We start from the raw sequence: 57,671 nt of genomic DNA on the forward strand, positions 1-57,671 counted from the left end.
TGGATATGCACGTGTGTCGACGGGATTACAAAATTTAGATTTACAGATGGACGCTCTTACGCAATATGGCTGTTCCAAAATTTTTCACGATAAAATGAGTGGAGCAAAAAGACAGCGTCTTGGTTTAGAGGAAGCACTTCAGTATGCACGTGAAGGCGATACGATTGTTGTTTGGCGATTGGATCGATTAGGACGCAATATGCAAGATTTAATTCAAATTGTGAATAGCTTAAATGAACGTGGTGTAGGCTTCCACAGTCTACAAGAAAATTTAACAATGGACAAAAGTAATGCCACAGGCCAATTGATGTTTCATCTGTTTGCGGCATTTGCGGAATTTGAACGTAATTTAATTGAGGAACGTTCGGCTGCCGGACGAGCTGCAGCTAGAGCACGTGGTCGTCTTGGTGGACGTCCTGAAAAATTTGGACCGAAAGATATTGAAATGATGAAGTCACTAATTGAAAATGGTACACCAATTAAAGACGTCGCAGCGAAATGGGGTGTATCTCGAACAACGATTTATCGATATATAGAAAAACAGTAAAAGTGAAAAAACCCAGCTAATCTTCTCTTATGAAGGTTAGCTGGGTTTTAAAGTTACATATGCAAAATAGCACTTAAAATAAGTGCAAATTATCGCCTAAAGTGACAGCTCCTCCTTTAGACCGGTTGGAGTCTAATATCTCCTTAACGGAATTGGTGAAAATTAAAACTATTATTCCTTCCACTGTTTAGCGTCAAGATTTGTTCTTGCTGGAATTGGGGGGGAAATAAACAAAGGGACATTTATTCAAGCCAATAAAGGGTTTGTCAATATAAATTGAAATGGTTATTTACTTCACTTGTTTTCTACGTAATATTCATTAACTTGTTAAAAAGCTAGTGAGAGCACAAGATTAAAAGATAGGTAAAGATTCGGAGATTTATTAACAATGAAAATTTACTAAATACAGATTTTTTCATGATTAAAGTGTACGAATCTCAAATATTTGACCTAAATATAGACTTTATTCATCTACTGCTGCACGCAAAAAGAACGATTCCTTTAAGAGGAATCGTTCTTTTGTTTGTGTTTAATTTTCTGTAGTTTCGCTTACTCCTGAATAGCTTTTCTTATGCTTAACGACAAAGTAAAGTAATGTCAATATCATAAAGCTAATTGTAAAGCCAAGTAAAACATAGACGTTTTGCCACATCAAACCAAAGTTACCACTTGATATAACCTCTTTAAACCCTCTAACTGAGAAGGTCATCGGTAACCAATTATTGAATATTTGTAATGGTTCTGGTATTAATTCAAGTGGGAATGTTCCAGCACTTGTCGTTAATTGTAAGATCAAGATAACAATCGCGATGAAACGACCTGGATCTCCCAATGTTGTTACAAGCAACTGAATCAATGTAATGAATACCAAACTCGTTATAATCGAGAACATTACGAATAACGGTACACTTTTCACTTCCATATCAAGCAGTACTAATGTTAATCCTGAGGCTATAATTGCTTGGATAATACCTACTGCAGCAATAATGCCAAATTTACTTAAGAACCAAGTGAACCCGTTTTTCGGAATTCCAATCGGCTCTCTTAATGGAAAGACAATTGAGAGCAATAATGCACCTACAAACAAACCTAATGATAGGAAGTAAGGAGCAAAACCAGTTCCATAGTTCGGAACTTTATTGATGCTTTCTTTTTCAACCTTAACAGGTTCTGCAACCATGTTATACGTTTCTTCACTAGCATTAATATCTGCTGAATCTTTAGCCGCTTTATTGATTTTATCCTTAAACTCTGTCGACCCTTCCGCCAACTTACTTGTTCCACTTACAATTTTACTAGAACCATCCGCTAATTGACTAGATCCATCTGCTAATGCTGCCGATCCTGCTGTAAGCTGATTGACTCCATCTGCAAGTGTCGCTGAACCTGAAGCGAGGTTTTGGCTACCGGTTGCTGCTTCTGATAATTTCTCACCGAATGTTACTAGACCTACTCTTAATTGAGATTGACCTTCTTTTAATTGAGCAGCCCCTGTTTCTAATTGACCTGCTCCTTCATTTAATTGAGAGACACCTGTTTGAAGTGCTTTTTGGCCACTATTCAGGGTCGAAATATTTTCAGAAAGGCTAGAGGCACCTGCTTGAATCTGACCGGCAGAATTAGCAAGCTCTTTATTCCCTGATTCAAGCTTTGTAGCGCCAGCTGATAAATTATCAAATGCTTGCTTCAAGGCATCTTGCTGTTCTTTTGGTAAAGCCCCCAAATATGGGTCTAAGGTCGATTGAAGAGTCGATACACCTTCTTTCAATCCTGATGCTCCATCAGCTAAGCTATTTGAACCTGACTCTAACTGTTGCAAGGAACCTGTCAGTTGCTTACTTCCATCATGGATTTTTTCCGTACCTGAAACAAGTTCATTCATCTTTTCTTCAACTGTACCAATGCCAGTATGAGTTTTTTCAATACCAGCTTGAAGGCTTCCTGCCCCATCTTCTGCCTTTTTCGCTCCGTCAATCAATTGTTTTTGAGCGTTAGATAACTGACCTAAACCATCAGCAAGAGTTTTTGCTCCTTTTTGTAACTCAACGGTACCATCCTGAACTTTCTTGGTACCACCTGTAAATTCAACTTGTTTCTCAGCTAATGATGTTAATTTTTCTTCTAAAGTTTTTGCACCATTATCAACGTCCAGGATTCCATCTTTCAGTTTCCCAGCTGCTTCATCCGTTGACTGAAACCCTTCGCCCATTTCAGTAATGATGTCAAACATGGTCTCTGCATATGTCTCAGTTACTTTTTCTGCAAGAGCCATTTGGATTTTTTGAACTGCTGTTTCTCCTATTTGAGCTGATAAGAAGTTAAAGCTTTCATTTGGAACATACTTTAATTCAAGTTTTTTCGGCTTTTCATCCATTAACGTCGTCGCGTTTTTTGAAAAATTATCTGGAACTTCTACTAGTAAATAATATTTTTGATCCTCTAAGTTTTTGTAGCCTGTTTTACGATCAACAAACTGAAAATTAAAGTCCTTACTTTTCTTCAGTTTTTCTACAAATTCATCTCCTAGTTTTATTTCTTCTCCCTCTAACTCAGCACCGGAGTCATTATTAACAATGGCAACTGGTAAATCTTCAAGACGATCATATGGATCCCAAAAAGCCCATAAGAACATGCCACTATACAAAATAGGAATAAACAGAATTGCGATAATCGGAATAAGCAGTTTTTTATTTTTAAACAGGCCAAGTAACTCCTGTTTTATTAAACTAGATTTCAAAGAATTTCCCCCTAAGTATGATTGACCATTTAGTCCATTTGGTCATTTTTTTACAAATAATAAGGACTATCATGAGTGACAGCCAATCCGTTAAACAAATATAACTGAAATAGTTCTGCTATTTCTTCTTTTTCAAGTGGTTTATGATTTCTTTCCCGGTCGAATATAAGTGCTAAATAAATCTTCAACATGATAAAAGCTGTTATTTCAGGATTACATGGAGAAATATCTTTCTTTTCGATAGCTAATTTAATTTTTTCCTTAATATAAGAAATAATCGCTATTTCCATTTCATTTAACATTTGTAAAACGGCTGGCGTTCCCATTTCTTTTTCTTCCTGAAATAGCTTCAGTGATAATTGATGCTCCTTTCTGAATTCTAAGATTCGATATAGTGCACTATGCAGGTTTTCATAAAAGGTTAAGTTTGGTTTAATTGACTGCTCAGCCTCATTTTTCATTTCTTCAATCATTCGTAACACAATCTCTTTAAACAATTGCTCTTTATTGGCATAAAAGGTATAGATGGTCCCTTTTCCGACATTTGCAATTTTGGCTACTTGTTCCATTGTTGTAGCTTTATAACCAAAGAGTGAAAAAGACTTTGTCGCAGCTTCTAATATTAACTTTTTCCTGTCAATTGACATATATCACCCCGAACTGACCAATTGAACAAAACGGTCAATAAGTTATTTTATGATATTAACAAATTTTTTTAATAATAGCAAGGCATCTTTTTTTGAGTTTAGGAAAATCATATTCAAGGAGCTTTTTATCTTTCTTCTTTTTTACTTTATCCCCAGATTGATTCCTTAATATTGAAGTATAATAAATGACAAATCAGTTTCTAAGCGATAAGATATAGACAATTAGGTTCCTTTTCCTGATTCCTTAAAAAATTCGTGTAAAATATACCGTACCGACCATGAAATGAAACAAAAGGTAACCAATACAAATTTCATATTTCAAGAATGCATATTAAGGAGGAAACAATGAATATAAAGATAAATAATATACCGCGTTTCATGCAATCCGAAATCGAAAAACTTCAATCAAAACTGTCCCCATTATTGAAGAAAAATATGAAATACAGTTTTTTTTCAACCGTAATGATAGGGTTTTCCATCATAAATCTATTTTTTCTTTTATTTAAAAACGACTCATACCCAATCTCTAAAATTGCTCTTGCAATATATGCATTAGTGGGTGCTATAGGATTTGCCCTTTTAAAGGAAAACAAACACAACCAAAAAGAAATAATGAAAATGAGCCAGAAGCATATGCTGGAGAGAATGAAAGAAAGCAACTACTTAACCGATGCCAGGAAAAGTAATTACTATAAAAAGGTAAATGAGCAGCCGCTATCTGCAATGAATGTCTTTTTGGAGTTTCTTGCGGAAGAACAACAAAGGAAGAATAAATCTTTCCATAATGAATAAAGAAGGACAAAATAAATCCCCTTATGAGAGGTCATAAGGGGATTTTTCTTACGAAATTCATTTACTTAAAACGGGATCTGCAATGACAAGGATTTTTCCGGACTTGATATCTTCCACATATCGATCGACTTCAGCTTCCTCCAGTCCAATATTCAATAATGGCTTCCTCAATCCGCCTGCTCCTGAAGCTGCCCCGGCAGCGGCTCCGCCAAGAGTGGCGAAAATCGGGCCTGCTGCCAAAATCGGACCGATTCCAGGTATTGCCAATGCACTCATTCCAATAAGTAAGCCTGTCAAACCGACAGCTCCGCCGGCCGCTGCCCCTGCTACGAATCCATCAGGCTTTGTTGGGCTGACTTCCTCGGCTTCATTTGGTAATTTATCAATTTTTTTGGCAACTACTGATATTTGATCGGATGTATATCCTTGTTCCTTTAAATTTTCGACTGCTGAAGTTGCTTCATTTTCATTCTCATATATTGCTATAAACCTATTGTCCATGGTATCTGCTCCTTTAAAAGTAATGTATTCTACAATACCCTTAATTGAGTTTTAATAACCTACGATGGAAAAATGAATTTCACTCCCTGGTTTGCCCCTGACCATAAATGTAATACTTGCTTGATGTTAAGGCCGGTAAACCCATTGGTCCACGTGCATGGAGCTTTTGTGTGGAAATGCCGATTTCTGCACCATAACCGAATTCAAAACCATCGGTAAAACGGGTGGAAGCATTGTGATAAACTGCTGCCGCATCTACTTTATTCAAAAATACGGAAGCGTTTTGTTCATCTCCCGTTAGGATTGCTTCAGAATGCTTGGAACCGTATCGGTTAATGTGTTCAATTGCATCCGATACACCGTTTACAATTTTCACGCTGATTTTTAATGCTAGGTACTCTGTTGACCAATCATCCTCCGTTGCCTTTTTCGCTCTTGGAAAAGCGCTGCAAACCATTTCGTCTCCATATATTTCAATACCCTTTTCATCCAGGATTTCCAAAATCAGCTTTCCATTTTCTTCAAACCATTTTTCGTGAATAAGAAGGCCCTCAATTGCATTGCATACGGAAGGTCGCTGTGTTTTACCGTTTAAGACAATTTTCTCGACCATCGTGACATCTGCTGTCTGATCGATGAAGATATGGCAATTGCCTGATCCCGTTTCAAGGACGGGAACAGTGGACTCCTTAATGACCGTTTCAATTAAATTCTTTCCACCACGAGGAATCAAAACATCTAAATACTCATTAAGGTGAAAAAGTTCCTTAGCGGATTCCCGACTCGTATCCTCGATTAACTGAATAGCCTCTACAGGAATTTCCGTATTCTCTAAAGCCTTATGAATGGAAGAGATCAGTGCCATATTGGAGTATTTGGCTGAAGAGCTGCCTCTTAAAAGGACCGCATTCCCCGTTTTCAAGGATAATGTAGCTGCATCGATGGTCACATTTGGCCTTGCTTCATAAATCATTCCGATTACACCGATCGGCACTCGTAACTTTTTAATCAATAAACCATTTTCTTTTTCGATAGTCTCCAATTTTTCTCCAATTGGATCTTTTAAATCGATTAAAAGCCTAATTGCAGCTGCCATGTCATCAATACGATTAACATTTAACATTATTCGATCTAATATCGACTCACTGAAACCTTTTTTCCTGCCTTCTTCTAGATCCTTTTGATTTTCTTTTATCAAATGATCTTTATCGTTAACAATTTGCTTAGCAATTTTTCCAAGTGCCTCATTCTTCTTTTCCGTAGTCAATCCAATTAGCTGATAACTGGCTTTTTTGGCTGCCTTTCCTTTCGCAGTCACTTCACTCATTTTAATGCCCCCTTTTCTTCCTCTAAAATTGATTACCTATGCTCTCACCCATTTATCGCGATGGATCACTTCTATGGAAGTGATCACAAGCTCGGTTGTCCGCTTGCCCATAGCCTGTTTTAATTCTTCGTCGGAATAAAGGACCTCACCCCTGCCCAATAACCCATTTGCACCAAAGACCTCGACGACATCCCCCTTATTGAATACTCCTTTAATTTCATAAATTCCAGCTGGTAGTAGACTGCTCCCATTTGAAACTAAAGCCCTTTCGGCACCTTCATCAACGAAAATTTTTCCGGATACTTGTGAATGAAGGGATATCCACTGTTTGTTTTTCGTTACCGTCGTCAAGACATCATTCCCAATATATGTGCCATCACCATTGCCTTCAAGGATAGTTAGTAGTTTTTCGCTCCCCACACCAGAACCGATGAATACTTTCACTCCAAGAGACAATGCAGTTTGGGCTGCAATCAGTTTCGATTTCATCCCCCCTGTTCCAACATTAGATCCCGCACCTTCTGCCATTTGCAATAAATCCGACGTTACTTCGGAAAGCTTTTCAAATCGTTTGGCCCCTGGGTTTGTCTGTGGATTGGAATCATAGAGCCCATTAATGTCCGTTAAAATGATCAAGTTGTTGGCGTGGACTAACCCGCTTACTAAGGCGGATAGCATATCATTATCACCGAAAGTCAACTCCTCGACTGATACTGTATCATTTTCATTAATAATCGGGAGGATGCCGCGTTCAAGCAATTCCATCAATGTTGCATATGCATTTTTATATCTTTCTTTTTTCGAGAAATCTTTCCTTGTTAATAAAATCTGCGCCGGAACGATACCAAATTGACCTAATTGTTCCATATATGATTGAATCAATAGGCTTTGCCCTACAGCTGCAGCAGCTTGTTTTCCTTTGAGAGTGACAGGTCTCGTAGGATAACCGAGCTTGCGAAAACCTGTCGCTACAGCACCTGATGAAACAAGGACAACTTCATGTCCCGCCTTCCTTAATGCTGCCACTGCCTGGATATGATCGGAAAATTTTGTTTGGTCGATTTCACCTTGTGTGTTGGTTAAAGAACTACTTCCTATCTTTACAACGATGCGTTTCTTTTCCATCGATTTTTCCTCCAATAAATATCTTAGACATGAAAAAAAGCCCTTTTCATCCTCGAAATAAGGACGAAAAGGGCTGCTCTCCGTGGTACCACCTTCATTGAATGCAAGTACATGCATTCCACTTTGCCTGATAACGCCAGGATTTGCGCCTATGTTTTGCATAGGACTCAAGAAGCAGGTTCTGCGCTTTCCTGTCGCGGGTCTTCCAGCAATTGACCCCGCTCTCTGTCACAGTGATTTTCGCATACTAATCTTCTCTCAACGTTCATTGTTTTAATATAGTATGCAAAAAAATCTTCTTGATGTCAATAACCTTCCTAACATGAATAACATTAAAGCGCCATTGCCGGGCCGAAGAACTCATAGTGAATTTTATCCGTTTCTATCCCCAATTCTTTCAGGTAAGTGATGATCGCCTTCATGAAAGGAACAGGGCCACACACATAATAATCAGCTTCAGGCTTAACAAAACTGCTCACTAATTCCTTATCAATATACCCTTCTTTTTCAAAATTCGGGAGGTTCTTATCATCCTCACTCGGATTTTTAAAGACAAAGGATAATTGATAGTTGGTAAGCTTGTGTCCTATTTCTGTCAGTTCCATTCTGAACGGCTGTAAATGGCCATTATCGGTTGCATGAATGAATTGTACATCACGCTCAGGTGTTTGTTCAGCTACCGAATGGACCATGCTCATGAAAGGCGTTATGCCAACGCCTCCGCTCAAGAATACTGCCGGTGTTCGTTTATCCAAGTCGATGGTGAAATCACCTGCAGGAACCGTTACGTCAATACTGTCACCCATCTGAATGGATTCATGCAAGTAGTTAGAGACCCTTCCATCAGGTGAGGTTCCCGGCTTTTCTTTTTTAACGGAAATACGGAAATAATCTTTTCCCGGAACATCAGATAAACTATACTGACGGTTGAATAAGTACGATTCACCCGGTATCTCGATCCGAACGGTAATATATTGTCCCGGAAGAAATGCCGGAACCTTATCTCCATCTGATGGCTTTAGATAAAAGGATGTGATTACGTCACTTTCCCGTACTTTTTCCACCACTGTGAATCGTTTGAAATCAGACCATCCTCCGACCTGATTGGAAGCTTCGTCGTACATTTCCTTTTCGATGCTAATGAAAACATCCGCAATGACTCCATACGCCTCTCCCCAAGCTTGAAGGATTTCTTCTGTGGCCGAATCTTGTAATACTTCCTTGATTGCACCTAATAGATGTTCTCCTACAATGGGATAATGTTCAGCTTTAACTGCGAGACTTCTATGTTTTTGTGCTATTTGCTTCACTGCAGGTAAAATCGTTTCAAGCTGATCTATATATTTGGCTGCTGCCAAAACCGTGTTGGCTAGTGCATTTTGCTGGCGCCCTTTTTTTTGATTGGCATGATTAAAGACATTTAATAATTCAGGATGTGCTTCGAAAAGATTTTTATAGAATACAGTTGTTATAGTTGTACCATGCACTTCTAAAACAGGTACGGTTGATTTTATAATATCGATCGTTTTCTGGGATAGCATAAATAAACCCCTCTTCTTAAACAAGTATTTTTAATACATGTTTATTTTAGAACTTAATTGCATTAAAATCAATATTTTTAATACATCTTTTTAGAAATTATGTTTTCATGTTTATAAAATGTTCACATTTATGATATAGTCAAATGGGGATAGAATGTGAGGCGATAAACATGAGGTTGACGAGTTATTCCGATTACTCACTTAGAGTGTTGATTTACCTGGCTTCCCACGACCAAAGCAAATTATCAAATATAAAAGAGATTTCTGAAGTTTATCAACTATCTAAAAATCATTTGATGAAGATTGTTCATAATCTAGGTAAACTAGGCTATATTGAGACGATACGCGGAAGAAATGGCGGTTTCCGGCTTGCAAAATCACCTGCTGACATAAATGTAGGGGAACTGGTGCGGAAAACCGAAGAGGACTTTTATCTAGTGGAATGTTTTAAAGATCACGATAACTGTGTGATTTCTCCCGTTTGTTCATTGAAATTTGTCCTTAATAATGCCTTGGATGCTTTTCTACAGGTCCTTGATCAATATACGATTGCAGACTTCAGCGAAAATAAAGTGATGCTCAAAGCCTATTTCGATTCGGTAAAGCAGAATGATGAAGAGCCCGATTTTTTATAATCGGGCTCTTTTTTCATTAACCGATGATCCGTCCGATCCGCCATTCCTTTTCCACCCGCAAATCAATGATCCCTTCACTGGTTTTTATTAAAACTTTAAGGGTTACGAAAGGTCACTAAGTTCATTTCCCAGCTGTTTTAATTTTTCACCAACTGTACACTCTGAAATACAGAACTGATGGGCATACGAACGCCCCTTCTCTTTTCGAAAATGCTTTCGTAAAAAACAATCTTGGCAAAATGAAGCGAGAACATCTTCCACTTCTTCATATATTTTTTTCCTGTTCATTGTTGTTATGTCTCCTTTGACCCAGCAATTTCTATTTTGCTGAAAATGGCTTTTCCCTGAAGAGCAAGTGTTGCCAGGCGATCGGCTTCCTGGTTCTCTTTTCGGGAAATTGGCTTATAGACCGGAATGATCTTTAACTCATCCAGTTTCGCTTCAATGCGGTCCAGCCATTTATTTAAGTTTTCTTCCATACATGGCCATTCACCGGAAAGTTGATTTAAGACAACTAGAGAATCCCCTTTAAATACACAGCTTTGATGGTGGATTCCAAGTTCGTCCATCTGCCTGACCGCTTCATGAAAGGCCGCATATTCCGCTTCATTATTGGATTCGAATTGCTCCAATTTCACGTTGGTGCGTAACCTCCAGAACTTCTTACCTTGACGAAAATAAATGGCAACACCGATCCCTGCCACCTTTTCATCTTTTTGAAAACCGCCATCAAAAAAAACCGTCACATCCTGAGGCTCCTCCTCAACTTCAGTCAGGAGTTTTTTTAGCTCCTTCTTTGTCCATGCTGTATCGAATTCATCCTTGAATTCCACTTCTTTCAGCCTTCCTGCCTTTTCAAGATCTTCCGTAATGACCAGTGCAGTTCCGGCATCAAGCCAATCCGAAACGAAATCGGCAGATGGTTTTTTTGAAGCATGATATGTCCATTGCATAATTACCTTCAAAGATTTCCAGCTCCTTATCCATTCACCATTCATGCAGAACAGCTTACAATTTTCATACCTTTTTTTCGATATACCATTTATAATATAATGTAAGTAATTGAATCATCTTTTAATTATAGTTCCCATACCAGGCTGAAATTCTCATGTTTCAATTTTAATTTTATATGAAATGTTTTTTTATCATAGTATATTAACTGTTAAATTCGAGGAGGAGCACATCTTGATCGAAGTGTATATTGATGGTGCCAGTGCGGGCAATCCAGGGCCGAGCGGCGCAGGTGTTTTCATTAATAATAACGGTGTGGTCGAGCGGCATTCCTTTCCGCTTGGAAATATGGAAAACCATGAAGCGGAGTACCATGCTTTAATCAAAGCATTGGAAATTTGTGTAGCCAATAAGTATCAAATCGTTTCTTTTCGTACTGACTCCCAAGCCATCAACCAGGCCATTGAAAAAAGATTTGCAAAAAATAAGTATGCCCTATTGCTGGAAAGGGCTCTAAAGCTTTCCGACGAGCTTGAATTATTTTTCATGAAATGGATTCCAAATCTCGAAAACAAATCCGCGGATGAGTTGGCAAGACGGGCCATTCGCTTGAATAAAGCTTTAGGAAATTCATGAACAAGACAGCTGATTTTTCATTATTATTCGTTGTATTCATCTGGGGCGTCACTTTTGTAATGGTTCAAAATGCACTATCTTTTCTTGAACCATTCACGTTCAATGCCGTCCGTTTCTTCATGGCCTTCGTTTTCTTGCTTATCCCTTATATATCGACTTTACACAAAAAGGGAAAAACCTGGAATAAGGGCCTTTTTAAAGCTGGGTTTCATATCGGAGTTTGGCTTTTTTTAGGCTATGGGCTTCAAACGATCGGATTGAATTATACTACTCCTGCGAAGACAGGCTTCATAACGGGATTAAGTGTCGTCATGGTACCGGTTTTTTCTCTGCTTCTTTTAAAACATAGGCTTTCCCGTAATACAATTATAGGTGTCACTGCCGCAACCGTTGGGCTTTATTTAATGACGTTCGCTGACCGGTCCAATTTGAATATCGGTGATTTATTGGTATTTTTATGCGCAATAAGTTTTGCCATGCAGATCATTACGACTGCTAGATATGCCAAGACCCTTCCCGCATTACCGTTGACGCTGATTCAGATTTCCACCGTATCTTTATTATCCTATGTTTCAGCCTTCATTTTCAAAGAGAATCATTCTATCATCTTCAGCTCAGAGGTCATGTTACAGAAAGACGTATGGACTGCTTTATTGGTTACGGCAGCCCTTGCCACTGCGTTCGCCTTTTTCGCACAAACCTTCTTCCAAGCCTATACGACACCTACGAGAGTCGCATTGATTTTTTCAATGGAACCGGTTTTTGCTGCGTTATCCTCATACATATTGATAGGGGAAAAATTGACTTCCGCTTCCATCATTGGCTGTGCATTCATTTTCTTGGGGATGATACTTGCTGATCTGCCTGCTAATAAAAAGAAACCGATAGCAAAGGAGTTTTCTTGAAAAGCCATAAAAATAAATCGGACTTCAAAGTAACGAAGTCCGATTTATTTAAGCAGCCCCTGTTCTTTTGCAAACGATACTGCTTCACTGCGGGTTTTAATACCATTTTGTTTTAAGTTTTCCAAAAAGGAAATATAAAAGCTGCCATCAAAACTCTTTTGAACCTTCAAAGTCAATTCTATTGCTGCATTGACTAAAATATCACTTGCTTCCGTGTAGCGCTTACCAAAATAAATAAAACCAATATCGTCGCTACCAAAAGTGAATCCCTTACCCTCTAAAAAACTAACATACTCTTCAGTTGATCTCGCCACTTCTGCATCCACTCCATACTTCATGCCTTATTTTCATCTTACCGTATATCAAAGATTTTGACTATCCATTTTTCGACAAAAAATTCACCGTATAAATTAAAGGAGCTCCCATTGGGGAGCTCCGAAATTTTCATTATTAAATCATTTTTAGTAAAGCCCTGAATTCATGATCCCTAGCCAGATTTTTGACCTTCTCGCGATCATACTGATAAACCGCATCGTCCAAAGAGCATGAAATTGGTACATCACATTTTATTTCGGCCAGTTTTCTGGATAAATGAAGCATATCTACGGCAGATTCAATCTTAGCTCTCTGCCCGTTTGTCAATGAAGCAACATTTTCAAGAATCCCTTCGATACTTTGATACTGAATCAATAATTTCAACGCTGTCTTCTCCCCAATTCCTTTAACTCCGGGATAGTTATCAGCTGTATCGCCCATTAAAGCTTTTAAATCGATCATTTGTCTTGGAGTGATCCCTTTCCATTCATAAAAGCTATCAGGATTATGAACTTCATAGTTACCATATCCTTTTTTTAACAATAGTACAGAAATATTTTCTTCTATCAACTGGAGCATATCTTGATCGCCTGTCAATATATCCACCCGGCTATGTTGGGCAGATGCCTTCGCAATTGTCCCGATACAGTCATCCGCTTCATATCCAGAGAGCCCTATGTTAGGGATATCAAATGCTTCAACCGCTTTTTTAGCTAAGTCGAATTGAGGGATCATTTCGACCGGAGCTTCTGAACGATTAGCCTTGTATCCATCAAATAATTCATTTCTGAAAGTCTTGCTGCCCATATCCCAGCACACCGCTACATGGCTAGGTGAAAAATGATTCACCGCTGTCAGCATATGCTTCAAAAAACCTTGGACGGCATTAGTAGGAATGCCTTTTGAGTTAATCATGAATTGACCAGTAACGGCCGTTGCATAAAAAGCTCTGAATAATAGCGCCATCCCGTCGACAAGCATAAAGGAAGGATGTTGCTCATTTTCTTTCATTAACACATTATCACCTCTATCATGATGTACATCCATTTTAACATAACTGTCCCCTTTTTTAAGGATCGTTTAATTGGAAAAAATATTATTCAATCGGATTATCATCATAGGAGATCCAGTCACTGAAACTGCCAACATATATCTTCACATCTTTAAAGCCCGCTTCTTTCAGGGCGATATAATTGGGAGATGCCGTTACACCTGAACCACAGTAGACAATGATTTCCTTATCCCTGCCAATGCCAGTGAAATTTTCCTGAAGATCTTCCTTTTTTTTATAATAGCCATTATCCAAAACGTTCGTCCACACCTTATTAACTGCACCAGGTATATGGCCTGCTTTTTTATCAATCGGTTCCTCGATTCCCTCGTACCGTTTAGATTCCCTTGAATCCATTAAAACGATATGGTCAGGCCTATTCATTGTATAGTCCTTCACTTTTTGAAAAGATGCAAGCACGGTTTCATTTAAATCGATATGATATTCTCTAGTACTATTATTCGTTTGATCCGAGTCAATCGGATAGCCCGCATCCTTCCAGGCGCGATACCCCCCGTTAAGAACATAGACTTTCTGGTGCCCAAGATAGCTTAGCAGCCAGACAAACCTAGAAGCAAAAGAACCTTCCCCCCCATCATAAGCAATAAGCACCGTATCATTGGAGATTCCATTTGATTCTAGTTTATCTTTAAACTTTTCCAGGTCAGGAAGAGGATGTCTTCCTCCGTGTTTATGAACCTGCCCCGATAAATCCTTTTCGAGATCGAAATAAACAGCACCGGAAATATGGTCTTTCTCGTATTCATTATGCCCTGCATCAGGAGAACCCAGCTGAAAGCGGCAGTCACAGATTCTGATATCACTAGAATTCAACAATGGCAACAGCTCTTCTTTTTCCATTATATAACCCATCTGCATAGCCCCCTATTTCAAAATGGTCCAAATTAATTGATTAAGCTCCGTTTCCATGTTCTTCCCTGGAGGAAGCTTATTTATTTCATTCTTTAAGGAAAGTGATTTCCCTTCTAATAATGAAAGATTCTTTTCGCTTTCATTGTTGCTTATAAATTCTTCCTTTTGTTTTGCTTTAAATATTCGGGTCATCCTGGTTTTCATTTCTTGATCGATGGTAACCGATTCAAGTAATTCCCAAACGGATAAAGGTGGCAATGCCCCCTTTTGGATGATATGTTCCAGGATTAAATACGAACGGTAAACTTGTACCCATGTTTTTAATCCTTTTCTTTCAGAGTCCCTTGTTTTTGTCAATTGTTGAAGGTTGTCGCCCATCATCCGATAGTAATGGTGTCCTAGTGCCTTTTGGGAATAGCAATCCGCTATCAAACCATTCATCTTCCTATAATAATCCGGATGTGTAATCAGCTTGATTGGTGACTGAAATAATTCAAATAGTGCAGGATTACTCTTTATCGTAAGACGGGATGATTTAAATAGATCCCAGCCTTCCATGTCATATATGTTTTCTTTCAAATGAATCACTTCAACTGCAGGACTCAAGCTGAGGTAAGATCGCTTATCATTATGAACATATATAAACCGAACATCGATATCGGAATGGGCGGATGGTAAACCAAAAGAATGGCTGCCAGTAACAGCAGCCATCAAAATGGTCATATTCTCTTTTATTTCCAGAATTTCCAATTTTGAAATAAGGTTTTCTTTCATGAATGAACCTCGTTTCTATTTCGAATGCATTTTTGCCAATTCCGCTACTGCATTTTCATAATACGGTAAATCTACCGTTTCCTCCATTGCTGCACGTAAACCTGCAAAGATCTCCGATATTTCCGTCTTAAACTCTTTTTGAATCGCAAGTAACTCTTGATCGAGGACTTCATTATACATTTCGAAAATCCGCTCACCCTGTCCTTTTACATACATTAGGGCAGGATCATCCAAACGCTTCTGAAGCCCTTCGCTCATTTTCAATTTCTCATTTTTTTCAAAGAAAGATTTTGGATTTTTAAATAACGCCAATTCCTTTTTGAATTCCCCAGTTTCCAATTGGACAAAAGCTCCTGTGAATTCAAGGGACTCCCTCTCATTAGGTTCATAAGGCTGTAATGAAAGGGTTTTTCTTACTTTTTGAATTTGCTGAAGCAAACTGGTTTGTTTCTCGTTCAGCAATTTATTTACGAACATTTCCGTCCTTAAAGCCGTTGCCCGCATTTCCTGGGCAAGGTCAAAGCCCAACGCATCCAATAAGTTCTTCATCGCTTGCTTGAGGACAATTTTCAGATCCCCTCCATCATCCTTTAAGACGGCCGGGTTGAACGATTCCTTGAAGAAATCATTAAATCGGAAAAAGACCCGTTGCTTACTATAGAAAGTCAATTCATCGATTTCTTTTTTCAAACGTTGCTTTTCCGCATCCCCTTTAATGACAGAGAGCAGTTCCGAAATGGACTGTGCCTCATGTGAAAGGGAGTCCAAAGCTTTTCGTTTCGCCTTTTCATCCTGCATGGAAGCTGCAATTACATCACGGAGCAGTTCTTCCGTTCTTTTTACGGCCGCTTTAGCCGATTCGATTGCAAGTCCAGTTAAATCGTTTTCGATGAAAGCATCGAATTGGTCTTGGAATTCCGAAATACCGCTATTTCGAAGGAACGAATGCTTAAATGAACCAGGCGTCTGTTTTTCCATCAATGCTCCCTTACTCGTAAGCGGGAACAGTTTTGGAAAACGGATTCCGAATCCATTCAATTGATCTGTGACATAATCCATCACTTCGTCCAATTCGTCAGAGGTTTGTGCAAGATCGACTGCATTGACAATGAAGAACATCTTATCCATCGCGAAAGAATCTTTTACACGTCCAAGTTGTATCAAGAACTCCCTATCTGCCCGTGAAAATGGGTGATTATAATAGGTCACAAAAAGGATGGCATCCGAATTCTTAATATATTCGAAAGCTGCTCCTGTATGTCTGGCATTTATCGAATCCGCCCCAGGTGTGTCAACAAGCACCATCCCCTGCTTTGTCATTTCACAGTCGTAACGCAATTCAATCAAATCAACAAGGCACGACTTGGACTCTTCTGCAGCAAAACGTTTAAACCCTTCAAGATCTACCGTAACCACATTCCCTAAATCATCTTGGTGCTGGGGCATCCCTTGATGGAAAGCCCTTAAGAAGGATAAATGCGTTTTCCCTTTATCAACTTCCCCTGCCTTCGCAATGATTTGTCCTGCTATGTGAAGTGCTTCATCCAGTGTCTTTGCCGATTTATCAAAAGCTGCCAAAGCCAGGCTCACATCTTCTAACAGCATCGCTTCCGTCTTTAATTTGACGGTTGCCGTTCCATGTGGATGTTCAGCATCTGAAGACATGATTTTGTTGATTGCCGCAGTTGTCGGATTAGGTGAAACAGGAAGGACACTTTCTCCCATCAGTGCATTGGCAAAGGAAGATTTACCCGCACTGAATGCACCAAAGAGGGCAACCGTGAAAGTCTGCTGTTCCAGGCGATTTGCCTTATCTGTCAATTCTTTATAAAGTGATTGAAATCCTCTCAAAGGCTGTATCAGCTTGGCTGCCTGATGTAAACTCGTTGCAGTCTCCATCAGCTTTTCTTTTCCGCGTAAATCAGCAGCATCAGATGAAGAAACAGCTACAGAAGGAACAGCTTCCTTACTTTCTATATCATGATCCGTTTCAGGTTGTTCGTCGACGTGCATTGAATTACTTCCTTTATCGATTCTCATGATTTTTACTGTAATATTTTTTTCTTCTTCATTCCATTGAGTTAAAAGCGTATCGATATCACGCTCATCAACTGATGTTTCAGTTTGATTTGCAATGGCCTCTAATCGTTCCGTTTGGTACTTGATTTCCGCGTTCATCGCCGCTGTAACTTTAAGGGCTTCCGCAAATTCGGAAAAACCTTCAAGTTCCTTATCTATGGATATAGACTGCTGTTCCACTATTCCTTCCATAACGGCGACCATTCCATTCAAAAATCCTTCAGATATTTCACGTGCTTTCTTCTTGATGGCTGAGGCTAAATCATTCGTATAGTTTAAAACGTATTCACCTGTAATATCGACTTGAGGCTTTAAAGAGTTTTTTATGTAAGCTTCCGTTACCTCGATATGAAGTCCCTGCGCCTTACTTTCAAATGTTGAATCATGGATTTCCGCTTGATTAAGCGTTTTAACCGCTAATTCTTTAAGATGCCATTCAAGCTGGGTTTTCACCTTTTCTTGTAAATCGGCCAAGAATGCTTTAATACGTTCCTCACGCTCGGCCTCGGTTTTTTTCTTGGCAAATAATAGACCCATTTTAAAATCCGGCTGAGCCGATTCCAAGAAAGATTTACCTAGGTCCCGTGTAGCCGCGGGCATGATGTATGCACTTTTCAAAATTGTTTCTAATGCTTCAGCATATTGGACCTTGATGTCCTCTATACGTCCAGTTAATGATTTTTTTTCTTTTAATAGGCTGTCCACTTGATTCGTCAAGTGAATTCGCTCTTCATGAGGAAGGTCTGATAATACTTCTAAATCCTCGGCATGTTCCTCTTCATATTGTTCCTTCAGCCAAATAAGGTGCCTTTCGACAAGCGCTTTAGCCGATTGCATGATGGCATCTTTCCCATCATTCTGACCTTTGCCTGCCATTTCATATATAAATTGCCGAACGACTTCAATTTCATTTTCGCTATTGTTCAAATCTCTTACAGATGTATAAAAAATCCCATCAGGATATACATTCCAGTTCGCAAATGCTTCAGTAACGGAAAGCTTGAAGTCTTGGAAGCTAAGCTCATTCTCATCATGCTTATCGATCATATTGATAATTAAGTATGTCGGCTTTTCAGCCTCCAACAATTCTTTGGTGAATAGGAAGTTGACTTCTGATTGGACGTGATTATAATCCATAACATAGAAGACGACATCAGCTAAATGCAAGGCGGATTCCGTAGAAACTCGATGTGCATCATCCGTCGAATCAATTCCTGGCGTATCCATGATTGCACATGATTCCGGCATTGAAAAGTGATTGGAACTTATCGTTATTGCCGATACTGAATCACCATCCTTGGCAAATTTCTTGACCTCTTTAAAATCATAAGGTGCAGGAAATAAGACTGGAGGCTGATGATGGTAAAAGACTTTGGCATAGTCTTCCCCTTTTTGGACCTTTACCGTATTTGCACTCGTTGGAATCGGACTTGAAGGCAATACTTGATCACCAAGGAGAAAGTTGATCATACTTGATTTACCCGCTGAAAAATGCCCGCAAAAAGCAATGATGAACTCCTCATCATTCACTTTCATGATTAATTGTTTCAGTTTATCTGCATTGCCTGTATCGCCTGCCGATTGAAATTTATCATACATGGCAGTCAAAATCCCCAATTTGGACCGTTGTTTTACTGTTTCTTGAATCATGAATCCATACCCCTTAATCTATCGTCATTTTAATACTCTTATTGTAAACGATTTCGTTTGTTATTCATACAGTCAGCTTTAGTTTTACTTTATGATTTATTATAGGCCATGTTCAAAAAAAACCACCTATTGGCGGATTCATGCAGTTTGATTCATATCTTGTTAATTCATTTGAATAAAAAAGGCTCTTTTCGTAAAGATTGTTGTTTTTAAAACGAAACTATTTAAGGTTGATTGGAGCGGAAGTGCGAGACTCCTGCGGGAGCAGCGGGACAAGTGAGACCCCACAGGCGTTACGCCGAGGAGGCTCACCGCCCGCCCCGCGGAAAGCGAGCATCTGGAGGAGAAATCAACCACAGCTCACTACCTGGTAAATAGCAACAAAGTATGTGAAAACAGCCATAAAAAAAACCAGGATGATTACCTGGTTGTAGGAGTGGGGTTAAATGCAGCTCGGTTTTCCATTGTTGACCCGGTAAAGGGTTTAACTGCCTTTGCCGGTTTTTGAATATTATTTAATACATGTTTCATCACAAAACCATATGTAGCGATTGTCAATAAAATGAATAACCAGACCATTACCAACACCATCCTCTTATATATTGAGTAGCTTTAGTTTTATTATAAAATTTATCGATATTTGATTGAGAATAATTTTCATCTTCATTTAGAATCTTATCATGAACGATAATCATTTTCAATAAGAAAATAAAGTTTTTATTATTTTCCCTTAAAAACCGTAGAATATTCCGTATGTTCCTTTAATGCCTTTTCTTCGAGGGGGATTCGAACCGCCATCATCCATGCGTTCAAAAAACTAAAGAAGATAGCTGTATAATATGCATTGAATAATAAAGAAATAACTATAATCTCCGTTGCCACTATTATATAGTTCGGATGTTTGAAATATTTATAAGGACCTTTAATGACTACTTCGGCATTAGGAACCACTATGATTTTTGTATTCCAATGTTTTCCCAATGAACTGATCACCCAAATCCTTCCCGACTGCGCAATCAGAAAAAGGGTCAGCCAAATCGGCCAAAGTCCAGCCACATCCCTTTCATAAGCGAGCACTTCAATAATGAGAACAATAAAAAAACTAAGGTGCATAATAACCATCCATCTGTAATGGGACTTACCGTATTCTACAGCTCCTGCACCTTTCAACTGCTTTTCATTTTGTTTGGCAATATATAATTCAACCAGGCGCTGAATGGCAATCAAGATGATGAAATTGGCAAAGAGCATCATTCCCACCTCATTAACACAAGTTCAGATGAAAAACCAGGCCCCAATGCTGCAGCCAATCCCACCTCACCTTTATTCCCGCCACGCTGCATGAATCTCTCAAGGACGTACAAAATAGTTGCTGAGGACATATTTCCAAATTCCCTTAATATTCTCATTGATACTGCAGTCATCCCTTCATCGAATCCTAGGGATTCGTGATAAGCATCAATTACTTTTTTCCCTCCAGGATGGGCAATGAAATCTTTTATATCCCCGAGATCCATTCCATTTCCCGCTAAGAATTCTTGGACATTCGGTTTAAGCCAATCCTTGATGATTGTAGGGATATCTTTCGAAAAGATCACATATAAGCCTTGGTCTTTAACATCCCACCCCATTACATCCAATGAATTTGGCATTAGCGTGGATTGAGAATCCAAAAATTTCAAATGTCGTCCTTTTCTTGAATACCGTTCATCCGGCACTTCATCACCGCAAACCAAAACACAGCTTACTCCATCAGAGAATAAGGAGGTTCCAATTAAATTACTTTTGGAGATATCATTCCTTTGAAAAGTCAGACTGCATAACTCCACACTTAAAACAATGACCTTAGCCGTCGGGTACGCTCGGCAATATTCAAAAGCACGTGATAGGCCGCTCGCTCCCCCTGCACATCCAAGCCCCCATATCGGAATTCTTTTTGCATGCGGGTTAAATGGAAGTTCATTCATTATCCTGGCATCAATGGTCGGGGTAGCCACCCCGGTGCTTGATATAAAAAAGAAAGCATCTAGTTCGAATGCCTGCAGCTCTTCTTTTAAAAATTCTGAGTTGGTTAAACATTTTTCTATAGCCTCTTTCCCAAACTTTACAGCCTGCTTTATGTATAAATCATTCCGATCAGCAAAAGAATGATCCTTTTTAAACCAATCAAGATCATTTGAAAAATATCGATTTTCCACTTGTCCATTCGTAAAGGCCTTTAATAGCCGATCTATACTCTTAAATGAGGATCCAAAGATTTCTCTTGAAAATTCCATGATTTTTTCCTGTGAAAGTAAATATGGTAGCTTTATATGTGATGCGGATAATAAATATGGCATGATCCCACCCCTTATAATTCATGATATGGTTAATATACCCACCAAGATATCATTTATGCTCTATAGCTTAATGGTCATCTAAGGTGAAACTCTTGAATTTTTCGCAGCAGAACTAAGACAACATGCTTAGCCGGTAATATCGCCACCTCCTTAGCATTTGCGAGAATACAATCATGGATATTACACCTCCCGTCATTGCGGGCCATACAAAAATGTATAGGTTTACATGAAGCAAGCAATTTACCCATTTCATTGGATGGCATAGGTACCCTACATATCACCTTAATGATCAAAATGTAATCGGAAACAATAAAACCCCCTTACCTAGAAAGTCGGTAAGGGGGCTGCTTTCATTCTTCCTTCTTTACTGAAGATTGATTTTGTACTTGTATTATGATGTTTTGAAACTCCTCTTTACCGCACACACTGCACCTATACTCCTGACTTAAAATGGTCCGACAATGAATACAATATTTTTTCTCCATCTCTATCACTACTTTCCTGAACATATACTATCAATATATTCAAAAAGTGAAGAGAGTTTCCTTTTATCTGACAAAACTCCATTTCATTAAAAAACTTCATTTAACAATGATGAGTTTTCGGACTAATAAAAAATGCCCCCTAATCCTCATCATCTGTGGATTAGGGGGGCATTTAATAGTTTACAGAATCTATTTTTAATCAGGCAACATTCTGTCTTTCAACACGGGCTTCCTTTACTTTCCCTTTTGTAGGGATGATGTTAAAGACGATATTCAAGAAAATGGCTGTCAAACTTCCAGCCACGATTCCATTATCCGTTAATATTTGAATGCTTTCCGGAATTTTAGCAAATAGCTCAGGAACGACCGTTACCCCAAGTCCCATACCTACGGAACAAGCGATGATCAATAAGTTTTCTTGAGAGGCAAAATCTACCTTACTTAACATCTTAATTCCAGCGGCAATTACCATACCAAACATGGCCACCATTGCCCCGCCTAACACGGACGAAGGGATAATGGTCGTGAATGCACCAATTTTCGGGACAAAACCAATGAAAATGAGCATCCCTGCCGTTGTATAAATGACATTTCTTGTTTTAATACCCGACAATTGAATTAAACCGACATTTTGTGAAAAAGCTGTATAAGGAAAAGCATTAAACAAACCGCCAAGCATGATGGCAAGCCCTTCAGAACGGTATCCGCGTGCCAGATCATCTTCCGAAATCTCTTTGTCCGTGATTTCTCCTAAGGCATAATAGACGCCAGTCGATTCCACTAAGCTGACTATCGCCACCAAAGTCATGGTAATGATCGCCGTGATGTTGAAAGTCGGAGTGCCAAAGTAGAAAAAATGTGGCAGATGCAACCAACTTGCACTTGCAACTGAGCTAAAATCAACTTTCCCAAGGAAGAAAGCTGCAAAAGTTCCGACTAACAGTCCTAATAATATAGAGATGGAGCGCACGAATCCCGTTGAGAATTTATACATGAAAATGATGAAAAGCAAAGTTCCAAAACCAAGGGCTACGTTATCCAAGGCTCCAAAGTCAGCAGCACCTTGTCCGCCCCCAAGATTGTTGATGGCGACAGGAATGAGTGTGATCCCGATGATCATAACGACTGAACCAGTAACGACCGGCGGGAAAAACCTAGCCAGTTTCCCGAAGAATTTACTAATTAAAACGACGATTAATCCCGACACTAAAATGGCCCCATAAATGGTGGTGACTCCATATTGGGTACCTACCGCAATCATTGGGCTGACTGCCGTGAATGTACAGCCTAGAACGACGGGTAGGCCGATTCCGAAGAATTTGTTTTTCCAGACTTGCAATAAGGTCGCTATTCCACACATTAAGATGTCAATCGAAACTAAATAGGTTAACTGCGCAGCAGTTAAACCTAACGCTCCCCCAACAATCAATGGAACGACGATCGCACCAGCATACATTGCAAGAACATGTTGTAATCCTAAGGAAGCAACTTTTAATGGTGATTGATTAGACATTGACAGTTGCCCCTTCCATTTCCTCAACGAAAGTTATCTCACCGAATTTCAACTTCGCAATTCGTGCCAGGGATTCCACTTGAAACCCTTGTTCCCGAAGGTCCTTACCACCACTTTGGAATGCTTTTTCAATAACGATTCCGATTCCGGCCACTTCTGCTCCAACCTGCTCACAGATATCCACCAAGCCCCGAGCCGCTTGTCCGACCGCCAGGAAGTCATCGATGATCAGAACCTTATCACCAGCTTCTATATATTTATTGGAAACTGTAATTGTATTGGTTTCTTTTTTTGTAAAGGAATGAACGGACGCCGTCACTAAATCATTTGTCAAAGTAAGTGATTTACGTTTACGGGCAAAAATTAGCGGAACTTCCAATGCCAAGGCAGCCATCAAACCAGGTCCAATGCCTGAAGATTCAATGGTAAGCACTTTCGTTATTTCCTTTTGTTCGAAACGTTTAACGAATTCTTTACCTATTTCTTTCATCAGCATAGGATCCATTTGATGATTCAAGAATGAATCTACTTTTAAAATATCTTCTGATAAAGCTTGACCCTCGGACAAGATTTTTTCCTTTAAAAGTTGCATGAAGGTTCCTCCCAATCTTGGATGTTTATTGACCTATAAACCATGCAAATGTTCCCCAGATATAAAAAAGCCCAAGAAACATTGCAGCACTTTTTTGAGTGAAGCAATATTTCTTGGGCATGAATGAAAAATGAAACAGCAAAATCCTTCCATTATGCAACAAGATCAATTACTCACCCATAGTCGAATTATTTACGGTAATCCGGTAGAAACTTGCAGGCCATATTCCTGCTATTATACGAGTGAAACTTTATATTTTATTAATATATAAATTATAACAATGCTGTCTTATTTTGAAAAGTCATTTCTAACAAAAACCGAACTTTCAATTAAAAATATAAAAAATTATTCGTAATTTTAGAAAATTGCGAAATCACCAAGACTAATTAACCTGGATTTACCATCAACAAAAAGCCATCACTTGAAATTACGGGTATTTTTCAAAAAATTAGAAATATTAGAGTCGGAATAACGGCGGCCTCATTTTATTCGCCTAAATGATACCTTTTATTGATGTTAACAAAAATGCCCACCGGGTTCATAAGGATTTAAATTGTGTGAACCATTGAAAAAAGAAGAAGACCTTGATAATTATTCCAAGGCCTTCTCTAATTAAATTCATTTGATTTTATAAACTTCTTTATATTTATTTTCAAGATACTTTATTAAATACTGAACATTCAGGCCTTCCCCTGTCGTTTCTTTCAAAATCTCTAGGGGCTGTTTTGTTTTTCCATATTTATGTATCTTTTCATTAAGCCATTTCCTGATTGGAGCAATATCGCCCGCTTCCAAAAGCCCATCAAAATCAGGCAAATCTTTAAGCATCGACTGCTTGATTTGGGCTGCATACATATATCCCAATGCATACGATGGGAAATAACCAAAACTGCCATCTGCCCAGTGTACATCCTGTAACACGCCCATTGCATCATTTTCAGGAACAATTCCCAAATAATCCTTGTATTTTTCATTCCAGACTTCCGGTAAATCCTTCACTTCAAGTTCTCCATTAAAAAGAGCCTTTTCCAGTTCATACCGAATCATTATATGTAGGGGATAAGTTAGTTCATCTGCTTCAATACGGATGAACGATGGTTTTGATTCGTTAATCCCCCGGTAAAATTCATCCAGCGTCACATCATTGAATTGTTCAGGAGCATATTCTTTCAATAGGGAGAATTTATTTTTCCAGAAGCTATAGTTCCGTCCAATGAAGTTTTCAAAAAACAGTGATTGGGATTCATGGATTCCCATTGATGTCCCATTATCGAGCAGTGTCCCGGTTAACTCTTCGGCGATATTCTGCTCATAAATGGCATGTCCACATTCATGAATGGTACCAAAGATCGCCCCCCTAAAATCACATTCATCGTAACGGGTCGTCACCCGGACATCGCCCCTATTTATTCCAGTAGCAAAAGGGTGAACTGTTTCATCCAGCCTGCCAGCCTTGAAATCGTATCCTAGATGTTTTAAAACTTCCAGGTTGAGGCGATGCTGTTTTTCTTTTGGAAATTCTTTATAAAGGAACGCTGTTTCAGGTCTATTTTCGCTTTTTGCAATCTGTTTTACCAGAGGTACTATACTCGACCGAAGCTCACTGAATACGCTGTCAAGTAGATCTACAGTCATGCCGGGTTCATACATGTCTAAAAGGGTATTATATTTCTGTCCTTCGTATCCCCAGTACTCTATGAATTTACGGGTATAAGCAACAACTTGCTCCAGATAAGGTTGGAATAACGAAAAATCCGCTTTTTCCCTTGCCTCTTCCCAAGCACTTTCAGAGCGGGATTGTAAAATGACGAATTCCTTATATTCGTTTGCAGGAATCTTCTTATTCCTTTCAAACTCTTTTTTACACTCTTGTACCATCTTATTCGTCGTTTCACTAAGAGAGGCTTCCCCCTTCGAAAGTTCCGTAATGAAGGATTCCATCTTTTTACTTGTGATCATATTAAAAACCTCAGAGGAAAGCACCCCAATCACTTCAGAACGCTGCTCAACTCCCTTTTTCGGTGCACCTGTACGTAAGTCCCAGAAAATTAACGCGAGCGCTTCATTATAGGCCGAGATTTTCTTGACATATTCTTTAAATTCTTTTTCTATCAAATCTATACCTTCTTTTTCCATATTCACTGCTCCTTCCAACTACACTTTACCATATTATACAAAAATCTTTCTTATCAGAACTACCCGTTAAAAAAAAAATAAGAGCCAAGGGCACCTCTCCCATGGCTCTTAGATTAAATTGACTTAAAGCGTTACAGGAAGAACGGATACAATCTTCTCTTTCACCTGTTCCGAGAGATCCTTTTCCATCAAAATCTGTACGGTTCCCGAATCATTGCTAGTCCTGATCAAACGCCCTATTCCCTGACGCAATCGAAGGAGCATGTATGGAAGATCCACTTCTTCGAATGCATCGGTAACCGAATTACGTTTGGCCTCGAACACTGGATCGCGTGGTGGGAATGGAAGTGAGTGTATCACTACATTTTGTAATGAAGGCCCTGGAACATCAAGTCCTTCCCATAAATGATAGGAGAAAAGAACAGATTGCTCATTCTCTTGAAACTTCTTAACAAGCTCGCTGATTTCCGCTTCCCCTTCAAAATAAAAAGGATAGGATGATGTTGGGCAGTTTTCCTTGAACCAATGCAATTCTTCTTTTGATTGGAATAACACAAGCGTTCGGCCCTCATTTTCCTCAATTGACTTCATGGTGTATTGAAGTTTAGCCAATTGGTCTCCGTTTTCGAAGGCAGGCATGTTCATTTTCATGACTTCATCGTAATCAAATGGTGATTCAACAGAGAAGCTGTCATACTTCTCTATCCCTAAGCTATCTGCAATGTATTGGAAAGATTTATTATCCGATAATGTCGCCGATGAAAAAATGTAAGGAATTTTTTTAGAGAATACCTGTTCAGACAAAATATCCTGTACAAGCCTTGGCATAATGACCAATGTTTTGGTCATTTCATTTTCTTCAAACCAGGAAACAGCCTGTTCATCCTTCACAAATAGAGAAATGGAGTAGCCCAGCTGTTCTAAATATTCTTCTGTCACTTTTAAATCATAATCATTGATCGTATACATTTCCGCCTCGAAAACAAGGTTCTCCTCTAACTCTTCAACCTTTTTATGCAGCTTTTGCGCAAAGCTTGTTATTTCCTTGGACATTGGGATTTCATAACGATTAGATCCGGTGACATGTATGGATTTTTCATCCAACAAATCAAAAAACTCTTCATTAATATCAATTAAGTCCTCAATGATGTATAAGGTTTCTTCACGAACCTGATTGGCAGTAAGCAATTCTAAAACCGAAGCAAGGGTTTGTTCCCCAACTTTATAAGTTAAAGCCTTTTGAGCAGCAAATTCCAGTAGATGACCTTCATCAAAGACAACACAGCTATGTTCAGGCAACAGTGGCAACTGTCCTTCACGCTTACGTTTTTCCTTAGTCCAAACATGTTCCATGAAGAAGTCATGTGAACAAATGATCAAATCGCTTGATTTTCGGTAGTGGTCCCGCGATAGGGTCTGTCCACAACGATGGCGCTTATCACAAGTAAAACAGTTTTGAAGCTGATCCCAGCCAACTTTAGACCAGTCTTCATCATTTAAATATGGATACTGTTTACGGTCCCCATATGCTGAATAAGCGTTCATCGATGAGTTATCATGGACAAACTTGGGAAGTTCATCATAGAGTTGATCTATTCCCTCTGAATCTTCATGATTCACTGCGTAATCCAATTTCTTAAGACATACATATTGATCGTGATATTTGGCAAGCCGAACATCCACTTCAATACCTAAAGCATTCTTAATTTTTTGGATGTCGCCTTCTTCTTTGACAAGCTGTTCAATCAACGTTTCGTCTGCACACGAAATAATTGCCGGTTTATTCGTATATCTCGCATAACAAATCGCATATAGTAAATAGACCAAGGTCTTACCGGTCCCTACCCCTGCTTCAGCAAAGCTTACATTCTTTTCTTTAAAGGCTTTTTCTAACTGAAAAGCCATGAAGATTTGTTCATCACGCAGCTCAAATCCTTTTTCGGGAAGAATATCGTAAAAAACATCACCGATCCATTCTGAAAGCTTATCGTAAAAAGAATCTTCCTTTGTTACCGAAAAAGGCAGTGTTTTAAGCATCTTGGTCTCCCCTTTTATCTATCATCAGTGTATCGATCCGTATCATAATATTTCTAGGCAAAAGGATATTATCCTTTATTTCACATTAATAGTCAAGATATTTACCCTACCATAAGAAATAAAATGTAAAAAGTATGTTTTTCTTCTATGTATGCTGCCATGTTTCCAGACTTGTAAAATAAAAGACAGGCTCTAAAAGAGAGCCTGTCTGTAAATAATATAGGGTTGAATTAAGCTTTGTTTACGTTTGATGCTTGTGGTCCACGTTGACCTTGTTCTACATCAAATGTAACGTCTTGGCCTTCTTCAAGTGTTTTGAAACCTTCGCCTTGGATAGCTGAGAAATGTACGAATACATCGTCTCCACCTTCACGTTCGATGAATCCAAAACCTTTTTCTGCGTTAAACCATTTTACTTTACCTTGTTCCATTTTTGTTGCCTCCTAGTGTGTTCTCCACACATTATATTACTATCCTTGCTCAAAAGAATATTAAGGTATTCCTTAAATCTGAACAAAAATAATTCATTATTAGAATAACAGAAAAGGAAATGATAAGCAAGACTGGAACCTATTATGAATAAATCGTCCTGACTATTAAAATCCTCCGTTATATTTTTTACCTACTCATTCACCTTGAGGCTGTCTCGGCGGCCTTTTTCCCCAATATTGATAAAGGTCTGCACGGATGAAACCATTGAACAGTTTCCTTTTTTTCGTTGCAGGCTTACCGTAATGCTGTTCGAAGTCAGGATTGGAGGTAATCATGTATACTGACCAGGTGTCAAGCTTCTTGAAAGCTTGACCCATTTCTCTATACATCTGCTCAACCGCTTTTTGCTCACCAAGACGTTCTCCGTAAGGCGGGTTCCCGACAATGACACCATACTCTTTCCTAGTCGAGATATCCCTCACCTGCATTTGTTTGAATTCAATCAGATCACCAAGGCCGGCTTCAAAACTATTCGCTTTAGATATATCGACCATTCGATGGTCAATATCACAGCCGGTTATGTCCAAGTACTGATCATAATCGGCTAAATCTTCAGCCTCAACCCGCGCTTCATCCCAAACCTTGCTGTCCATCCATGACCAGGTTTCAGAAACGAATTCCCTGTTAAACCCAGGTGCTATGTTCTGCCCAATTAAGGCAGCCTCGATAGGAATCGTTCCAGATCCACAAAATGGATCAATGAAAGGTTTATCCGGTTTCCAATTTGTCAGCATGATTAACGCAGCCGCCAATGTTTCTTTAAGGGGCGCCTCCCCCTGCCCTGTGCGATATCCCCGTTTATGCAAACCAGCACCTGAAGTGTCCATGGTAAGTGTCACTACATCTTTTAAAATAGACACTTCAATTTTAAACAAAGGACCAGTCTCTGCAAACCAAGATACTTGCTTATATTTGCTTTTCAATCTATCAACAATCGCCTTTTTGACGATAGCCTGACAATCAGGAACACTGTAAAGCTGTGACTTAACCGATTTTCCACTCACAGGGAACTCAACATCGGCTGATAAGTAATCTTCCCAATTCAAGGCCTTTGTTTTTTCAAACAACTCATCAAATGAATATGCTTTAAATTCTGCAACTTTAATTTTAACCCTGTCGGCACTCCGCAGCCATAAATTTGAGCGGGCAATGGCAGATTGGTCCCCTTTGTACGTGATCTTACCATTCTCGACTTGACAATCGTAACCAAGATCCCGAACCTCCTTAGCGACAATTGATTCCAATCCCATTGCTGATGTTGCGATAATATCGAATTGTTTCATTTATCCTGCACCTTCTTTCCAATAATCCAACTCTATTGCACATCTACCTAAATTCCCCTAATCAAGAATAAGGTATCGATTTTAGACATGTAAACCTTATTTAAAAGTTCCACTGGTCAATTTATATTTTGCTTATAGTCCGTCATTGATTGCCTAGATTTAATGTCATTGTCATGTAGTAGAGCATTTTTTTAATAACCGGGATCAACGCGATAAAATAAAGTTTAACTCAATTATCTATGTATCAATAAGGTAGGCTGCAAATATTCATGAATGAAATCCTCCAAGACAACGAAGGGCCATTTATTCACAAACAATTATGTATACTCATAACAAAATGCTTAAGGCATGTCTTAATAACTTCAAATAAGGGCAATCAGTAAAGGTAAAAAAACCTTTTATAAATAGGGTACCCAGAATCCAGGAAATGCTTAACACTTCAACGCTATTTTTTAAATCGTTACGGTCAGATGTCAATTAGCCATTGTCCTTCTGCTGAACACTTTCAATTAGAAATCTTTCGATGGGAATTAAAAAGTTGCCAAGACCTTAGTTTAACACAGCATGGTTTCAGAAAACGAAAAATAATTTGGAATGCCCGGCTTTTTATTAACGGACAATTCCCAAAAACAAAAACTCTCCTTTTAAAAGGAGAGTTGTGCTTTTGGTGTCATATGATAACGTTCTGTAAGCCATGTTTTGTTCCTCAGTACTGCAAGCGACTCGCGTCTCGTACTTCGGCGGTAATCATCTATCTACAGAAGCATGGCTTCTGTCCTTCTCCTCGTTCAATTCCAAGGAAGAAAGCGCCCCTACCATTAATTTGGGTTTCTCGCTCGTGGGGTTTACCTCGTTCCACCCTTTACATTTCTGTAAAGGCTCCGTCACTGTGGCACTTTTATAGGTATTCATGCCATATCCAAAAGGACTTAGGCATTTTCCCAGCCGTCAGCAATCCAAGATTGCTGCCCAAGCTTATTTTTTCGCCAGGCACGAACACTACGGACATCGCAGTCCGTGCGAGCATGGACTTTCCTCTACTGCAAAAATGCAGCAGCAATTACCCAAACGTTAACATAACATAATTGATTATACTCCATCATTCATTAAAACACAATACCTAAATCAATTTCACTTTTAACATGCAAAACCTCAATCAAAAAGCTTGTTTCCAAAAACGTGCTTTTCCAAGTTGGATAACCGTTTAAGGATGTCAAAGTTAGTGGTTCCCGGAGTAGCACTGGGAGCAGGTTGATTTGGACGTTTTGTACTCTCTTCGGCTTGTTTTTTCAATTTAAGATTTTCTTGTTTAAGATCTTCAATTTCCTGATGGAACACTTCATAATCTTTAATGATCAGATCCAGGAATTGATCCACGTCTTCTGGTTTATAACCGCGCATTGCTGTTTTAAAATCTTTTTCAAGAATATCTTTAGCCGTTAATTTTATCTTATCGGATAGCATAAGACTTCACCTCAATACTTTCGCCAATACAATCGACTTTTTATTATTTTTTCAAATCTGCTTGGGTTTGTCAACGAAACACCTTTTTATCTGCATAATGATGTTTCAGTGAACGATATGTACCCCCATGAATCTGTATCTAAATTTCATCATAATATGAATATGCTTTAGAAACAACTTTTAATCCATAATTATTTTCACTCCGTCATTCTTCGGACCAGCTGCCTTCTTCCGCAGCCAGTTGCAGATCATCAAAGTTTATCTGATAGATGGGGTATGGCTGTGTTTCAGCCTTTTTCATCGCTTCGAAATATGGATATCGTGCTGACCCTTCTTTTTCGGCTTCGAAAATGATGAGCATGGCGTCACTTTTATGAACCATATACCTATTTTTGATTTTCAGCTGTTGCGGCCCTTCATATGGTTTGTTAAAAATGGACTCAACAAAATCGGCACGGGCCAATATGGAACGGTAATAGTCTTGATTCGTCTCGTTCCATGACTCTTCCTGTTTCAGAAAAGGAGTTAGCACCCCTAATTTAAGCTGACTGTATTCTTCCTGTATATCGAACACCACTTCGGCACCCCATAGCTCCGTACCCAACTGACCTGATATGATCACCCATTCCAGCCCATCTTCCACCAATGGCAGAAGACGTTGCTTCATCGCTTTCTTAATATATTTTACGGCTTCATGGTCATTTTTGAATATCCCGAATTCAAAAGCCTTATAGCCAGTCATATACAAAACCTTCATTGCTTGGTTAATCTCCCTTTTAACATGTTTATGTAAGAAAATAAGGGCTAATTAGGCCCTTACTTTTTTTAGTATCCGAAAGGCATAGGCGGACAGCATGGGGGGGGCGGACAGCATGGATTAATCGGCGGCCTTCCGCAAATCAAGTTTTGCGTAAAGCATTGGTTCACCACGGATTGAGTATGTGGGAAGTAATGTTTATACGTGTTCAAATGTTTATTGACAGTTGTAGTGTGTGATGGATGAACGACAGGAATCACTGTGTTCGATACATTCGTATTAACAAATTGCTGTGTTGGAGAGACTTGCGCTGGGGCAAGTTGAGTAGGAAGTGCTTGCGTTGGGCCAAGTTGCGCTGGAGATACAGCCGATGGGCCATATTGCGCTGGAGATACAGCCGATGGGCCATATTGCGCTGGAGATACAGCCGTTGGACCAGTAAAGGCTCCCATTACGTTAGAGTGTTTATGTTTCCCGGTTGATGCGCCCATTACTCCAGGAGCGTTCCCGTATGCTCCCATTACATTGGATTTATTTCCTCCACAATTACGAAAATACATATATAATACGTCCCCTTTCATTATGATAAGTTTAGTCTTACCATTACAGACTATGAAAAAAAGGGGAGACGTGTACTGATGAAATGACCTATTTATACAGAATAAGTATAAAACTATGTATGGCCGTCAATAAGTACACTATTATAATATATGGCTACCCTTCAAATGCACTGTGGGTAATTTTCTATAAAAAGGAATAGAGACTGTCTTTTAATGATGTAAAAATAACAATCGTTAAACAAAGGACAACAAAAAATAGAAATAAAGTCGTTTTATACATTTCTCCGCTCCGCTTTCAACTTAAATTTATTTGATGTAAAGGTATGAAATGAATGCTTCGGAAATTCACCCTCAACTCTTTCCATTTTACACATTATAGTTGAAGGCTACAATATTTGTATCCATATTTTTTATTTTCGGCATTTCGCACTTAAAAACAATTCTGATTCGCTTATCTTATACAGACATACCCTTGGAATCCTCTTTCATTTCGAGACGCTTGATCCTCTTTTCCAATTCCGACTTTTGTTTCACCACAATGGTACCTTCCCTCAACATCTCTTGATGCGCGTTTAATGCACATTTTAGAGCATTGCCGACTTCCTTAAATTGATGTTCATATAATTTTGCACATTCAATCTGTGCCTGTATCCTTATTTGAACATTCCCTTTTATGGCGACCTCCTTCCAAATTTCCAATGCTTCGTTGAATTGTTTTTGCTTCTTTTTCTGAAAGGCTATGGCATGGCCAGCTATTATCCGATCTTCCTCATTTCCCGCTTCCACTATTTTTTTATAAGTCTCGACCGATTCCTCTTTTTTTCCTAGATAAGCGAGCCAGCGTGCAATTTCCATGGAATCTTCCGTATATCCATCAATTTGGAGGATTTTCCGGGACAAATGAATATACAATGTGATCAGTGATAAAATATCCAATTCATTATGCTTCATGATCCCAAATAAAATTTCCGGATTTTTCCTCTCGACAAAATCAAAATAAATCATCGGTGCCAAATATCCAGGAATATCATCTTCTCTATGTACACCTAGAATATCCGTTTCGACTGCTGATAATTTAACTCGTTCCAATTTGTTTCTCCAAAGGCGTCTTGAAGCATGATACAAATCGAAATGTCCGAATTCCGGTAGTTTTGGAACATGTTCTTTAATCAAGGTATGTCGGGTTTTCAGCTGGGGCCAATCAAAAGATTTACCATTATATGTGACAAGCGTTTCGTAATTGATGTTTTCCAGAAAGCTTTGGTAAAGCGGTATTTCACTTCCGGGCTGCGGCAGGATATGTTGTTTCACCACAACTTCATCACCTTCTAAATAGGCATAACCCAGTAAAAAAATGGTATTTCCCGCTCCGCCTCCAAGTCCTGTTGTTTCCGTATCGAAGAAAAACAGGTCTTCACTTTTAACGCCCCTAGCGGATAAGGGATGCTCCAATGGAGTTTGATTCCACTCTTTTACGATCTTTTTCAGCTCAGAAAATGCATATAACCCGTGTTTGTGATTTATAGGGTAGCGGACCTCCCTAATGAAACAATAATCATCATCGAAATGAAAGGAAACGGTATCGTTCTTCAGCCACTTTTCAAGATAAGGAATTTCTTCCTCCACTGCTTGGCTATTTTCTTGTTCAGGAGAAGGATGTTTCACTGGTTCTATGTTCATATGCGTTTTCATACGGTTCAATTTATTTTTCAAAGACAAAAAAATACACCTCTTTTCACTTATCCCCGTATCTATGATTGTTTTTCCTTACAAAATTGACCTAATAACTGTTTTGCATCATTTTTGGCTGTTTTCGCAGCGGATTCCGTTCCGATACAGGAAGGACAGCCGCTTTCACAAGAACAATTTCCGATCATGGATATGGTTTCCAGTAGGATGACTTCAGAGTTTTCATATACTTTATCACTTAGCCCTATCCCCCCCGGATAACTATCATAGATAAAAATGGTTGGTTTTTCATTATGTGCTGCCTTAACCTGTGGATAAACATGGATATCATGCGGATCACACATAACATATAACGGAATCATGTAATTAAGGGCATGGGATGCACCTATCATTCCTTGCTCTATTCGATTTTCGTCCCACTCGAATATATCAGGCTCCATGGAAAGCATGGCCGAACTCGTGTGCAGTTCCATCTCAGGCAGGCTGATTGGCCCTGAACCAATATTTTCATGAGTTTCAAATTTGATTTTTTTGAAGATCGTAGGCATCGCCCGGATGGCGACGTCACCAAAGGCAGCTGTGGTGGAAGCGAAAGTTCGCTGTTTATCCACTTCCAATACAGACAACTGCACAGCAAGGTTAGCATCCGTATAATAGTCCACATTGACTTCACGTACATAAGCTTTCTTTTCATCCCAATCAAGTTCTTCCACCTGAAATTGCATTCCCTGGTGCAAATAAATGGCTTCATCGTGGAGAAGGGTCATTGCACTGAACGTATCCATTTCTCCTATGACCCGGTTAACCGGTGCATTCGTTTGGTCGATGATTACGACATTTTCCTGTGCAGCAGAACGCAGGCTTATATTGCTTGCCGGAAAAGCATCGTTCATCCAATGCCATTTGTCCCCATTTTGGTGTAAGACCCTTTCTTCCGTAAGGAATTCCAGTACGTCCATAATCTCTGTTTTTCCAAAGGCATCACCTTTTTTAAATGGCAGCTCATATGCTGCACATTTGACATGATCAACCAGGATCAAAAGATTATCTGGATTGATTCTTGCAGTTTCTGGATTTCTCGTAAAGAAATAATCGGGATGCTGGACGATATATTGATCAAGGGCACTTGAACTGCCGACCATGATGATCAGCGCTTCACCATGCCTTCTTCCTGCTCGTCCCGCCTGTTGCCAGGCACTCGATATCGATCCAGGGTAACCAGTCATTATGCAAACCTGGAGCTGCCCGATATCGACACCTAACTCAAGAGCATTCGTGGATACCACCCCATAAATGGAACCATCCCTGAGGCCCTGTTCAATTTCTCTACGCTGTGTAGGCAGATACCCGCCACGATAGCCCCTGATTGATTTGGGCCCCAATTGCTTTGACACGAGTCCCTGTAAATAGGTCAATAGAATTTCCACACGAACCCTGCTTCGCGCAAAAACGATTGTTTGAATTTTATTTTTCAAAAATTCATTTGCGAGCTTCCTGACTTCCAAAACCGCACTCCTTCGAATGTTTAGCGGTTTATTGACTATTGGGGGATTATAGAAAACAAAATGTTTTTTCCCACTCGGGGCCCCGTTATTATCGATAAGCACCATTTGTTTTTCCGTAAGCTCTTCTGCCAACTCTTTTGGATTATTGATCGTTGCAGAAGTGCAGACGAATACAGGATCACTGCCATAAAACTTACAGATCCTTTTTAACCTTCTTATGACGTTAGCCGTATGACTTCCGAAAACGCCGCGGTAAATATGGAGTTCATCGATGATCACATACTTCAAGTTTTCAAACAATGAGACCCATTTCGTGTGATGCGGCAAGATTCCGGAATGGAGCATATCGGGATTGGTGATGACGATATGCCCTGCCTGACGGATTTTTTGCCTGATATTTGAAGGTGTGTCCCCATCGTATGTATAACTATTTATCTCAGCGTCCATTTCATGAATCATTTCGTTCAATTCGCTTTTTTGATCATAACTCAGCGCTTTTGTCGGAAATATATAAAGCGCTCTAGTTTTTTCATCTTCAAGTATTTTTTGAAGGACCGGCAAATTATAGCATAATGTTTTACCAGAAGCCGTTGGGGTGACCGCTACAAGACTTTCGCCACTGACAGCCGTATCAAATGCGGTGGCCTGATGGGTGTACAACCCATTTATCCCCCGTTTTTCAAGAGCATGCTTGATCTTATCATTCATTCGATCGGGAAAAGGAACATGTTTTGCCTCTTTCGCTTCAATTACTTGCCAGTGTACAATATTATCCTTATAATCCTCATTGGTTTTTAATTCCGTGATGACTTCTTGTAAATTTTTTCGCAGTTTCATATAACCACCTCATACTCCTATTCTACCGAATGAACGTTCTATGCAAAAGGGAAACTATTTCCTATTCAAAAAAAAATCAGGAAACGGCTACTCCCGCTTCCTGATCATTCTTTTTCAGTTAATTCTTCTCGACATATCGAATGATTTCTTCGGCTAGTCTGCTCGGAGCTTCCAACATTCCCATATGACCGCTTCCCTCAAGTATAACTTCATTAATATGGCTCCCTTTAACAGAAAAGGTTTTTTCAGCGGGAATTACTTTATCCTTTTCACCTGCAACCAAAAGGACTGGGAGCTTCGTCTCTTTGAGTACATGATTTCTGTCTGTTCTGTTCCTCATGGCATGCAAAGACCCAATCGCACCACTTTCACTTGTTTTATAACCGATTTCCTTTGTATGTTCAATATTCGGATCATCGGAATTAGCGAAAAGCTTTGGTACAAGTCCATCAATGAAAGGAATGATTCCATCCATTTCTATTTTCCCGACAGATTTTAAACGCCCCTCCTTACCAGCTTCATCGTCAGGCCAAGCGGTAGAATGAATCAGTGAAAAACCAGACAATTTCCCAGGAAACCTTTCTGCGAATGCCAAGGTGATATATCCTCCAAGAGAATGACCAAACATATAAACCTTTCCGATTCCCTGTTCTTCCATAAATGAAGCAATATCAGCAGCCATATCATCAATCGAGAAAGATGCCCCTATTTCTTCACTTGCACCATGCCCTCGTAAATCAATGGCAACAACTCGGTATTCATCTTTTAATTCAGCAATGATGTTCTTCCAATATTCATGACTTCCACAAAACCCATGGATGAACAACAATGTTTTATTTCCTTTCCCGGTATCTATGTAGGAAAGCTTGCTATTTTCTGTCATATCAATCCCTCATTTCCTTTACTAATCAATCAGTAACGTTATTCCCTCTATATCCGTATCTAAAACCCATTGGTTCATTCACAATTCTTCAGTCCTAACATAGCCTATAGGCAAAGGAATTTTTTAGGAAGGAGAACCGTGATGACCTCTTCTGAAAAAAATAATAATCGAAATCGAATTGAACCCTTTACCCATTTTATTAACAAAATGGATCGATTGTTTTCCGAAAGGCCTCCTAAAGGCATGCTGCAATCTCTTGACGATTTCTTCGGTTCTACTAAAGAACGCAGCTTTCCGGTTGATGTCCATGAGACAAATTCAGAGTATACCCTTACCGCTACCTTGCCCGGTATTGCACGCAGCCAAATATCCATTGATGTGCTGACCCATGCCGTGACCATTTCTGCAAAACATGTTGATAGGCAGCATAAAACGCAAGGAATGTTTCAAAAAGAAGTTTCAGCCGGTACATTTTCAAGAACTATTTCCTTTCCAAAACCGATTGATGAAGCAAAAGTCACCGCACGACATCGCGATGGCATCCTCACGCTTCACCTGCCCAAAATTAGAGGGAATCGGATTGAAATCAATTAGGCAAATTTAAAAGCAGACTTAAATAAGTGGCTGGGTCACTTGTAAGTCTGCTTTTCCTTTATTCACCATCTAAACTTTGAAGAAGCCCCCTACTCCTTTGACCATTGACGATACTTGAGAAACTGTATTCATCATTTGTCCAGCTGTATTCATCATTTTCGTTATATCCATGGAACCATCTTGTGTTTTGAATTGATTCATGACCGATTTGATACCAGATGGCTGGGGTTTTTGCATGAACTGTTGCTTTGGATAGGGATTATGAGCCTGCTGCTGACCTTGCGGGGGTCGTTTAGCTGGCTGCAACGGATTATCGAACGGACTAAAAGCCTGCTGCTGCAGTTGCTGATTGGACTGAATCGACTGCATTTGTGGCATTTGCATTGGCTGCATTTGTGGCATTGGCGGCATTGGCTGCATTGGCTGCATTGGCGGCATTTGCGGCATTTGCGGCATTTGCGGCATTTGCGGCATTGGCTGCATTACACTGTTACTCGGATAAGCTCCAACAGGCATCGCCTGCTGCTGAATTTGTTGGAATGGATGATAGGCCGCCTGCTGATAAGGATCATGATATGGCGTCATATAGCCCCCTGTATCCTGGGTATGATATGGATACATTAATGGCCGTTCAAGATTATGATTATTTTGCAGAGGATACTGTATTGGCTGCTGGTACCCTCCCCAATATTCCGGCATTGATTGAGGATACTGTCCTTGATTTGGGGAGACTTGGTTAAAACCGGATCTCATCATGTTCAATGAGCCCTCCTCTTTTTTCATTACATGGTTCTGATAATATATGAAAAAAGAGGAAATAAAGTGTAGGTGTTTTTTATGATAAAATCCGATCGATCTCCGCTTTTACATTATGAAGGATAAATTCGACTGATTGGACATGACTTTTAAATCGCTTGTAACTGGTTTTAGGAAAGAATGCCTGAACGGCCACATCAGAAAGGTTATGAGCGGTTTGTTCGATTTGCTCGGGGAAAAGATGCTTAAACTCGGTTTCTTTCATCCACTCCTTCATTCCGTTTTCCCAATCGATGCATGAGGACCTGACCTGATCAGCAAACGGCTTGACTTCCGAAAAGAAATCCTTTTCCTTTTCTTCTTTGCGTACATCCTCATAGATATCATCCGCTTGGACCGTATATTTTATTAATTGTTCGGTTAATAGCTGCAGTTTCTCTTTTTGCACAATATATTCCTCCGCACATTTGTTTCCTCTTAGTATAATCCAGTTCTTTATAAAAGGAAATTCTATCGGCTTATACGTGCAATTCGGTGAAAACCTTGTGCTTTATAATTGGTTTTTCCAGAACAATGGAAAAGGAATGGTTTACACCTTCAGCATTCACCCAATAATCCTCGGCATTCTCAATGGCTTCCTGGACATTGTTAACCAATGTATATTGCTCTGCCCAAAGTTTGCACCTCACTGTATTTACAGTTTCCCCATATGAAATTTCCAAACGATCCAGGCTGGTACTTATCTCAGCTATCATCCTTAATATTTCCTCTGTTGAGACACTTTTATTGACCATGCTGATCCCTCCATTCTATACGTGTACTATTCTTTTTTTTAGTAGAAAGCCCTTCAAGGTTGACAAAACTAGAAGGGAATCGGCAAAGAAAGTGCTATTCGCTTAATTTATTATGCCCTTCGACAACAATGGCAGAATGAAGAATGGAGTTTTAAACAAAAATACAGACAGGAGGTGATTTTATGCAGTCGAATGAAAGCAGACAGCAAGAAAACGAAAAACGACAAAAGCCGCCTACTAAAAAGGCAGGAACGGGAAACCCGAAACTTAGTGGAGAAAACCGCCCCTCAACGTAAGGGCATCAATACTTGTACAATTAACAGGGAAGGCATAATCGACGCCTTCCCTGTTTCCTTTTAAAAAAACCACTTTTTGATCATTGCAGCTGTGTGCAGCTGCTTTTGTTTATGGTCATACCAATCGGTCAATTCCGGGTCTTCCTCCCATTGGGGCTCAATAAACCAATCTTTTTTAATCCTTTTATTCACATCCCATTGCTCTGTCCCCCCTGCTTGATGATGAATCAATGGATAAATTCCCCTCAGCATCGGGGTTTCATGGTACCTAGGCTTTTTTCGATATTGTTCGTAATCAAATCTAGCCCCGGTTGGTTCAGTCCTGCAGGAAAATTCATAAAATAACGGAAACAAATCTTCAGAAAATAAAAGGCCGGCCAACCTTTTCCCCAATTCAATCCTTTTATCGATATTTCTAAAATTCGAAACGGACGAACCATACAGCTTACCATTGCAGGTAGGAAATAATACAGTGCTAAAATGCATCCAGTCCTGCAGGAAAAATAATATAGAATGAAAAACGAAAGTTTGCTTTTTAATAACAGGCTTTTCAATGACGTTTTGTTCATTTATTATAAGCGCAGTGACTAACTTTTCACGATTTCCATGTTTCCAAAAGGAATACCATTCGTTCGTCATGAATTCAGTAATAAAAAAATAATGACATAAATGAAACATTGGACGCCCATACTTCGTCGAATAATGATAGAGAAGCAATTGAGGATAAGCATCCTGGAATATTCTCCAATTGGCTTCTTCATAAGTTAGGAATAGGTGATGCCTGTATTTAAGGCTAAGCAAATGGGAATACCATATTCCTTCAAGGTCACACATATTCCAGCCTGCATTTCTAGAAACCATCCCGGCTAAAAAAGACCACTGTATTTCTGGGTGGTTTCTGAAAAATTGTTCATATGCCTTTGTTCTTGATATATTATCCCTATTCCCTTTCGCGGTTTGGACTTTTATGGAATGGAGCATTTGCTTTTCCGTATTCAACACTTGCATCTATATGTCCATCCTTTCCATAGCGATTAATTGTGACATTTAGTTGTACATAAATCCTATCGTTCAAAGAAACAATTCTTTTTATTCACATATTGGATTCTTTTTTTGCTAATATAGATAAGTGAAAAAAAGGAGGGGTAAAAGTGGCATTTCATTATCCCAATGGACGAAGATTTGTACCGCAGGCTTTGGAAGAAAAGAAAAGCCCACTAAAAAAAATCAGTTATAGCAACCGGGGAAAAACATTGGAAGACGATTTGAACGAAACCAATCAGTTTTATTTAGCACACGGCATTGCCGTCATTCATAAAAAACCGACACCCATTCAAATTGTTGATGTCCATTACCCGAAGAGAAGTGCTGCAGTCATTAAAGAAGCCTACTTCAAACAAGCATCGACCACCGATTACAATGGTGTTTATAAAGGAAGGTACATTGATTTTGAGGCAAAGGAAACGAAAAACAGCAGTTCGTTCCCTCTGAAAAATTTTCATGACCATCAAATTGAACATATGAAACACATCGTTCAGCATGACGGAATTGCATTTGTCATCATCCGGTTTTCCGCAATGGATGATATATATCTAATGGGTTCTGAACAACTTAGTTTTTATTGGAAGAGAATGAAAGACGGCGGACGCAAATCTATAACTCTTCAAGAAGTTGAAAGCTGTTCACGAAAGATTACTCTTGGCTTTCAACCGAGAATTGACTATATTAAAGTAGTAGATTCGCTCATCTCAGAAAATTTTTAGTTTTTTTAGAAAGGCAGGTTAGCTGTAATGGCTGAAAAATATAATACTAGAGAAGAACGCCGAAAGCAGGGGCAGACACAAAAAAAGGAACCGAACAAAGGTCCTAAGAAGCCAACCAATATGCTTAAGCGCATTTTCCTTATACTTGTTACAATCGGAATTATAGGCTTGGTTGGCGGAGGAGCTGCAATGGCTTACTTTATAAGCGATGCTCCAAAACTTGATGAAAAGCTTTTAAAAGATCCAGTCACATCCAAAATTCTCGATGAAAATGGTAAATTGCTAGCCGAAGTCGGAACAGAAAACCGGGATTATGTAAATTATGAAGACATTCCCAAACGTGTCGAAGATGCTTTCCTGGCTACGGAAGATTCACGCTTTTATAAACACCACGGGGTGGATTTCTTGCGTCTGGGCAGTGCCGTCATAGCCAACTTCAAACACGGATTCGGCTCAGAGGGTGCAAGTACATTGACGCAGCAGGTTATCAAGCGTTCTTATTTAACACCTGATAAGACCATTAAAAGGAAAGTCCAGGAAATGTGGCTAGCCATACAGCTGGAAAGAAAATATACAAAACAAGAAATTTTCGAAATGTATGTGAATAAGATTTTCTTTGCAAATCGTGCAAACGGGATATTAACTGCTTCCCATACTTATTATGGAAAAGAACTAAGCGAATTGAAATTGAATGAAGTGGCCATGCTTGTAGGTTTACCGCAAAGCCCAAGCCGTTATAACCCTTATTTACACCCAGAACGCGCGAAAGAACGCCGTGATATTGTCCTTCACTTAATGAATAAACATGGATATATCACTGAACAGGAAATGAAAAATGCACAAAGCATCGATATAACAGAAGGACTTCAAGAAATCGATAAAAGCAAAAAAGACACGACTGCTTATGATGCATTCATCGATTTGGTCATTGAGGAAGTCGGACAAATGGGTGACTATAACGTCTTTACCGATGGTTTGGAAATCCATACGACCATTGATAAAGATGCCCAAGAATATGTCTATAAAATGTTGAACAGTAATGAAATCATCAATTATCCAAGTAAAGATCTCCAAGCTGGAGTTACCTTAATAGATACTAAAACTGGTGAAATTAAAGCAGTTGGCGGCGGCAGGAACACGACGGTTAAACGCGGCTGGAATTATGCAACGGACGCCAAGCGTTCACCTGGTTCGACCATTAAGCCAATTCTGGATTATGGTCCTGCCGTAGAATATTTAAATTGGTCCACCTACCATCCAATCAAAGATGAGGAATATACCTACAGTGATGGAACACCGCTTAAAAATGCTTCCGGGAGACATTATGGTACTGTAACAGCTCGTGAAGCACTAGCACGGTCATTAAATATCCCTGCCTTAAAGACGCTTCAAGCAGTCGGCTTGGACCGGGCGCGTGATTTTGCCGTTGACCTTGGCATGCCTTTCAAGAATGAAATAAGTGAATCTGCTGCAATTGGAGGCGGTCAAGACGTTTCTACGCTTGAACTTGCCGGTGCATACAGTTCATTCGGAAACAACGGTATTTATAATAAACCGCATAGTGTGACAAAGATTGTTTTACGTGACAAAACCACCATCAAAAACAAGACGGAATCGAAACCGGTCATGAAAGATTCCACGGCTTTCATCGTGACGGACATGTTGAAGAGCGTCATTAAAGAACCTTATGGAACAGGAAGGCTAGCCAATATACCTAATCTTCCAGTAGCCGGTAAAACGGGTTCAACCAATTTCACGCCTGACCAGCGTGCACGGAACAACATCCCAGCCTCCGGTGTAAAAGATAGCTGGATGGCGGGTTATACAACCAATTATACAGTCGCAGTATGGGCTGGATATGATAATGCACCAGGCAATAAAATGGAATATCTTGGCGATTCATCTCAAAGGATCCCTAAATCAATTTTCAAGAACTTGATGGAACATATGGCTCAGTCAAAAGAAACGAAAGACTTTAATCAACCTGACAGTGTTGTGAAGGTTGGAATCATAAAAGGTTCCAATCCAGCTGTTAAAGCCAATCAATATACACCAAGCGATAAAATCACTTATGAATATTATGTTAAAGGTCACGAGCCAACACAAGTGACGACAGAATATGAGAAAGTCGATTCACCTGGCATTAACGCTTCTTACGATAAGGAAAGTAATGAAATCAATCTATCATGGTCATATCCTAAAGGTAATGCCAAATTCGAGGTTATGATGTCCGTTGATGGCGGAGCACAGAGCGTGTTAAAAAAATCGAAGGATACTAGTTTAACGATCCCTAATCCAACCCCTGGAAGTAAATATACTTTCTCAGTGGTAGCCATAGTGGATAACCAACAAAGTGATCCTGCCAGTACATCGGTCGAAATCCCTGCAGAAGCGGAAGATCCTAAGGGTACTGACGAGGAGATTAAAGATCCGGCAGAGGGTGAAAATCCGGAACAAGAAACTCCTGCTGAAGGTGAAAAAGATAAGCAAGACGAAGATAAAAATAACAACGGCAACAATGGCAACGGCAGTGGAATTGATAATGGAATTGATAATGGAAACACTGATAATAATGGAAATGGAAACAATCCTGATGATGGAAAAGGCAATAAGGATGATGGAGACGTTGAAGGTGGGGATATTGTCACCGACCCTGGGACTGTAGAGGAAGAAAAACCAGGCGAAATCCCTGACCCTAACCCGGCCCCTGATCCAGAAAAAGAGAAAGACAACAATAAAGAAAACAAAGATTGACTATTAAACGTCTAAGCTAATGCTTAGAGCAGTTTGTAGACAAAAAGGTTTCGGAATGTACTCATTCCGAAACCTTTTTCATTTTTTATTGGATTTGAAATAGCTATAGAGAAAGACCATTTCTGGCCATCGCGAATTCCGAAGGTATAGTTAATGAATGTCAGTTTGACTAAAAATAACTGGATCTATACTTAAGCGTCCTACCTCGGAATACTTTCACCTCAAGTTCTTCTTTTAAAACAAAAAAGACTGTTGGCAAACGGGGTTCTGTCTAAATGTTAAAACAAAGTTGATTGGAACGGGTGTGCGTGACACCTGCGGGAAAAGCGTGTCCAAGGGAGACACCGCAGGCGCAAAGGGCGCCGAGGGCGGACCCCCTTGGTTCCCTACGTTCCAATCAATGTTTAAATTACAAACCCTCAAAAAAACTGTAGACAAACTCAATTTTTTATCGAGTTTGACTACAGTTTGCGTCTAAGCTAAAAGCTTAGACGTTTCTTTTATTCTTATTAATGATCATGAGCTTCACATATAGTTTCTCAAATTCTCGGAACAACTCACTAAGTTGTCTATAAGAATGGAAAGAAGCGGGTCTTGCAAGGATGAAAGAAACCCTTTCAGCCGCGTTCACCGGAATATTATGAAAGGACTCTATTTGCACTCGGCAGTCACTCAATACCACTGGCTTTCCATGCATCCAGAAGACTGCATTTAAAAATAAACCGATACCCTGCTTCATGAGTCCCAAGGTCCTTCCCGCTTTTCGCTCTGAAAATAGTATGCTGCATTCAGTATCTATTCCCTTCCATTTTTCCAGTAGTTCCTTTATATGCATTGCCCCCTTGGTCCAAGGAGCATACGACACTACATTATTATAATAAAGTATCTCATACGGGAAAGCCTCGAATGGGATTGATCCATTCCATCCTGTATAGCATTCTTTTTCCAAAATGGTTTCCTTTTCAGGGAAAAAGAACGGATGGTCCAATTCGGCCGGGACTTTTAATGATATGGACTGCGTCAATTGGCTTCTTTCCTTTTCATTCTTTTTTTTCCTTCACGGCATACTTCTAGGAATGGGCAGGTTTCACATCTTGGTGACTGAGCCTTGCAATGATAGCGTCCAAAGAATATCAGACGGTGATGCGTAACGGACCATTCATCCTTCGGTATCTTAGCCATCAACGTTTTCTCAACATCGAGGACACTATCCTTCCAGCGGCATAATCCCAGACGCTTGGAAACCCTCTCTACATGGGTATCTACAGCTATCGCTGGCACATCATACGCAACTGAAACGACTACATTCGCCGTCTTTCTGCCCACGCCAGGCAATTTAACAAGCTCATCACGATCCCTGGGAACTTCCTTACCGTATTCTTCGATCAGCATTCGCGACAACTTTTGAATGTTCTTAGCCTTGTTACGAAACAAACCGATTGAGCGAATGTCATTTTCCAACTCTTCTACCGGAACGCTTATGTAATCCTCAGGCCTTTTATATTTTTGAAATAAATCCTTCGTGACTTTATTCACTAATACATCCGTACATTGAGCTGACAGAGCAACAGCAATCACCAATTCAAATGGATTGGAGTGATTCAGTTCACAATGGGCATCTGGAAACATTTCACCCATTGTATCCAGACAATATCGAACTTGAGCTTTATTCAACATATTGGTTCTCCTTCAATTTACATTACTGCTCGAGCCAGTTATAAAAGGGCACATCTTTCAATGGTTGTGCAGTTTCCGTTTTTCGGTCCCTCTTTTGATGCACTCTAAATTTTTTTCCTTGCTCCCTTGCCTGTTCCAAGGTTTTAATTCCATTCTTTTTCCACTCGAACAAAATTCGATCAATGTATCGGAAATTCAATTTACCGGAAATGACTGACTCCCTAAGAGCTGTCTTAATGATTTCAGGTTGATGGTCGTCCTCCATCCACATTGCCAATGTTTCACATTCAAATGGAGATAAAGGGCGGCCGAACTCCTGTTCAAAAATCGTATAAAGGCTCTCTCCCGCTTTTTGGACCTCAGCTGACTCTGACTGTTTCAAAGTTTTTAAGAAGCAGTCCATCATTTTTTCATAAAGTGGAGCCAACGAATATTTTTCCTGTCCGATTTCTTGACTTCCTTCAACCACCATTTCAACAAATCCCCTTTGAACCAAACGCTGGATTAAGAATAGACATTCCGTTTCCTGTAATGTCATTCGGTCAGATAGTTGGGATGGTGCAGGGAAATGGTTACCTTTATCGATAAAGCTTTGCAATTGTAATAATAGGACCATTTCTTGTTCATTCAGTCCCATTGTCTTATAGTTAGTCAACAAAAAGGATGGAATCGTTATCGTTCCTTCCTTAAACCACGCATATAAATGTTCTTTATTCATGTTATTGGACACCTCTGATTAAGTATAACATGAATATGGCTCCCCTAATAAGCTTATAATTTTAACAAAAAACGGTTATCTGCCCAATATGGCAAGATAACCGCTTCATTACGAGATCAAGGATATAAACGATTTAATAGACGTGGGAACGGAATGGTTTCACGGACATGTTCAACACCACTGATCCAAGCAACGGTACGTTCTAACCCCAAACCGAAGCCTGAATGCGGTACAGATCCGTATTTTCTTAATTCCATATACCATTTGTAAGCATCTTCGCTCAAGCCATGCTCATTGATTCTCTGTTCAAGCAATTCCTGATCATGAATCCGCTCCGAGCCGCCAATTATTTCTCCGTACCCTTCCGGAGCAATCAAATCGGCACAAAGAACTACCTCTTCCCTGTCAGGAGCAGGCTGCATATAAAAAGGTTTGATTTTGGTTGGATAATGAGTTATGAAGACTGGCTTATCATAACTTTCTGCTATCGCAGTTTCGTGCGGTGCTCCAAAATCATCACCCCATTGGATATCATCAAATCCTTGTTCATGAAGGAACTTTATGGCTTCATCATATGTAATACGAGGGAATGGAGCTTTAATTTGTTCAAGCTTCGCTGTGTCACGGCCCAGCGTATTCAACTCAAGCTGACAGTTTTTCAAAACAGATTGGATGATGGAAGATACGAATTGTTCCTGAACCTCCAGATTTTCTTTGAATTCGATGAAAGCCATTTCTGGTTCAATCATCCAGAACTCGATTAAATGCCGTCTTGTTTTGGATTTTTCCGCCCTGAAAGTAGGTCCAAAGGAAAATACCTTCCCTAGTGCCATTGCTGCCGCTTCCATATAAAGCTGACCACTTTGTGAAAGGTATGCATCCTCATCAAAGTATTTAGTGGCGAACAATTCACTCGTTCCTTCTGGTGCGCTTCCTGTTAAAATTGGGGGATCGACTTTAACGAAACCTTCTTCATTAAAGAATTCATATGTAGCACGGATTATTTCATTCCGGATTTTCATGACTGCATGCTGTCGTTTTGAACGCAGCCACAAATGGCGGTTATCCATTAAGAATTCAGGACCATGTGCTTTAGGTGTAATGGGATAATCCAATGATTCATGAATGATTTCAATATCTTTCACTTGTAACTCAAAACCGAACGGCGAGCGTTCATCCTTTTGAATGACACCTGTTACATACAAGGATGTCTCTTGCGAAACCGATTTCGCACGTGCAAAAATTTCTTCACCCACATCAGCTTTCACGACGACACCTTGAATGAAACCTGAGCCATCACGGATTTGAAGGAATGCAATTTTACCACTGGAACGTTTGCTGGCAAGCCAGCCTCCAATGGTAACTTCTTGATCGACGAATTTGCTAGCATCTTTTATTGTAATTTTCACGGGATTTCCCTCCAAAAATAGCTTAACTCACTAGGAATTTACTCTACTTATTATACCCATTGCCCTGCTTACAAGCAAATAAATCAGGTTGCATGCCTTTTATATCACTCTTATCAATTTTTCGAGGTGTATCCGCCATATTGCACACTTTTTCACTAACGAATTTGTTGATATGGTATTTGCTCCATCCTAACTAAATGTTCAAGGCATTTTTCTGTTGAAACCAACCTTTCCCCTAACAATTTTTACCTAATTATACTGAATAATCTAAAAATGTTGAACTTAAACAAAAAATCATATACGATATCATATATGATAAATAAAAAATCAAGGGGGGATTGTCCATGGCAAAAGCAAGAGTGAAACTAAGGAAGTCAGATTATTCGGAAGAAATGGATGTATTGTCGAACGGTTATATATTAAAGAACGGTGATAAATACGATGTATCCCAAATAAAGTTGGATATCCCTATTTCAGGGACTGTATATGGGACATTATTAAACTATAAAGGATCATTGGAAGCATTGAAGGAAAAGATCGGCCACCCTCCTTATAATGAGCCTCCTAAAGGGCCGATCCTTTATATTAAACCTAGAAACACGTTTTCTTCTTTTTCAACTCCAGTTCCCCTTCCAAATGGTATACCTGAATTGGAAATCGGGGCGGCCCTTGGAATAGTGATCAATAAAACGGCCACTAGGGTCAAGAAAGAACATGCATCGGATTATATAGAAGGTTTTACGATCGTCAATGATATTAGCATTCCGCATGAAAGCGTTTACCGTCCTGCGATCCGTTATAAAGCCCGAGATGGATTTTGCCCGATCGGTCCCTGGGTCGTATCCAAGGAATCCATATCCAACCCCGATTCATTAGGAATCCGTGTATTTATAAATGGGGAGCTCAGGCAAGAAAATTCAACTGTAAATCTAATTCGCTCCATTTCCCACCTCATTGAGGATGTAACAGACTTCATGACTCTGAATTCGGGTGACGTCCTTCTAGTTGGAGTTCCTGAGAATGCACCACTGGCAAAAGCCGATGATCATATTAGAATTGAAATTGACGAAATCGGATATTTGGAAAATACAATCATTTCAGAAGTAAAGCTATCAAAGGAGGGGGTTTTATGAAGAGAGCCCGTGTAGCCTATGCAGGTGCCATACATCTAGCAAGTGAATATAATGGCCGGCTCCAATTGACGGATGGCCGGATTGTCAATGAGCAAGATGTTGTCTGGCTTCCCCCGGTGGAACCCCGTACTGTATTCGCGCTTGGCTTGAATTATGCCGACCATGCGAAGGAGCTGGCTTTTAAAGCCCCGGAAGAACCCCTTGCGTTCTTAAAAGGGCCAAATACCTTTATCGGGCACCGGGGACAGACAAGACGGCCTTCTGATGCATCTTATATGCATTATGAATGTGAACTGGCAGTCGTCATCGGTAAAAAGGCGAAGAACATAAAAAAAGAAGACGCCTTTAAGTATGTAAGTGGATATACCATTGCAAATGATTATGCAATACGGGATTATCTGGAGAATTACTACCGGCCAAACTTAAAGGTCAAAAATCGCGATACCTGCACCCCAATTGGACCGTGGCTAGTGGATGCCGAAGATATTCCAGATCCTTCGAATCTTTCCATCAAGACATACGTCAACAAAAAATTGACTCAGGAAGGCAACACGAAAGACATGATATTCAGCATTGCTGATTTAATTGAATATTTCAGCGGCTTCATGACATTGAGTCCAGGCGATATCATATTGACAGGCACACCCGAAGGATTGGCGGATACTGCTGTAGGTGATGAAATCACCACTGAAATTGAAGGTATCGGAAAACTCGTTAGCACAATAGTCGGTGACGATATATTTAGAGAAGACGGGGATCGGTCGCATTTAAAAATTCATAATTAACGGAAGGGAAGGATCACATGCCTCATATAATTATAGAATATACCGATAATATCAAAGATGAACTCCAGATTGACGGTTTGTTAAAGAAAGTGAATGATGTATTAATCTCCTATCCTTCCATCTTTCCAATTGGCGGCATTCGATCTCGAGCCATTGAATTAAAGCATTATCGTGTTGCCGATGGTTCAGAGGATGATGCCTTTGTTCATGCCATACTAAAAATTGGCGCTGGACGCCATGACAAGGATAAAACCAAAGTATGTGACCACCTTTTTGAAACGCTGGAGTCCCATTTGGCAGCCCTCTTCTCAAAGAGATATCTTGCCCTTTCCATGGAGCTTACGGAATTCAGTGATTTTGGCACATATAAAAAGAATAATATCCATAACCGATTTAAATAAAAGATTTCATATTTAAAGGCCTTCCTGAGCATCGGGAAGGCCTTTATGGTTACATACTGCTACAGGGTCAGTTGATTTCTGCAAGATTTTCAGCACGGTTTAAGAACTCCTTGACACGGTCCACATATTCCTGTTTATCATAGCCAGAATATAAAGCGCTGGCCATGCGAACCGGATCCCCAAAAAAGAAGCGCTCATATAGTGTTTGCCTAGTTCCAAATGAACTCATGCATACATCCCATGCGAGACGATACAGTTTAACCCTGTCATACGCCCCGCCATTAGCGGATTGAAGGTATTTATCCAAATCCGGTCGAAGCTCCGAATTGAAATCGGCTTCATTTGGTATCGCCATTAAGCCACTAGCCCCAAGAAGCTGCATGATTTCACTGAATCTAGGGTAAATCTTTGGATAATAATTACGGGCAATGTTTAACGGTGTGAAATCTGGTGTCATTATTCCCCACTTATCCACTTTTGCGTTTGCCTCCGAAGCTGTAATGAAGGCTTTTACCGTTTCAAGTGCTATGATGACTTCCGAAATTTTCTCCTGAACATGCTGGTATTGCCCAATATTGATCGTTTCCACCATTAGTTGCAAAATACCCAGAATGAACTCGGTTTTGATAATATTCTTCGATACCACCTGATGGGTCATATGAACAACCGCATTGCTTTCATTATAAGCCTGGTTGCAAATGCCGACATCCCCATATGCGAATACCCGGTTCCAAGGAACGACTACATCATCAAAAACGATTATAGTATCCATTTCCTCAAATCGTGAGCCAAGTGGATGGTCAAAATTGGATTTGCCATAGTCGAATGATTCACGACAGATGAATTTTACCCCCGGTGTATTATTCGGTATGGAGAATGCGAATGCATAAGGGTTTTCTTCTTCTGATTGTTTAAGCAACGTTGAAGGAAAAACCATGATTTCATCCGTTATTCCGCCTTGTGTAGCTAATAATCTGGCTCCCTTTATAATTAGCCCTTCTGAATCCTTGCCCGCAATCCGTGCAGCGATGTAAGGGTCCGGAAGCTTTGCCGCACTAACTCCCCTATTAACCTGGGGTTGAATCAGCGTATGTGTCAACGACAAATCCATTTCCCGGCAGAGCTCATAGTAATCTTTCATATTTTTAGCAAATGCCGAATCCTGAGTGCCGAACATATCCGCCGCAGAACCATACGCCATCATCCCACTGTTGATGTAATCAGGGGAACGTCCCATCATACCATTATTATGTCTTGCCCATTCTTGAATCATTTTCCTCCTTTTTTCAAGATCTTCCTTAGTCCGGGGCTGCATGAATGAGGCCCCTACACTTTCATTGGAGGTTGGTGAAATATAAGTCATGATATCTTTTTTCCCGGGATCATGCTGGAGGTCATATAATTCGGCCTGTGTTTTCATGACCCCTTTAAAAGCTGGGTGTTCACTGATTTTATCTTTTACTTGCTCCCCATTTATCCATACGTTCGCCTTTGCGTTGTCTACCCTATTAATATATTCTTCACCTGTTTTTGCCGGCATGATTGCATCCCCCTTAAAATAAATGAAGCGCTTACAATTAAAAAATCCCAAATATTGAATTAATCCCTATAACAAAATATACCATATGTTATGATATATATATAATACTTAAAAAATTCAATATGTATATGTAAATCATATGTATGAGGTGTATATAATGGACATCCGGCAGTTAAAGTATTTTGTGACCATCGTTCAGGAAAAACAAGTAACAAAAGCCGCAAAAAAATTACATATGGCCCAACCGCCTCTTAGCCAGCAGCTTAAATTAATGGAAATGGAAATCGGTGAAAAGCTTTTCGATCGGAATGGAAAGAAACTTGAACTCACTGAAACTGGCAAGGTCCTATATAAAAAAGCTGAAGCTCTATTAAACCAGTTTGAAGAATCCCTACTGGAAGTGCAGGAAGTCAGTAAAGGGGTAAAGGGCACTCTTTCCATAGGATCTGTAAAAACTTGCTTTTCTTACATTCCGCAAAGGATGAGAACCTTTAGAGTAGAATACCCTGACATACGCTTCAAGTTAATGGAAGGAGATACGTTCCGTTTGACGGAAGGCTTAATAAACAGGGAAATCGAGTTGGCCATTGTACGGCTTCCTATTAATGGTAAGCAATTCTCAGCGATTAACCTTCAGCCGGAAGATTTTGTGCTTGTCACCCCAAAAGATTGGGATATCCCAGACTCCATTGAATTTAAACATATTAAAGAATTTCCCCTTTTATTGCTGCATAGGGTTAGCGGTCAAGGTACTTATGAACTTATCGTGGATGAATGCTTCAGACATGGATTTGAACCTGCCATTGTATGTGAATGTCCTGATGCAGCAATGATATTATCTTTAGTGAAAGAAGGAATAGGTGCTACTATCATGCCGCGCACCACCTCTAAATCTTTTTCAACTCAGGGGATAAAAATAGTCGAATTCAAAGATTGTGCAGTAAAATCGGAAGCCGCCCTTATATGGCTCGAAGACCGCTATCTTTCCAAAGGCGCCGTCAAATTTCTAGAAACTTTTTCTGAATGAGTTGCCATTATCCATGGATCTTCATTTCATTTATACTCATTCATCGATCAATTTTGTGTGGATTTGAATTTTATCCAATAAAAGGGGGAAAACCACCTTTAGATAGATGGCTGATTTTTCCCAGTTCATTCACAAGGGCAGGTATGTTTTACATCCTTCAATGTCGCACAACACCCTTAACGTCATGTCCAGTATTGGACTTTACAAGGATTTCATTAAAATTATCTTTTGTTACCGTTTTTAAATTTGCCCGGCGGTTACCGAACAGAGCACCTAAATAACATGCCAGGAACCCAAGCGGAATGGACACAATCCCTGGTGAATTCAAAGGGAAAATCGGGTTACCTGTAATTATGGTGGCTCCCGGAACAGGGTTCCAGACATTTGGACTTAAGGCTACGAGCAAAAGTGTACCTAAAAGACCAGTCATCATACCGACTATTGCACCGGTTTTATTGAATTTTTTCCAATATATCGTAAGAAGGATGACTGGCAAATTCGAACTTGCGGCCAATGTAAAGGCAATCGATGCTAGAAACGCTACATTGAATTCCTGCAGACCTAATGATAAAACGATCGCAAGCGCCGTCACACCTACGGAAGCCCATCTTGCCATCGTCATTTGCTGTTTTTCCGTCGCTTTTCCATCTTTTAATATTTCATTATAAAAGTCATGTGAAAAAGCCGTAGCACCTGTTAACACGATTCCCGCAACTACTGCGAGTATCGTTGCAAAGGAAACCGCTGCAATAAAGGCGAATAAAATGTCCCCGCCCACAAGTTGGGCCAATAATGGTGCAGCCATGTTCCCTGCTGGGTTTGCAGCAATGATATTCGATGTTCCAACCAACTTCGCTGCACCGAACCCGAGAAAAATGACCATGATGTGAAAAGCACCCATAATCCACATCACCCAAACAACCGACTTTCTTGCCACTTGTGCATTCGGGACAGTCAAAAAACGTATTAAAATGTGAGGCAGACCTGCTGTTCCTAGAATAAGGCCTAGTGACAAGGAAGCTGCATCCCAACCACTGGCATATTTAATACCTGCCTTCAAATAATCTGCACCCATAGGTGTCGCTGTTTTCATATCCGAGAAAATTCCGACGAAATTAAAATTCAACTTCCACATGACAATCATGAATAATATAAACACCCCGCCAATTAACAGGATGGCTTTAATGATCTGCACCCAACTCGTTGCAGTCATCCCTCCAAATAGAACAAATACCAACATTGCAATACCTACGATGATAACAGATGCATTATACGGGATGTCTAAAAGCAATTTAAATAAAGCACCGGCCGCAACAAGTTGACCCAGCATGTACATGACTGATATCACCAGAGTATTAAAGGCGGTCACTCCCCGGACCTGTTTATACTTAAACCTCGTAGTCACCATATCGGCCAATGTGTATTTTCCTAAGTTCCGTAAAGGTTCAGCCACTAGGAATAAAACGACCAGGAATGAAACAAGTGCCCCATACATCAGGAAAAAACCATCATACCCCGTTAGGGAAAATGCCCCAATCAATCCTAAAAAAGTGGAAGCAGACATAAAATCCCCGGCCAATGCGAGTCCATTTTGCCTAGCTGTCAACCCGCCCCCTGCCGTATAAAAAGAACCTGCCGTTTTAGTTTTTTTGGATGCGAAATACGTGATGAAAAGGGTGCCTATCGACATTAGCGCAAATAGAATAATAACTGTCCAATTCATGTTAAAGCCCTTCTTTCTCGATGATTTTTTTAATTTGTTCATCGATTCTTTCTGATTTCCTTACATATATGCTGCAAACCCCTACAGACATAACCGTAATGGAGACACCGTACACCCACGCCCATGTTATGTCTCCAATGAAAGGGTGATCCAGGATATCTGTGTAAAAAACTAAGAAGGGCAGAAGAAGGGAATACCCCATAAAAAAAATCGTAAAAGGAATGACAAATTTCTTTTTATCGGAAATCATCTGCTGAAACTCTTTGGAAACAACAATCTTTTCATAATCCAATAGCTTGGTTTGTTCCGATTCTTCAGGGTTTTGTTTTTCAAACTGTACCATCACTTCACACCTCTTCTGGCATTTATATTTCCAAGGACGGTAACCTAGCAAAAGTCCTGATCTTCACCATTGTAAGCAGCTCTCCTCAATGGGATATAGGCTCCCCTCCTCATCCAATTGCAAGGCCATTGTAAAGATTTCAAATGAACTGCAAGTCAGGGGATAAAAAAAATCTACTGGAGGAGGTTCCAAGGTCAGGCTCCTTTTGCTCCTCGATTCACAACCCGAATTCCTTCCGTCTGACGCTTACAGATAGGGCAGCAGTAAGTACCCACTGCTGCCCTGCCCCAGACCACATATCTTTTAGTAGGCATGCACTTTCTTTATAGACTTGGCCCTTAACGACTATAAAGGTTCCTACACCTATTTCCTGCATTACTTTTTGCTCTAATGGAGTCATGTTGGGGTGTTGATCGCCATCCATGATTTGTCTTGCGTGTGGAAAAAATGTCGTGACCGCCAATTTCAAATCTTGCTGTAATGCAATGCTTTTTAGCTTATAAATGCTTGAGTGTCAAGTCAGTTTTAATGGGACGCTCGCCCCTTCACCCTAATCCCCGCTTCATTCAGATGATGAATTCAGGCTTGCTTTTTTCCAGTATCGGTTCTTCAAGAGAAACTTCTTGACCTGAAATTATATCAAGGACAGCAGAAGCCTCATCAAACCATGAATCCGGAGCTTTTGCCCCCCAGAATGTCTGACGCCTTGGATCATCCAGATTCCAATGAATCGGTTCGGTATCTGGGTCAGACGTTAAGTAATCCCCATTGTATAATTCGATCCTGTGACCGTCAGGATCTCTTAAATATAGGAAGAATGCATTGGATAGGCCATGTCTTCCGGGCCCGCGTTCGATCGACCCTGCATATCCGAGTGATGCCAGCACATCACACGCATGGATAAGCGCAAGGGGATCTGGCAGAAAGAAGCCTACATGATGAAGTCTTGGACCGATTCCGTTCATGAATGCCTGGTCATGGACCGTTTGTTTTCTATGTAGCCACGTGGCCCATAATTGACCCGACTCATCGACAGTATCTTCCGAGCAGGCAAAGCCTAATTCTTTCACATAAAAATCATGGGCTTTTTGCACATTTGGAACACTACAATTCACATGATCGATCCTTTGGACCCTTGAACCTCTATGCAAATCGAATTTTTGCAGCAATCTCTCGGCTTTATCCATTTTGCTGAAAAATTCCACTGGCAAGCCTGAAATGTCCTGAACTCGGAGTGATTTGCCCAGTGCATGCTGTGTTCCTTCATTCATCCACTTCATTTTCATTCCCTTGGAAAGGAAAATAGTTTCCAATTCTTTAAGGTCTTCCTCTTTTTCAACCTTGTATCCTATCACTTCCACGCTTGGCTTTTCTGCCTTTTGCAAGATAAGCGAGTGATGATGCGCTTCCTCTAAACCACGTAAATATATGTGATCATTTGTTCGTTCCGTTTCAACAAAACCTAAAGCATCCACATAAAAGGCTCTTGATTTGTCTAAATCTGTTACATTAAGTATCGTTCTCGCAACACGAATAATAGAAAAATTCATAGTATTCTCCCTTTCATTAATGAAAACCGGATTATTTTTCAGCAGAAGAAACGGCATTTTGTTTGAAATCCCCAAACTTAGGAATATGATGTTCTCCAATTGCCACGTGGATAACCTGTGTTTCTGTATAGAATTCAAAGCTATAATGGCCACCCTCACGTCCTACCCCACTATATTTCGATCCTCCAAAAGGTATCCGCAAATCCCTCACATTTTGTGAATTCACCCAGACCATCCCACTATCGACAGCTTGAGCAAATCTATGCCCACGCTTCATATCATTGGTCCATACATAAGCAGCAAGCCCATACTTTACATCGTTGGCCATACCCAATACTTCCTCTTCCGACTTAAAAGGAATGACTGCCATGACTGGTCCAAAAATCTCTTCCTGTGCCACCGTCATATCATTTGTACAGTTCAAGAGAAGCGTCGGGGCGATATAATTCCCTTCCTTGAATTCACTCGGTATGACACCGCTTACAATATCTGCCCCTTCATCTTTTGCTATATCCAGATAACGGGAGACATTATCAAAATGGTTTCGATGGATCAGCGGTCCGATTTCCGTTCCTGGTTCCATTGGATTTCCAATTTTGATATTATGAACACGTTCCTTCAATTCTTCAACGAACTGGTCTATTATCGATTCATGGACAAATAACCTGGAATTAGCTGTGCAGCGCTCCCCATTGAATGAATAGATTCCCCAAACCACTGAATCCAGGGCCTTTTCTAGATCGGCATCTT

At 39.9% G+C, this 57,671-nt stretch carries 55 protein-coding genes, 1 other RNA gene, 1 riboswitch and 1 other annotated feature (1 of these 58 running past the window's edge); of the genes, 13 read left to right on the top strand and 43 right to left on the bottom strand.

Translation table 11 applies throughout. The features are described from left to right. Positions 1 to 547: recombinase family protein (locus tag ACFX4L_RS11290; protein WP_377405187.1), on the top strand; the 547-nt coding region annotated here is incomplete at its 5' end. 529 nt (positions 548 to 1,076) lie between these two features. On the opposite strand, the gene ACFX4L_RS11295 is transcribed toward ACFX4L_RS11290, so the two are convergent. Together ACFX4L_RS11295 and ACFX4L_RS11300 are read right to left on the bottom strand one after the other, a co-directional pair. Next, on the bottom strand, positions 1,077 to 3,284 hold the full coding sequence (locus ACFX4L_RS11295) for a YhgE/Pip family protein (protein WP_377405190.1): 2,208 nt from the start codon (positions 3,282 to 3,284) through the stop codon (positions 1,077 to 1,079). Between the two features lie 50 nt (positions 3,285 to 3,334). Then, positions 3,335 to 3,931, bottom strand: a complete 597-nt coding sequence (locus ACFX4L_RS11300) for a TetR/AcrR family transcriptional regulator (RefSeq protein WP_377386192.1) — start codon at positions 3,929 to 3,931, stop codon at positions 3,335 to 3,337. Between the two features lie 345 nt (positions 3,932 to 4,276). Here ACFX4L_RS11300 and ACFX4L_RS11305 point away from each other — a divergent pair, with 345 nt between their 5' ends. Then, positions 4,277 to 4,723: a DUF5392 family protein gene (locus ACFX4L_RS11305; protein ID WP_377405193.1), complete on the top strand. Its 447-nt coding sequence runs from the start codon at positions 4,277 to 4,279 to the stop codon at positions 4,721 to 4,723. Between the two features lie 57 nt (positions 4,724 to 4,780). On the opposite strand, the gene ACFX4L_RS11310 is transcribed toward ACFX4L_RS11305, so the two are convergent. From ACFX4L_RS11310 to hmpA, 4 genes are all read right to left on the bottom strand, one after another. Beyond that, complete coding sequence (locus tag ACFX4L_RS11310; RefSeq protein WP_377405196.1) at positions 4,781 to 5,224, bottom strand: general stress protein; 444 nt, start codon at positions 5,222 to 5,224, stop codon at positions 4,781 to 4,783. A gap of 79 nt (positions 5,225 to 5,303) precedes the next feature. Beyond that, positions 5,304 to 6,551, bottom strand: coding sequence for a glutamate-5-semialdehyde dehydrogenase (locus ACFX4L_RS11315; RefSeq protein ID WP_377405199.1), 1,248 nt, complete (start codon positions 6,549 to 6,551; stop codon positions 5,304 to 5,306). Positions 6,552 to 6,587: 36 nt separating this feature from the next. After that, the gene (proB, locus tag ACFX4L_RS11320) at positions 6,588 to 7,676 is read right to left on the bottom strand and encodes a glutamate 5-kinase (RefSeq protein ID WP_284470364.1); all 1,089 of its coding nucleotides are present in this window, start codon (positions 7,674 to 7,676) and stop codon (positions 6,588 to 6,590) included. A 56-nt stretch (positions 7,677 to 7,732) separates the two neighbouring features. Next, positions 7,733 to 7,947: a binding site (T-box leader), on the bottom strand. Positions 7,948 to 8,008: 61 nt separating this feature from the next. Continuing rightward, positions 8,009 to 9,217 carry an NO-inducible flavohemoprotein gene (gene hmpA, locus ACFX4L_RS11325; RefSeq protein WP_377405202.1) on the bottom strand — a complete coding sequence of 403 codons (1,209 nt, stop codon included), beginning with the start codon at positions 9,215 to 9,217 and terminating at the stop codon, positions 8,009 to 8,011. Between the two features lie 170 nt (positions 9,218 to 9,387). Between hmpA and ACFX4L_RS11330 the strand changes: the two genes are divergently transcribed. Then, positions 9,388 to 9,852 carry an RrF2 family transcriptional regulator gene (locus ACFX4L_RS11330; RefSeq protein WP_061463806.1) on the top strand — a complete coding sequence of 155 codons (465 nt, stop codon included), beginning with the start codon at positions 9,388 to 9,390 and terminating at the stop codon, positions 9,850 to 9,852. A gap of 102 nt (positions 9,853 to 9,954) precedes the next feature. Here the strand turns inward: ACFX4L_RS11330 and ACFX4L_RS11335 are convergent, their stop codons facing one another. Next, positions 9,955 to 10,140, bottom strand: coding sequence for a zinc-finger domain-containing protein (locus tag ACFX4L_RS11335; RefSeq protein ID WP_061463808.1), 186 nt, complete (start codon positions 10,138 to 10,140; stop codon positions 9,955 to 9,957). Positions 10,141 to 10,145: 5 nt separating this feature from the next. Further along, entirely contained in the window at positions 10,146 to 10,817 is a 672-nt protein-coding gene (locus ACFX4L_RS11340) for a reverse transcriptase-like protein (RefSeq protein WP_250211679.1), read from the bottom strand. A gap of 220 nt (positions 10,818 to 11,037) precedes the next feature. Here ACFX4L_RS11340 and ACFX4L_RS11345 point away from each other — a divergent pair, with 220 nt between their 5' ends. Together ACFX4L_RS11345 and ACFX4L_RS11350 are read left to right on the top strand one after the other, a co-directional pair. Beyond that, positions 11,038 to 11,439 carry a reverse transcriptase-like protein gene (locus ACFX4L_RS11345; protein ID WP_289337390.1) on the top strand — a complete coding sequence of 134 codons (402 nt, stop codon included), beginning with the start codon at positions 11,038 to 11,040 and terminating at the stop codon, positions 11,437 to 11,439. Beyond that, a complete protein-coding gene (locus ACFX4L_RS11350) occupies positions 11,436 to 12,344 on the top strand; it encodes a DMT family transporter (RefSeq protein ID WP_377405205.1) in 909 nt (302 codons plus the stop codon). The genes ACFX4L_RS11345 and ACFX4L_RS11350 overlap by 4 nt, the downstream gene beginning before the upstream one ends. A 44-nt stretch (positions 12,345 to 12,388) precedes the next feature. Here ACFX4L_RS11350 and ACFX4L_RS11355 read toward each other — a convergent pair whose 3' ends face one another. The 21 genes from ACFX4L_RS11355 to ACFX4L_RS11455 all read right to left on the bottom strand — a co-directional run bounded on the left by ACFX4L_RS11355 (position 12,389) and on the right by ACFX4L_RS11455 (position 37,658). Then, entirely contained in the window at positions 12,389 to 12,670 is a 282-nt protein-coding gene (locus ACFX4L_RS11355) for a DUF6123 family protein (RefSeq protein ID WP_250211680.1), read from the bottom strand. A 124-nt stretch (positions 12,671 to 12,794) separates the two neighbouring features. Next, positions 12,795 to 13,670, bottom strand: coding sequence for a 5'-3' exonuclease (locus tag ACFX4L_RS11360; RefSeq protein ID WP_284472036.1), 876 nt, complete (start codon positions 13,668 to 13,670; stop codon positions 12,795 to 12,797). An 85-nt stretch (positions 13,671 to 13,755) separates the two neighbouring features. Then, positions 13,756 to 14,583 carry a sulfurtransferase gene (locus ACFX4L_RS11365; protein WP_377405208.1) on the bottom strand — a complete coding sequence of 276 codons (828 nt, stop codon included), beginning with the start codon at positions 14,581 to 14,583 and terminating at the stop codon, positions 13,756 to 13,758. A 12-nt stretch (positions 14,584 to 14,595) separates the two neighbouring features. Beyond that, entirely contained in the window at positions 14,596 to 15,357 is a 762-nt protein-coding gene (locus ACFX4L_RS11370) for a DNA polymerase beta superfamily protein (protein ID WP_377386213.1), read from the bottom strand. Positions 15,358 to 15,372: 15 nt separating this feature from the next. Continuing rightward, positions 15,373 to 19,086 carry a dynamin family protein gene (locus ACFX4L_RS11375; protein ID WP_377386216.1) on the bottom strand — a complete coding sequence of 1,238 codons (3,714 nt, stop codon included), beginning with the start codon at positions 19,084 to 19,086 and terminating at the stop codon, positions 15,373 to 15,375. Between the two features lie 420 nt (positions 19,087 to 19,506). Further along, on the bottom strand, positions 19,507 to 19,665 hold the full coding sequence (locus ACFX4L_RS11380; RefSeq protein ID WP_176431939.1) for a hypothetical protein: 159 nt from the start codon (positions 19,663 to 19,665) through the stop codon (positions 19,507 to 19,509). A 141-nt stretch (positions 19,666 to 19,806) separates the two neighbouring features. Further along, complete coding sequence (locus ACFX4L_RS11385) at positions 19,807 to 20,337, bottom strand: isoprenylcysteine carboxyl methyltransferase family protein (RefSeq protein ID WP_377386219.1); 531 nt, start codon at positions 20,335 to 20,337, stop codon at positions 19,807 to 19,809. Continuing rightward, entirely contained in the window at positions 20,337 to 21,425 is a 1,089-nt protein-coding gene (locus ACFX4L_RS11390; RefSeq protein WP_284470357.1) for a type III polyketide synthase, read from the bottom strand. The genes ACFX4L_RS11385 and ACFX4L_RS11390 overlap by 1 nt, the downstream gene beginning before the upstream one ends. 684 nt (positions 21,426 to 22,109) lie before the next feature. After that, positions 22,110 to 23,423 (bottom strand): nucleobase:cation symporter-2 family protein, encoded by a 1,314-nt coding sequence (locus ACFX4L_RS11395; protein WP_284470356.1) that lies wholly within the window; start codon positions 23,421 to 23,423, stop codon positions 22,110 to 22,112. Then, positions 23,416 to 24,015 (bottom strand): xanthine phosphoribosyltransferase, encoded by a 600-nt coding sequence (locus tag ACFX4L_RS11400; RefSeq protein ID WP_377386223.1) that lies wholly within the window; start codon positions 24,013 to 24,015, stop codon positions 23,416 to 23,418. The genes ACFX4L_RS11395 and ACFX4L_RS11400 overlap by 8 nt, the downstream gene beginning before the upstream one ends. 160 nt (positions 24,016 to 24,175) lie before the next feature. Then, a riboswitch (purine riboswitch) is annotated at positions 24,176 to 24,277 on the bottom strand. Between the two features lie 356 nt (positions 24,278 to 24,633). Further along, positions 24,634 to 26,151 (bottom strand): carboxypeptidase M32, encoded by a 1,518-nt coding sequence (locus ACFX4L_RS11405; protein ID WP_377384210.1) that lies wholly within the window; start codon positions 26,149 to 26,151, stop codon positions 24,634 to 24,636. Between the two features lie 123 nt (positions 26,152 to 26,274). Next, positions 26,275 to 28,188, bottom strand: coding sequence for an ATP-dependent DNA helicase (locus tag ACFX4L_RS11410; RefSeq protein ID WP_089363196.1), 1,914 nt, complete (start codon positions 28,186 to 28,188; stop codon positions 26,275 to 26,277). 230 nt (positions 28,189 to 28,418) lie between these two features. Further along, entirely contained in the window at positions 28,419 to 28,619 is a 201-nt protein-coding gene (locus ACFX4L_RS11415) for a cold-shock protein (protein WP_034307871.1), read from the bottom strand. A 195-nt stretch (positions 28,620 to 28,814) separates the two neighbouring features. Then, positions 28,815 to 29,963 (bottom strand): THUMP domain-containing class I SAM-dependent RNA methyltransferase, encoded by a 1,149-nt coding sequence (locus ACFX4L_RS11420; protein WP_284470353.1) that lies wholly within the window; start codon positions 29,961 to 29,963, stop codon positions 28,815 to 28,817. Positions 29,964 to 30,646: 683 nt separating this feature from the next. After that, positions 30,647 to 31,035, bottom strand: an RNA gene (rnpB, locus tag ACFX4L_RS11425) — RNase P RNA component class B. 80 nt (positions 31,036 to 31,115) lie between these two features. Then, a complete protein-coding gene (gene gpsB / locus ACFX4L_RS11430; protein ID WP_061463822.1) occupies positions 31,116 to 31,427 on the bottom strand; it encodes a cell division regulator GpsB in 312 nt (103 codons plus the stop codon). A gap of 205 nt (positions 31,428 to 31,632) precedes the next feature. Then, positions 31,633 to 32,184, bottom strand: a complete 552-nt coding sequence (locus ACFX4L_RS11435) for an SLOG family protein (RefSeq protein WP_284470352.1) — start codon at positions 32,182 to 32,184, stop codon at positions 31,633 to 31,635. 68 nt (positions 32,185 to 32,252) lie between these two features. Then, positions 32,253 to 32,744, bottom strand: coding sequence for a CotD family spore coat protein (locus tag ACFX4L_RS11440; RefSeq protein ID WP_377384202.1), 492 nt, complete (start codon positions 32,742 to 32,744; stop codon positions 32,253 to 32,255). Positions 32,745 to 33,200: 456 nt separating this feature from the next. Further along, positions 33,201 to 34,463 (bottom strand): ribonuclease H-like domain-containing protein, encoded by a 1,263-nt coding sequence (locus ACFX4L_RS11445; protein WP_377405210.1) that lies wholly within the window; start codon positions 34,461 to 34,463, stop codon positions 33,201 to 33,203. A 32-nt stretch (positions 34,464 to 34,495) separates the two neighbouring features. Continuing rightward, complete coding sequence (locus tag ACFX4L_RS11450; protein ID WP_284470349.1) at positions 34,496 to 36,775, bottom strand: DEAD/DEAH box helicase; 2,280 nt, start codon at positions 36,773 to 36,775, stop codon at positions 34,496 to 34,498. A gap of 118 nt (positions 36,776 to 36,893) precedes the next feature. Continuing rightward, positions 36,894 to 37,658: an alpha/beta fold hydrolase gene (locus ACFX4L_RS11455; RefSeq protein WP_377405213.1), complete on the bottom strand. Its 765-nt coding sequence runs from the start codon at positions 37,656 to 37,658 to the stop codon at positions 36,894 to 36,896. A 141-nt stretch (positions 37,659 to 37,799) separates the two neighbouring features. Here ACFX4L_RS11455 and ACFX4L_RS11460 point away from each other — a divergent pair, with 141 nt between their 5' ends. Beyond that, on the top strand, positions 37,800 to 38,252 hold the full coding sequence (locus tag ACFX4L_RS11460) for an Hsp20/alpha crystallin family protein (RefSeq protein WP_284470347.1): 453 nt from the start codon (positions 37,800 to 37,802) through the stop codon (positions 38,250 to 38,252). A gap of 69 nt (positions 38,253 to 38,321) precedes the next feature. On the opposite strand, the gene ACFX4L_RS11465 is transcribed toward ACFX4L_RS11460, so the two are convergent. Continuing rightward, positions 38,322 to 38,630: a YppG family protein gene (locus ACFX4L_RS11465; RefSeq protein ID WP_284470346.1), complete on the bottom strand. Its 309-nt coding sequence runs from the start codon at positions 38,628 to 38,630 to the stop codon at positions 38,322 to 38,324. A gap of 5 nt (positions 38,631 to 38,635) precedes the next feature. Here ACFX4L_RS11465 and ACFX4L_RS11470 point away from each other — a divergent pair, with 5 nt between their 5' ends. Further along, a complete protein-coding gene (locus tag ACFX4L_RS11470; RefSeq protein WP_377405216.1) occupies positions 38,636 to 38,992 on the top strand; it encodes a hypothetical protein in 357 nt (118 codons plus the stop codon). Between the two features lie 95 nt (positions 38,993 to 39,087). Here the strand turns inward: ACFX4L_RS11470 and ACFX4L_RS11475 are convergent, their stop codons facing one another. The 3 genes from ACFX4L_RS11475 to ACFX4L_RS11485 all read right to left on the bottom strand — a co-directional run bounded on the left by ACFX4L_RS11475 (position 39,088) and on the right by ACFX4L_RS11485 (position 41,106). Next, positions 39,088 to 39,456: a YppE family protein gene (locus ACFX4L_RS11475; RefSeq protein WP_061463829.1), complete on the bottom strand. Its 369-nt coding sequence runs from the start codon at positions 39,454 to 39,456 to the stop codon at positions 39,088 to 39,090. Between the two features lie 70 nt (positions 39,457 to 39,526). Continuing rightward, complete coding sequence (locus tag ACFX4L_RS11480; RefSeq protein WP_061463830.1) at positions 39,527 to 39,802, bottom strand: hypothetical protein; 276 nt, start codon at positions 39,800 to 39,802, stop codon at positions 39,527 to 39,529. 356 nt (positions 39,803 to 40,158) lie between these two features. After that, the gene (locus tag ACFX4L_RS11485; protein ID WP_377405219.1) at positions 40,159 to 41,106 is read right to left on the bottom strand and encodes a DUF2515 family protein; all 948 of its coding nucleotides are present in this window, start codon (positions 41,104 to 41,106) and stop codon (positions 40,159 to 40,161) included. A gap of 143 nt (positions 41,107 to 41,249) precedes the next feature. Here ACFX4L_RS11485 and recU point away from each other — a divergent pair, with 143 nt between their 5' ends. Together recU and ACFX4L_RS11495 are read left to right on the top strand one after the other, a co-directional pair. Beyond that, the gene (recU, locus tag ACFX4L_RS11490; RefSeq protein WP_377384192.1) at positions 41,250 to 41,861 is read left to right on the top strand and encodes a Holliday junction resolvase RecU; all 612 of its coding nucleotides are present in this window, start codon (positions 41,250 to 41,252) and stop codon (positions 41,859 to 41,861) included. 27 nt (positions 41,862 to 41,888) lie between these two features. Then, on the top strand, positions 41,889 to 44,615 hold the full coding sequence (locus ACFX4L_RS11495) for a PBP1A family penicillin-binding protein (RefSeq protein WP_377384190.1): 2,727 nt from the start codon (positions 41,889 to 41,891) through the stop codon (positions 44,613 to 44,615). A gap of 487 nt (positions 44,616 to 45,102) precedes the next feature. Here ACFX4L_RS11495 and ACFX4L_RS11500 read toward each other — a convergent pair whose 3' ends face one another. From ACFX4L_RS11500 to asnS, 4 genes are all read right to left on the bottom strand, one after another. Next, complete coding sequence (locus tag ACFX4L_RS11500) at positions 45,103 to 45,639, bottom strand: YpoC family protein (protein ID WP_377384187.1); 537 nt, start codon at positions 45,637 to 45,639, stop codon at positions 45,103 to 45,105. Next, positions 45,636 to 46,292, bottom strand: coding sequence for an endonuclease III (gene nth / locus ACFX4L_RS11505; RefSeq protein WP_377405222.1), 657 nt, complete (start codon positions 46,290 to 46,292; stop codon positions 45,636 to 45,638). The genes ACFX4L_RS11500 and nth overlap by 4 nt, the downstream gene beginning before the upstream one ends. 22 nt (positions 46,293 to 46,314) lie before the next feature. Next, a complete protein-coding gene (locus ACFX4L_RS11510; RefSeq protein WP_061463835.1) occupies positions 46,315 to 47,010 on the bottom strand; it encodes a DnaD domain-containing protein in 696 nt (231 codons plus the stop codon). A 116-nt stretch (positions 47,011 to 47,126) separates the two neighbouring features. Next, positions 47,127 to 48,419: an asparagine--tRNA ligase gene (gene asnS, locus ACFX4L_RS11515; protein WP_061463836.1), complete on the bottom strand. Its 1,293-nt coding sequence runs from the start codon at positions 48,417 to 48,419 to the stop codon at positions 47,127 to 47,129. Between the two features lie 344 nt (positions 48,420 to 48,763). Between asnS and ACFX4L_RS11520 the strand changes: the two genes are divergently transcribed. From ACFX4L_RS11520 to ACFX4L_RS11530, 3 genes are read left to right on the top strand one after another with little or no spacing between them, the layout of a single operon-like run. After that, positions 48,764 to 49,552: a fumarylacetoacetate hydrolase family protein gene (locus ACFX4L_RS11520; protein WP_289337379.1), complete on the top strand. Its 789-nt coding sequence runs from the start codon at positions 48,764 to 48,766 to the stop codon at positions 49,550 to 49,552. Then, a complete protein-coding gene (locus ACFX4L_RS11525; protein ID WP_289337378.1) occupies positions 49,549 to 50,337 on the top strand; it encodes a fumarylacetoacetate hydrolase family protein in 789 nt (262 codons plus the stop codon). Before ACFX4L_RS11520 ends, ACFX4L_RS11525 begins: the two co-directional genes overlap by 4 nt. A 17-nt stretch (positions 50,338 to 50,354) precedes the next feature. Next, entirely contained in the window at positions 50,355 to 50,738 is a 384-nt protein-coding gene (locus ACFX4L_RS11530; RefSeq protein ID WP_089363179.1) for a 5-carboxymethyl-2-hydroxymuconate Delta-isomerase, read from the top strand. 67 nt (positions 50,739 to 50,805) lie between these two features. On the opposite strand, the gene hpaB is transcribed toward ACFX4L_RS11530, so the two are convergent. Further along, positions 50,806 to 52,278, bottom strand: a complete 1,473-nt coding sequence (gene hpaB, locus ACFX4L_RS11535) for a 4-hydroxyphenylacetate 3-monooxygenase, oxygenase component (RefSeq protein ID WP_284470336.1) — start codon at positions 52,276 to 52,278, stop codon at positions 50,806 to 50,808. A gap of 157 nt (positions 52,279 to 52,435) precedes the next feature. Between hpaB and ACFX4L_RS11540 the strand changes: the two genes are divergently transcribed. Beyond that, positions 52,436 to 53,305: a LysR family transcriptional regulator gene (locus tag ACFX4L_RS11540; protein ID WP_377405225.1), complete on the top strand. Its 870-nt coding sequence runs from the start codon at positions 52,436 to 52,438 to the stop codon at positions 53,303 to 53,305. Between the two features lie 157 nt (positions 53,306 to 53,462). Here ACFX4L_RS11540 and ACFX4L_RS11545 read toward each other — a convergent pair whose 3' ends face one another. The 5 genes from ACFX4L_RS11545 to hpaE form a co-directional block, all read right to left on the bottom strand. Then, complete coding sequence (locus ACFX4L_RS11545; RefSeq protein WP_377405228.1) at positions 53,463 to 55,028, bottom strand: solute symporter family protein; 1,566 nt, start codon at positions 55,026 to 55,028, stop codon at positions 53,463 to 53,465. Between the two features lies 1 nt (position 55,029). Beyond that, positions 55,030 to 55,371 (bottom strand): DUF485 domain-containing protein, encoded by a 342-nt coding sequence (locus ACFX4L_RS11550; RefSeq protein WP_061463843.1) that lies wholly within the window; start codon positions 55,369 to 55,371, stop codon positions 55,030 to 55,032. Positions 55,372 to 55,588: 217 nt separating this feature from the next. After that, positions 55,589 to 55,834, bottom strand: a complete 246-nt coding sequence (locus ACFX4L_RS11555) for a hypothetical protein (RefSeq protein WP_377405231.1) — start codon at positions 55,832 to 55,834, stop codon at positions 55,589 to 55,591. 103 nt (positions 55,835 to 55,937) lie between these two features. Continuing rightward, the gene (gene hpaD / locus ACFX4L_RS11560) at positions 55,938 to 56,921 is read right to left on the bottom strand and encodes a 3,4-dihydroxyphenylacetate 2,3-dioxygenase (protein ID WP_089363227.1); all 984 of its coding nucleotides are present in this window, start codon (positions 56,919 to 56,921) and stop codon (positions 55,938 to 55,940) included. A 31-nt stretch (positions 56,922 to 56,952) separates the two neighbouring features. Beyond that, a protein-coding gene (gene hpaE, locus ACFX4L_RS11565) for a 5-carboxymethyl-2-hydroxymuconate semialdehyde dehydrogenase (protein WP_377384169.1) crosses the window boundary here: on the bottom strand, positions 56,953 to 57,671 show its final stretch. 796 nt of this gene lie beyond the right edge of the window; 719 of the gene's 1,515 nt are visible here — the last part of the coding sequence; its start codon lies off the right edge, out of view — the gene reads right to left on this strand; it ends in the stop codon at positions 56,953 to 56,955.

Origin of the sequence: Peribacillus sp. YIM B13482 (assembly GCF_042787975.1) — a bacterium.
GTDB lineage: Bacteria > Bacillota > Bacilli > Bacillales > DSM-1321 > Peribacillus > Peribacillus simplex_A.

Coding starts and splice junctions, on each gene's coding strand:
- ACFX4L_RS11510 (WP_061463835.1), bottom strand. CDS start 47,010: ATGAATAAAGAACATTTATATGCGTGGTTTAAGGAAGGAACGATAACG.
- ACFX4L_RS11400 (WP_377386223.1), bottom strand. CDS start 24,015: ATGCAACTTTTAAAGGAAAAAATCTTGTCCGAGGGTCAAGCTTTATCA.
- ACFX4L_RS11450 (WP_284470349.1), bottom strand. CDS start 36,775: ATGAAACTGCGAAAAAATTTACAAGAAGTCATCACGGAATTAAAAACC.
- ACFX4L_RS11390 (WP_284470357.1), bottom strand. CDS start 21,425: ATGCCATATTTATTATCCGCATCACATATAAAGCTACCATATTTACTT.
- ACFX4L_RS11530 (WP_089363179.1), top strand. CDS start 50,355: ATGCCTCATATAATTATAGAATATACCGATAATATCAAAGATGAACTC.
- ACFX4L_RS11330 (WP_061463806.1), top strand. CDS start 9,388: ATGAGGTTGACGAGTTATTCCGATTACTCACTTAGAGTGTTGATTTAC.
- ACFX4L_RS11520 (WP_289337379.1), top strand. CDS start 48,764: ATGGCAAAAGCAAGAGTGAAACTAAGGAAGTCAGATTATTCGGAAGAA.
- ACFX4L_RS11550 (WP_061463843.1), bottom strand. CDS start 55,371: ATGGTACAGTTTGAAAAACAAAACCCTGAAGAATCGGAACAAACCAAG.
- ACFX4L_RS11415 (WP_034307871.1), bottom strand. CDS start 28,619: ATGGAACAAGGTAAAGTAAAATGGTTTAACGCAGAAAAAGGTTTTGGA.
- ACFX4L_RS11305 (WP_377405193.1), top strand. CDS start 4,277: ATGAATATAAAGATAAATAATATACCGCGTTTCATGCAATCCGAAATC.
- ACFX4L_RS11420 (WP_284470353.1), bottom strand. CDS start 29,963: ATGAAACAATTCGATATTATCGCAACATCAGCAATGGGATTGGAATCA.
- gpsB (WP_061463822.1), bottom strand. CDS start 31,427: ATGCTATCCGATAAGATAAAATTAACGGCTAAAGATATTCTTGAAAAA.
- ACFX4L_RS11435 (WP_284470352.1), bottom strand. CDS start 32,184: ATGAAGGTTTTGTATATGACTGGCTATAAGGCTTTTGAATTCGGGATA.
- ACFX4L_RS11525 (WP_289337378.1), top strand. CDS start 49,549: ATGAAGAGAGCCCGTGTAGCCTATGCAGGTGCCATACATCTAGCAAGT.
- hpaD (WP_089363227.1), bottom strand. CDS start 56,921: ATGAATTTTTCTATTATTCGTGTTGCGAGAACGATACTTAATGTAACA.
- ACFX4L_RS11385 (WP_377386219.1), bottom strand. CDS start 20,337: ATGCTCTTTGCCAATTTCATCATCTTGATTGCCATTCAGCGCCTGGTT.
- hmpA (WP_377405202.1), bottom strand. CDS start 9,217: ATGCTATCCCAGAAAACGATCGATATTATAAAATCAACCGTACCTGTT.
- ACFX4L_RS11360 (WP_284472036.1), bottom strand. CDS start 13,670: ATGAAAGAAAATGAGCAACATCCTTCCTTTATGCTTGTCGACGGGATG.
- ACFX4L_RS11375 (WP_377386216.1), bottom strand. CDS start 19,086: ATGATTCAAGAAACAGTAAAACAACGGTCCAAATTGGGGATTTTGACT.
- ACFX4L_RS11465 (WP_284470346.1), bottom strand. CDS start 38,630: ATGCCACAAATGCAGTCGATTCAGTCCAATCAGCAACTGCAGCAGCAG.
- ACFX4L_RS11545 (WP_377405228.1), bottom strand. CDS start 55,028: ATGAATTGGACAGTTATTATTCTATTTGCGCTAATGTCGATAGGCACC.
- ACFX4L_RS11310 (WP_377405196.1), bottom strand. CDS start 5,224: ATGGACAATAGGTTTATAGCAATATATGAGAATGAAAATGAAGCAACT.
- ACFX4L_RS11365 (WP_377405208.1), bottom strand. CDS start 14,583: ATGGGTTATATAATGGAAAAAGAAGAGCTGTTGCCATTGTTGAATTCT.
- ACFX4L_RS11440 (WP_377384202.1), bottom strand. CDS start 32,744: ATGTATTTTCGTAATTGTGGAGGAAATAAATCCAATGTAATGGGAGCA.
- nth (WP_377405222.1), bottom strand. CDS start 46,292: ATGTTGAATAAAGCTCAAGTTCGATATTGTCTGGATACAATGGGTGAA.
- ACFX4L_RS11315 (WP_377405199.1), bottom strand. CDS start 6,551: ATGAGTGAAGTGACTGCGAAAGGAAAGGCAGCCAAAAAAGCCAGTTAT.
- ACFX4L_RS11410 (WP_089363196.1), bottom strand. CDS start 28,188: ATGCTTAAAACACTGCCTTTTTCGGTAACAAAGGAAGATTCTTTTTAC.
- ACFX4L_RS11350 (WP_377405205.1), top strand. CDS start 11,436: ATGAACAAGACAGCTGATTTTTCATTATTATTCGTTGTATTCATCTGG.
- ACFX4L_RS11485 (WP_377405219.1), bottom strand. CDS start 41,106: ATGCAAGTGTTGAATACGGAAAAGCAAATGCTCCATTCCATAAAAGTC.
- ACFX4L_RS11405 (WP_377384210.1), bottom strand. CDS start 26,151: ATGGAAAAAGAAGGTATAGATTTGATAGAAAAAGAATTTAAAGAATAT.
- ACFX4L_RS11455 (WP_377405213.1), bottom strand. CDS start 37,658: ATGACAGAAAATAGCAAGCTTTCCTACATAGATACCGGGAAAGGAAAT.
- ACFX4L_RS11380 (WP_176431939.1), bottom strand. CDS start 19,665: ATGGTCTGGTTATTCATTTTATTGACAATCGCTACATATGGTTTTGTG.
- ACFX4L_RS11300 (WP_377386192.1), bottom strand. CDS start 3,931: ATGTCAATTGACAGGAAAAAGTTAATATTAGAAGCTGCGACAAAGTCT.
- ACFX4L_RS11370 (WP_377386213.1), bottom strand. CDS start 15,357: ATGAAAGAAAACCTTATTTCAAAATTGGAAATTCTGGAAATAAAAGAG.
- ACFX4L_RS11495 (WP_377384190.1), top strand. CDS start 41,889: ATGGCTGAAAAATATAATACTAGAGAAGAACGCCGAAAGCAGGGGCAG.
- hpaB (WP_284470336.1), bottom strand. CDS start 52,278: ATGCCGGCAAAAACAGGTGAAGAATATATTAATAGGGTAGACAACGCA.
- ACFX4L_RS11540 (WP_377405225.1), top strand. CDS start 52,436: ATGGACATCCGGCAGTTAAAGTATTTTGTGACCATCGTTCAGGAAAAA.
- ACFX4L_RS11335 (WP_061463808.1), bottom strand. CDS start 10,140: ATGAACAGGAAAAAAATATATGAAGAAGTGGAAGATGTTCTCGCTTCA.
- ACFX4L_RS11395 (WP_284470356.1), bottom strand. CDS start 23,423: ATGTCTAATCAATCACCATTAAAAGTTGCTTCCTTAGGATTACAACAT.
- proB (WP_284470364.1), bottom strand. CDS start 7,676: ATGGAAAAGAAACGCATCGTTGTAAAGATAGGAAGTAGTTCTTTAACC.
- ACFX4L_RS11480 (WP_061463830.1), bottom strand. CDS start 39,802: ATGGTCAATAAAAGTGTCTCAACAGAGGAAATATTAAGGATGATAGCT.
- ACFX4L_RS11460 (WP_284470347.1), top strand. CDS start 37,800: ATGACCTCTTCTGAAAAAAATAATAATCGAAATCGAATTGAACCCTTT.